48 protein-coding genes, 2 tRNA genes, 1 other RNA gene and 1 riboswitch are annotated in these 50,223 nt (G+C 47.3%); of the genes, 39 read left to right on the top strand and 12 right to left on the bottom strand.

Annotated features, from left to right (window positions below; all coding sequences use genetic code 11):
* Positions 1–84: 84 nt before the first annotated feature.
* Together ACODJP_RS13010 and ACODJP_RS13005 are read right to left on the bottom strand one after the other, a co-directional pair.
* Positions 85–168 (bottom strand) — tRNA-Leu (locus ACODJP_RS13010).
* A 152-nt stretch (positions 169–320) separates the two neighbouring features.
* Positions 321–1,028 (bottom strand): MurR/RpiR family transcriptional regulator, encoded by a 708-nt coding sequence (locus tag ACODJP_RS13005; RefSeq protein ID WP_422482204.1) that lies wholly within the window; start codon positions 1,026–1,028, stop codon positions 321–323.
* Between the two features lie 250 nt (positions 1,029–1,278).
* Between ACODJP_RS13005 and ACODJP_RS13000 the strand changes: the two genes are divergently transcribed.
* From ACODJP_RS13000 to ACODJP_RS12955, 10 genes are all read left to right on the top strand, one after another.
* Complete coding sequence (locus tag ACODJP_RS13000) at positions 1,279–2,751, top strand: FAD-binding oxidoreductase (protein ID WP_422482202.1); 1,473 nt, start codon at positions 1,279–1,281, stop codon at positions 2,749–2,751.
* Between the two features lie 25 nt (positions 2,752–2,776).
* A complete protein-coding gene (locus ACODJP_RS12995) occupies positions 2,777–3,595 on the top strand; it encodes an electron transfer flavoprotein subunit beta/FixA family protein (protein ID WP_422482200.1) in 819 nt (272 codons plus the stop codon).
* On the top strand, positions 3,588–4,559 hold the full coding sequence (locus ACODJP_RS12990) for an electron transfer flavoprotein subunit alpha/FixB family protein (protein ID WP_422482198.1): 972 nt from the start codon (positions 3,588–3,590) through the stop codon (positions 4,557–4,559). The genes ACODJP_RS12995 and ACODJP_RS12990 overlap by 8 nt, the downstream gene beginning before the upstream one ends.
* Entirely contained in the window at positions 4,556–5,338 is a 783-nt protein-coding gene (locus tag ACODJP_RS12985; protein ID WP_422482196.1) for an SDR family oxidoreductase, read from the top strand. Before ACODJP_RS12990 ends, ACODJP_RS12985 begins: the two co-directional genes overlap by 4 nt.
* Positions 5,339–5,376: 38 nt before the next feature.
* Positions 5,377–6,810 carry an FGGY-family carbohydrate kinase gene (locus tag ACODJP_RS12980; RefSeq protein ID WP_422482194.1) on the top strand — a complete coding sequence of 478 codons (1,434 nt, stop codon included), beginning with the start codon at positions 5,377–5,379 and terminating at the stop codon, positions 6,808–6,810.
* Between the two features lie 122 nt (positions 6,811–6,932).
* A complete protein-coding gene (locus tag ACODJP_RS12975) occupies positions 6,933–7,142 on the top strand; it encodes a FeoA family protein (RefSeq protein ID WP_422482193.1) in 210 nt (69 codons plus the stop codon).
* 37 nt (positions 7,143–7,179) lie between these two features.
* Entirely contained in the window at positions 7,180–7,407 is a 228-nt protein-coding gene (locus tag ACODJP_RS12970; RefSeq protein ID WP_422482191.1) for a FeoA family protein, read from the top strand.
* Between the two features lie 53 nt (positions 7,408–7,460).
* Positions 7,461–9,485 (top strand): ferrous iron transport protein B, encoded by a 2,025-nt coding sequence (gene feoB, locus ACODJP_RS12965; protein WP_422482189.1) that lies wholly within the window; start codon positions 7,461–7,463, stop codon positions 9,483–9,485.
* A 15-nt stretch (positions 9,486–9,500) separates the two neighbouring features.
* Positions 9,501–9,647, top strand: a complete 147-nt coding sequence (locus ACODJP_RS12960; protein ID WP_422482187.1) for a FeoB-associated Cys-rich membrane protein — start codon at positions 9,501–9,503, stop codon at positions 9,645–9,647.
* A gap of 84 nt (positions 9,648–9,731) precedes the next feature.
* Positions 9,732–10,406: a Crp/Fnr family transcriptional regulator gene (locus tag ACODJP_RS12955; RefSeq protein WP_422482185.1), complete on the top strand. Its 675-nt coding sequence runs from the start codon at positions 9,732–9,734 to the stop codon at positions 10,404–10,406.
* Positions 10,407–10,480: 74 nt separating this feature from the next.
* Here ACODJP_RS12955 and trxA read toward each other — a convergent pair whose 3' ends face one another.
* The gene (trxA, locus tag ACODJP_RS12950) at positions 10,481–10,798 is read right to left on the bottom strand and encodes a thioredoxin (RefSeq protein WP_422482183.1); all 318 of its coding nucleotides are present in this window, start codon (positions 10,796–10,798) and stop codon (positions 10,481–10,483) included.
* A gap of 184 nt (positions 10,799–10,982) precedes the next feature.
* On the opposite strand from trxA, the gene ACODJP_RS12945 reads away from it, so the two are divergent.
* On the top strand, positions 10,983–11,756 hold the full coding sequence (locus tag ACODJP_RS12945) for a TatD family hydrolase (protein WP_422482181.1): 774 nt from the start codon (positions 10,983–10,985) through the stop codon (positions 11,754–11,756).
* Here the strand turns inward: ACODJP_RS12945 and ACODJP_RS12940 are convergent.
* Positions 11,737–12,657, bottom strand: a complete 921-nt coding sequence (locus ACODJP_RS12940) for a hypothetical protein (protein ID WP_422482179.1) — start codon at positions 12,655–12,657, stop codon at positions 11,737–11,739. The genes ACODJP_RS12945 and ACODJP_RS12940 overlap by 20 nt on opposite strands.
* 133 nt (positions 12,658–12,790) lie before the next feature.
* Between ACODJP_RS12940 and ACODJP_RS12935 the strand changes: the two genes are divergently transcribed.
* The 12 genes from ACODJP_RS12935 to ACODJP_RS12880 all read left to right on the top strand — a co-directional run bounded on the left by ACODJP_RS12935 (position 12,791) and on the right by ACODJP_RS12880 (position 21,873).
* A complete protein-coding gene (locus tag ACODJP_RS12935; RefSeq protein WP_422482177.1) occupies positions 12,791–13,783 on the top strand; it encodes a class II fructose-bisphosphate aldolase in 993 nt (330 codons plus the stop codon).
* 127 nt (positions 13,784–13,910) lie between these two features.
* On the top strand, positions 13,911–14,441 hold the full coding sequence (gene infC, locus ACODJP_RS12930) for a translation initiation factor IF-3 (protein WP_422482175.1): 531 nt from the start codon (positions 13,911–13,913) through the stop codon (positions 14,439–14,441).
* Between the two features lie 84 nt (positions 14,442–14,525).
* On the top strand, positions 14,526–14,726 hold the full coding sequence (gene rpmI / locus ACODJP_RS12925) for a 50S ribosomal protein L35 (RefSeq protein ID WP_422482173.1): 201 nt from the start codon (positions 14,526–14,528) through the stop codon (positions 14,724–14,726).
* A gap of 14 nt (positions 14,727–14,740) precedes the next feature.
* Entirely contained in the window at positions 14,741–15,094 is a 354-nt protein-coding gene (gene rplT, locus ACODJP_RS12920) for a 50S ribosomal protein L20 (protein WP_422482171.1), read from the top strand.
* Between the two features lie 29 nt (positions 15,095–15,123).
* The gene (locus ACODJP_RS12915; protein ID WP_422482169.1) at positions 15,124–15,465 is read left to right on the top strand and encodes a hypothetical protein; all 342 of its coding nucleotides are present in this window, start codon (positions 15,124–15,126) and stop codon (positions 15,463–15,465) included.
* A gap of 87 nt (positions 15,466–15,552) precedes the next feature.
* Positions 15,553–15,741, top strand: a non-coding RNA gene (ssrS, locus tag ACODJP_RS12910) — 6S RNA.
* Between the two features lie 20 nt (positions 15,742–15,761).
* On the top strand, positions 15,762–16,910 hold the full coding sequence (locus tag ACODJP_RS12905; RefSeq protein WP_422482167.1) for a tetratricopeptide repeat protein: 1,149 nt from the start codon (positions 15,762–15,764) through the stop codon (positions 16,908–16,910).
* A complete protein-coding gene (tsaE, locus tag ACODJP_RS12900) occupies positions 16,903–17,334 on the top strand; it encodes a tRNA (adenosine(37)-N6)-threonylcarbamoyltransferase complex ATPase subunit type 1 TsaE (protein ID WP_422482165.1) in 432 nt (143 codons plus the stop codon). The genes ACODJP_RS12905 and tsaE overlap by 8 nt, the downstream gene beginning before the upstream one ends.
* Positions 17,331–18,044, top strand: coding sequence for a tRNA (adenosine(37)-N6)-threonylcarbamoyltransferase complex dimerization subunit type 1 TsaB (gene tsaB, locus ACODJP_RS12895; RefSeq protein WP_422482163.1), 714 nt, complete (start codon positions 17,331–17,333; stop codon positions 18,042–18,044). The genes tsaE and tsaB overlap by 4 nt, the downstream gene beginning before the upstream one ends.
* Before the next feature lie 2 nt (positions 18,045–18,046).
* Entirely contained in the window at positions 18,047–18,997 is a 951-nt protein-coding gene (locus ACODJP_RS12890) for an NAD(P)/FAD-dependent oxidoreductase (protein WP_422482161.1), read from the top strand.
* Between the two features lie 129 nt (positions 18,998–19,126).
* A complete protein-coding gene (locus ACODJP_RS12885) occupies positions 19,127–20,572 on the top strand; it encodes a glycogen synthase (protein ID WP_422482159.1) in 1,446 nt (481 codons plus the stop codon).
* A gap of 5 nt (positions 20,573–20,577) precedes the next feature.
* A complete protein-coding gene (locus ACODJP_RS12880) occupies positions 20,578–21,873 on the top strand; it encodes a glucose-1-phosphate adenylyltransferase (RefSeq protein WP_422482157.1) in 1,296 nt (431 codons plus the stop codon).
* A gap of 20 nt (positions 21,874–21,893) precedes the next feature.
* On the opposite strand, the gene ACODJP_RS12875 is transcribed toward ACODJP_RS12880, so the two are convergent.
* Genes ACODJP_RS12875 through ACODJP_RS12865 form a run of 3 tightly spaced genes read right to left on the bottom strand, consistent with a single transcriptional unit; the run spans position 21,894 to position 24,378 of the window.
* Complete coding sequence (locus ACODJP_RS12875) at positions 21,894–22,310, bottom strand: (deoxy)nucleoside triphosphate pyrophosphohydrolase (RefSeq protein WP_422482155.1); 417 nt, start codon at positions 22,308–22,310, stop codon at positions 21,894–21,896.
* Between the two features lie 11 nt (positions 22,311–22,321).
* Positions 22,322–22,798, bottom strand: a complete 477-nt coding sequence (locus tag ACODJP_RS12870) for a hypothetical protein (protein WP_422482153.1) — start codon at positions 22,796–22,798, stop codon at positions 22,322–22,324.
* 5 nt (positions 22,799–22,803) lie between these two features.
* Positions 22,804–24,378, bottom strand: a complete 1,575-nt coding sequence (locus ACODJP_RS12865) for an NAD(P)H-hydrate dehydratase (protein WP_422482151.1) — start codon at positions 24,376–24,378, stop codon at positions 22,804–22,806.
* Positions 24,379–24,530: 152 nt separating this feature from the next.
* On the opposite strand from ACODJP_RS12865, the gene ACODJP_RS12860 reads away from it, so the two are divergent.
* The 9 genes from ACODJP_RS12860 (at position 24,531) to ACODJP_RS12820 (ending at position 33,119) form a co-directional block, all read left to right on the top strand.
* A complete protein-coding gene (locus ACODJP_RS12860) occupies positions 24,531–24,950 on the top strand; it encodes a CopG family ribbon-helix-helix protein (protein WP_422482149.1) in 420 nt (139 codons plus the stop codon).
* Positions 24,951–24,979: 29 nt separating this feature from the next.
* Positions 24,980–25,651 (top strand): ABC transporter ATP-binding protein, encoded by a 672-nt coding sequence (locus ACODJP_RS12855; protein ID WP_422482147.1) that lies wholly within the window; start codon positions 24,980–24,982, stop codon positions 25,649–25,651.
* Positions 25,648–26,466, top strand: coding sequence for a metal ABC transporter permease (locus ACODJP_RS12850; RefSeq protein ID WP_422482145.1), 819 nt, complete (start codon positions 25,648–25,650; stop codon positions 26,464–26,466). The genes ACODJP_RS12855 and ACODJP_RS12850 overlap by 4 nt, the downstream gene beginning before the upstream one ends.
* A 29-nt stretch (positions 26,467–26,495) precedes the next feature.
* Positions 26,496–27,296 carry a hypothetical protein gene (locus tag ACODJP_RS12845; RefSeq protein ID WP_422482143.1) on the top strand — a complete coding sequence of 267 codons (801 nt, stop codon included), beginning with the start codon at positions 26,496–26,498 and terminating at the stop codon, positions 27,294–27,296.
* A gap of 63 nt (positions 27,297–27,359) precedes the next feature.
* A riboswitch (TPP riboswitch) is annotated at positions 27,360–27,458 on the top strand.
* A 39-nt stretch (positions 27,459–27,497) separates the two neighbouring features.
* Positions 27,498–28,526, top strand: a complete 1,029-nt coding sequence (locus ACODJP_RS12840; RefSeq protein ID WP_422482141.1) for a thiamine ABC transporter substrate-binding protein — start codon at positions 27,498–27,500, stop codon at positions 28,524–28,526.
* 105 nt (positions 28,527–28,631) lie between these two features.
* Positions 28,632–30,338, top strand: a complete 1,707-nt coding sequence (locus ACODJP_RS12835; RefSeq protein WP_422482139.1) for an ABC transporter permease — start codon at positions 28,632–28,634, stop codon at positions 30,336–30,338.
* Entirely contained in the window at positions 30,331–31,395 is a 1,065-nt protein-coding gene (locus ACODJP_RS12830) for an ABC transporter ATP-binding protein (protein WP_422482137.1), read from the top strand. Before ACODJP_RS12835 ends, ACODJP_RS12830 begins: the two co-directional genes overlap by 8 nt.
* 105 nt (positions 31,396–31,500) lie before the next feature.
* Entirely contained in the window at positions 31,501–32,106 is a 606-nt protein-coding gene (locus tag ACODJP_RS12825; protein WP_422482136.1) for a hypothetical protein, read from the top strand.
* Positions 32,106–33,119: a caspase family protein gene (locus ACODJP_RS12820; protein ID WP_422482134.1), complete on the top strand. Its 1,014-nt coding sequence runs from the start codon at positions 32,106–32,108 to the stop codon at positions 33,117–33,119. Before ACODJP_RS12825 ends, ACODJP_RS12820 begins: the two co-directional genes overlap by 1 nt.
* A 5-nt stretch (positions 33,120–33,124) precedes the next feature.
* On the opposite strand, the gene uvrB is transcribed toward ACODJP_RS12820, so the two are convergent.
* The 3 genes from uvrB to ACODJP_RS12805 form a co-directional block, all read right to left on the bottom strand.
* Positions 33,125–35,137, bottom strand: a complete 2,013-nt coding sequence (uvrB, locus tag ACODJP_RS12815; RefSeq protein ID WP_422482132.1) for an excinuclease ABC subunit UvrB — start codon at positions 35,135–35,137, stop codon at positions 33,125–33,127.
* Entirely contained in the window at positions 35,122–36,417 is a 1,296-nt protein-coding gene (locus ACODJP_RS12810; RefSeq protein ID WP_422482130.1) for a S1C family serine protease, read from the bottom strand. Before ACODJP_RS12810 ends, uvrB begins: the two co-directional genes overlap by 16 nt.
* Positions 36,418–36,486: 69 nt before the next feature.
* Positions 36,487–37,839, bottom strand: a complete 1,353-nt coding sequence (locus ACODJP_RS12805; protein ID WP_422482128.1) for an MATE family efflux transporter — start codon at positions 37,837–37,839, stop codon at positions 36,487–36,489.
* Between the two features lie 124 nt (positions 37,840–37,963).
* Between ACODJP_RS12805 and ACODJP_RS12800 the strand changes: the two genes are divergently transcribed.
* Together ACODJP_RS12800 and ACODJP_RS12795 are read left to right on the top strand one after the other, a co-directional pair.
* Positions 37,964–39,667 (top strand): glutamine--tRNA ligase/YqeY domain fusion protein, encoded by a 1,704-nt coding sequence (locus tag ACODJP_RS12800; RefSeq protein ID WP_422482126.1) that lies wholly within the window; start codon positions 37,964–37,966, stop codon positions 39,665–39,667.
* A 104-nt stretch (positions 39,668–39,771) separates the two neighbouring features.
* Positions 39,772–41,064: an amidohydrolase family protein gene (locus tag ACODJP_RS12795; RefSeq protein ID WP_422482124.1), complete on the top strand. Its 1,293-nt coding sequence runs from the start codon at positions 39,772–39,774 to the stop codon at positions 41,062–41,064.
* A 6-nt stretch (positions 41,065–41,070) separates the two neighbouring features.
* Here the strand turns inward: ACODJP_RS12795 and ACODJP_RS12790 are convergent, their stop codons facing one another.
* Positions 41,071–43,746 carry a chitobiase/beta-hexosaminidase C-terminal domain-containing protein gene (locus tag ACODJP_RS12790; RefSeq protein WP_422482122.1) on the bottom strand — a complete coding sequence of 892 codons (2,676 nt, stop codon included), beginning with the start codon at positions 43,744–43,746 and terminating at the stop codon, positions 41,071–41,073.
* Positions 43,747–43,929: 183 nt separating this feature from the next.
* Between ACODJP_RS12790 and ACODJP_RS12785 the strand changes: the two genes are divergently transcribed.
* Entirely contained in the window at positions 43,930–44,763 is an 834-nt protein-coding gene (locus tag ACODJP_RS12785; RefSeq protein ID WP_422482120.1) for an LCCL domain-containing protein, read from the top strand.
* Positions 44,764–44,856: 93 nt separating this feature from the next.
* On the opposite strand, the gene ACODJP_RS12780 is transcribed toward ACODJP_RS12785, so the two are convergent.
* Entirely contained in the window at positions 44,857–47,004 is a 2,148-nt protein-coding gene (locus tag ACODJP_RS12780) for a class I SAM-dependent methyltransferase (RefSeq protein WP_422482118.1), read from the bottom strand.
* Positions 47,005–47,055: 51 nt separating this feature from the next.
* On the opposite strand from ACODJP_RS12780, the gene ACODJP_RS12775 reads away from it, so the two are divergent.
* The 4 genes from ACODJP_RS12775 to ACODJP_RS12760 all read left to right on the top strand — a co-directional run bounded on the left by ACODJP_RS12775 (position 47,056) and on the right by ACODJP_RS12760 (position 50,024).
* A complete protein-coding gene (locus ACODJP_RS12775) occupies positions 47,056–47,541 on the top strand; it encodes a hypothetical protein (RefSeq protein ID WP_422482116.1) in 486 nt (161 codons plus the stop codon).
* Positions 47,519–48,856: a phosphomannomutase/phosphoglucomutase gene (locus tag ACODJP_RS12770; protein WP_422482114.1), complete on the top strand. Its 1,338-nt coding sequence runs from the start codon at positions 47,519–47,521 to the stop codon at positions 48,854–48,856. Before ACODJP_RS12775 ends, ACODJP_RS12770 begins: the two co-directional genes overlap by 23 nt.
* Positions 48,857–48,891: 35 nt before the next feature.
* Positions 48,892–49,875: a UDP-glucose 4-epimerase GalE gene (galE, locus tag ACODJP_RS12765; protein WP_422482112.1), complete on the top strand. Its 984-nt coding sequence runs from the start codon at positions 48,892–48,894 to the stop codon at positions 49,873–49,875.
* A 76-nt stretch (positions 49,876–49,951) separates the two neighbouring features.
* Positions 49,952–50,024, top strand: a tRNA-Asn gene (locus ACODJP_RS12760).
* Positions 50,025–50,223 lie beyond the last annotated feature (199 nt).

The following is a 50,223-nucleotide window of genomic DNA, read 5'->3' as shown; positions in this document are numbered from 1 at the left end:
CTTCTTCCTCAAGCTCATGGCTGCTTCCAGGAGACCCTACTACAAGCCTCGTTCCCCCAGATTTTTGCACTGAGCCCTTTTATTTGCCGAAAGCGGGACTTGAACCCGCACGTCCTAACGGACAAGGGATTTTAAGTCCCTTGTGTCTACCAATTCCACCATTTCGGCGATGGAAATTCCCTATGTTCTTGATCCATAGGAGTGCTCGATATAGCCTATAGCAAGAAGGAAAATTATTCAAGAATGAAAGGTATAAAAGGTACGTAAGCAAGCTTTCATTTTCTGCATTCGCTCTGGCTGGCCCCTATGTATCGAACTCGTTAACTTTCCTGGGCTAGCAGCCGCTGGATGATTTCCTCAAGAAAAATGAAGAAAAGCGTCCTCGACTTTTCATATGCCTTCAGATGTTCAGGTTGTGGAGAGCTTGAGAGCCAGAAAATATGATCACATTGGTCAAAAAGTTCGGTATTGTATTCTTCTACAATCATGACGACCTCACAACCGCGATCTTTAGCACGCTTGTAGACCTGCTCAAATGAGTGAAAACGACCTGTCTCTGTTATGATGATCAAGAGAGTAGATTCATCCACCATCCTATCGATAGCCACCTCATCAGAAATTGCCATGGAGACCTTGTCGGAACAGTTACGCAAGCGGTATTCAAAATATTGGGCACAGAGAAATGAAGGTCCATAACCAAACAAAACAATCTTGTCGTGATTTTCAATCAATGAGAACAGATCATCCACAAGAGCATGATCAAACGTTGAAAGGAATGTCCCGATTCTTTGTAGCTCATTGGATTGTCCCTTTTCTTCCAAAGGCTTGCCATAGAGAAATGCAAGATACTGTTTATAATTCTGAAACCCTAACTTCTTCACGAATTTGGAGATCTTCGAAATCGAGCAGTCACAGAGTTGGGCAGCTTGGGCTATCCGTAGAGATGCGAACGAATCCCTATTGGCTAGCAATGTTTCATGTATCCTTCTTTCCAGAGGATTCAAAGAACTCAGATCAACAGCAATCACGTTTGTGTCCTCCAAAAACCGGATTGAGCATCCTATAGTTCCGGCTTGTATCAATAAGACAACCATACCAATTACTATGTATGATAGCAATACTTTTATGGAAAATTTTCCATTTATTATAGATATTTACAATCTTTTAAGAAAATTTTCCACAATTGGTTGACAACACCACGTTCAAATCCTAACATTGGACTAAGTTTGCTCGCTAGCTGAACGTAGAGTTACCGGGCTGAAAGACTGGGAGGAAGTTTTGAAAAAACAAGAAATCATCGCCCTTTTGGAAGAGATTTTAGATGCAAAGCAGATAAACACCAATAAAGAGGACCTTTACGATGCATCGGCCGATCGATATAAGAAATACGCCAAGGCGCGGAACGTACTCGATGTTCCCATGCCGATAGCAATCGTCTATCCAAACAATGCCGAAGAAATCAGCACATTGTTGGCTATGTGTAATGAACATAGAATCAATGTCATCCCACGTGCCGGAAAGACCGCCACGGAGGGAGGCTTGGAAAACTGGAAAGAAGAGACTATCGTTATCGATGCTTTGCACTTAGATCGAATAATCGACATAGATACTTACAACATGCAGGCAACCGTACAAGCGGGTGTCCCGCTTCAGATGCTTGAAGACGAATTGAGAAAGCTCGGATTCACAACCGGCCACTCTCCCCAATCGAAACCAGTAGCAAAATATGGTGGACTGGTCGCTACACGAAGTATTGGACAGTTTTCGACCTACTATGGAGCCATCGAAGATATGGTAGTGGGTCTCGAATGTGTATTCCCCGATGGTCAAGTTTGCCGCATAAAGAATGTCCCCAGACGTTCCGGAGGCCCCGATATCCGTCATATAGCAATAGGAAACGAGGGAACTCTCTGCTATATCACCGAAGTAACGGTTAAGATCTTCACCTTCTACCCCGACAACAACCGGTTCTACGGATATCTGATCAAGGATGTGGATACAGGAATAAAGGTACTGAGGGATGTAGTAGCAAACGGATTCCACCCATCGGTTGCAAGAACCTATTCCGAAGAGGATGCCGCCCAACACTTCTATCACTTCCATCGTGGACTCTGTGTTCTCCTATTCATGGCAGAAGGACCAAAGGGAATTGTTGATGCCACATGTACAGCTATTGAAGAGGCTGTTGAAGCGCACAAAGAGGGAATCATTGAACAGGTTGATAGCTCATTAATCGAAGAGTGGTTCAACAACCTGAATTGGTCCCAGCAGGATATCGATGACGAATTCGAAGGTATGAAAGAACATGATTCCCATTCCGGCTTCACCACAGAGATCTCCGCAGATTGGAAAACCATACCTATCATCTACCACAATGTGATCAAAAGGATAAGGGAAGAGTATCCTCGGGCACATGATCTGACCATGCTGGGAGGTCACTCCTCACACAGCTATATCAATGGAACGAACATGTATTTCGTCTACAACTACGATATCCACTGTGCGCCACAGGATGAAATGCGAGTTTACCACCACCCTCTGCAAAAGATCATTGTTGAAGAGACTTTGAAACTTGGTGGATCAATGTGCCACCATCATGGGATCGGAAAATTCCGCAATGAATGGACCAAGGATGAACATGGATCGGCTTACTATATGTTGGAAAAATTAAAAACCGCTTTCGATCCCAATGGAATCATGAACTACGGTACCATCTATTACCAGGAAGAAGGGCACAAGTACCAGTTGTAGGATCATAGTTACGAGGAGAAATGTGATGAGAGAGGAGAATCCAACACCACTTCGGCTAATCTGTCTGGTAAAATTCGTCCCCGATATGGATGGATTCTCCTATGACTATGAACAAGAGAAGCTTCAACGTGATCATATCAGGATGATAGCAAATCCAGATGATGCCGCTGCAATCGCATTTGCCTTGGAGGTCAAGCAGAGACAGCCTTCAACCCATATTGAGATTGTGACCATGGCTCCGCGCTCCGTGCAACCCCATATGATGGATCTATTGAGACTTAAGATCGATGCGGGGACCATGATCACCGATCCTGTATTCGCTGGTAGTGATACCTATGCGACCACTACCATCTTGAAGAAATTTCTTGATAACCGCTCATATGATTGCATACTTACAGGCACCCGATCACTCGATGGGGCCACATCTCATGTTCCTGCACAATTGGCCGAAGCACTCGGCTTGGACCATATGCAAGATATCACAAAGATAGACCTACAGAGATTCAATCGTCAGAGAGCAGTATTTCAGGTCGAAGATGAATTCGATATCACAACCTATGAGATGGCCATGCCAGGTATTCTCAGTCTTACACAATCGAGCGGATACAAACTTCCCTATATCGCCTATGAAGATTTCAACAGGGACGTCTCTGACAAACTGACACTCCTATCCAACCGGAAGCTACAGTGCTCTCCATCCGAGATTGGATTGGATGGATCGCTCACCCAAGTGGTCAAGACATTCACTACAGAACATCAAAAACGCACCCGGAAGGTCATCCATACGGATGAAGATGGTATGGATTACGTGTATTCCTTCCTAAGGAAACGTGGATATGTCTGATCTGAAGCACGTCCTCGTAGTACAGGACACCGAAAACCTCGAAAACAGTATCAAGCTCCTCGCTCTCATACAGACTATGTATGCACAAGGAACCTACCAAGTGACTTTGTTATCGTTCCAGGATGAGGTTGGTCTGGTAGATGGGTATTTCCACCAGATAATCACTGCACCGAAAGTACCACAAGGAGCCTTGAATCTACCCGGAATGAGTGAAGTGGTGGAGAAGCTCCATAATCAGAATAATTATGATAGCATCCTCATTCCAGCAACCCATTTAGGTAGGATGCTCGCTCCTCGTATGGCAAGAAGACTACACACGGGTCTTGTTGCCGATGTGAACGATATTGCCCATATGGGGGACAGACTTCTTATGATACGAACTGCCTATAGTGGAAATATATTGGCAGGAATCACCTCAGTGGGAAATGGTCCGATCATGATGAGTGTACATCCGGATGCCTTTTCATACACAGGAAAGAAAGAGTTGCAATCAAAGATCCGGCGCTATGGAGAACCTATACGAAACACCTCGACTTTGTGCTTGTTGGAGCGGGAAGAAAAACCCAAAACATACGACATCAGAAAAAGCGAGATACTTGTTTCAGGTGGCGGTGGGGTAAAACGGGATTTCGCTCTTCTGCAGCAATTGGCAGAGACTTTGGGAGGGACGGTTTCGGCAAGCAGAAAACTTGTAGACCAAGGAATTGCCCCGAGAAATATCCAGGTTGGCCAATCGGGAAAAATCGTAAGCCCTAGACTCTATATTGCACTCGGAATCAATGGAGCAATACAGCATGTTGAGGGACTACGAGACATTGAGACCATTATTTCAGTAAACACATCCGCAAAAGCTCCCATCTGTAGCCTCTCCGATATCGTTGTTGAAGGAGATGCAAAGGATTTCATTGAAAAACTGCTTTTAAAGATCCACAATAACCAACATACACAAGAAGGGGAAACATGATGCATGTCACCGATTTTTCGATGGACCTTTTTTCGCTGAAAGGAAAGAACGCAATCGTCACTGGCGGAAACAGTGGTCTTGGCCAGGCTTTCTCCGTTGCCCTCGCAAAAGGTGGCGCGAATGTCATGACCGTGAGTATTGCGGATGACTACGGTGAGACAAAACAATGGGTTGAATCGTGTGGAGTCGATTACCGCTATGTTCATGGGGACATAACAGCCGATGGTGTATGCGCACGCGTAGTAAAAGAGTGCGTGGAGAGTTGGGGCAGTATCGATATTCTGATTAACTCTGCGGGAATCTGTATCAATGTAGAAGATGTCACCCAGTTCGAAAGAAAGGATTGGGACAAGATGGCCGCTGTCAACCTGACCGCTGTATTCGAGATGACCCATGAGGCCTGCAAGTATATGACCAGACAGAAAAGTGGTAAGATTATCAATATCGCATCCATTTACTCATTCCTCGGTGGAAAGTGGTCACCAGCATACGCTGCCACAAAACATGGGATCGTTGGTCTTACAAAAACCATGTGCGATGAACTAGCCGAGTTCAACATACAAGTCAATGCGATAGCTCCTGGATATTTTGCGACAAAATTGACTGAGAAAACGCGTAATGATGAAAAACGCAATGCTGAGATACTTTCCCACATCCCTGCGAACCGGTGGGGTATGACAAGCGATCTTATGGGTGCATGTATCTACCTCTCAAGTGATGCATCGAACTATGTAAATGGAACGGTTCTCACGGTGGATGGAGGGTATCTGATGCGTTAGGGCAAACCACTACTACCCTATCAGACAAGAAGGTGATTATGAATAAATATATACTTGCCATAGATGGAGGAACACAAAGCACAAAGGTTGCGATCTTCGATCTTATTGGAAATGAGATAACCTCAGAGACTGTGCCACTACAAGAATTACACCTGTATGGCACCGGTCGTGCAGAGCATCCCGATGATGATCTTTGGGTAAGTCTTCAGCGCGCTTGTACGACACTTTTGGATAGATTTGAAGGTGACCTCCACGATATCGTTGGAGTAGGATTGGGTTCGATACGGTGCTGTAGAGCTCTGTTGACCGAAGATGGCAGTTTGGCCTCTCCTGTGCAGAATTGGATGGACATCCGACTATCAGCTGCCTATGAACATGAAGACGATGCTGTACATTATGTCACCACAGCAACCGGCTACCTCACCTTTCGTCTCACCGGAGAGGCAAAAGATACCCGTGCGAATTATGTGGGACCATGGCCGATAGATCCAACCACGTTGGACTGGTATGAAGATGAGAAGCGTTTTAGCACCTATAAGATAGATAGGAGCATGTTGTTTGAGTTGGTTGATCCCGCAACGGTGCTGGGAACGATAACCGAAGCTGCTAGCAAAGCAACAGGAATTCCGAAAGGCTTACCAGTGGTATCCACAGCGAATGACAAAGCTGTAGAGGGTTTGGGATCAGGTTTAGTCCAAGATGGTACGGTACTGGTCTCACTTGGTACCTATATCACATCCATGATGGTAGGCGATTCGTACGATTCTTCTGCCCACAACTACTGGAGTAATCCTGGAGCTGTCCCAGGGGAGTTCCTCTATGAAAGCAATGGAATCAGACGGGGTATGTCCACTGTGACATGGATCAAAGATCTCATGGGGTCGGATCTCATCACCGTAGCAAAAAGCCGAAACCTCACACCAGAAGCCTATTTAAACGAATTGGGAGCCGCTGTGCCCGTCGGTTCTGAAGGACTGTATACCGTGTTGCACTGGTTGGCAAGACCAAAACATCCTCATGAAAGGGGAATGATGGTCGGCTTCAATGGAAAGCACAAAGGTCCTCATATGTTCCGCTCAGTGTTAGAAGGAATCGCATTCACTATGAAAAACCATGCCCAAGCGATGTGTGATGAACGTGGTATAGACATGACCGCCTTGATCATAAGTGGAGGCGGTTCAAACGGCGATTTGTTCATGCAGATATTCGCTGACGTCTTTGGATTGCCTGCCAGACGGAATGTAGTGAATGGTTCGGCAAGTATGGGTGCTGCCATCTGTACGGCACTCGCACTGGGAATCTATCGTGATAGACAACAAGCAATAGATCATATGGTAAGGCCTCGGGATACCTTTAAGCCAGTGGATAAACATGTTGCCCTCTATGAACGTATGAACAGGGATGTGTATAGCAAATTGGCGCCTACGCTCGATCCCCTCCTAGCGACATCTCATGGAATATTTAATTCTTGATAAGATGACCCATGCTTTAGGATAAAAGCAGTTGACAAAAAGTGGGTTGCATAGTGTAATGGGACTGTAGAGTTAGCTTTTGCTAACTATTGTCACACAGCAACGGTGAGGAGATACCAACTATGCCTTTGACATTCATAAAAGTCGGACAGTCGGTCGCAATAAAAGCCATCCAAGGAAAGGACGAGACCAAGAAATTTCTAGGGAGTCTGGGGTTCACTACAGGTGAATCCATCACCGTGGTTGCCGAAAATGGAGGAAATTTGATCCTCTCAGTAAAGAATACAAGAATCGCTTTGGACCGATCCATGGCCCAGCGGATTCAAGTTTGAGTATCATCTAGACATCAAGAAAGAAAAGGAGTCGCCCATGACACTAGGAGAAGCACGTCCAGGCAATACAGTAATCGTGCGCAAAGTAGGAGGTGCAGGTCCCACCATGCGCCGAATTATGGATATGGGGATCACAAAGGGCTGTTCTGTACATGTAAGGAAGGTGGCACCACTCGGAGATCCCATCGAGGTAACTGTACGCGGATATGAACTATCCTTGAGAAAGTCGGATGCAAGCAATATTGCAGTCGAACTGCAGCAATAAGTATAATTTTTTTTAATGAATTAAGTTAGCTTATGCTAACAAAGGAGTCCTATATGGCACATACCGTTGCCTTGGCAGGAAACCCCAATTCTGGCAAGACATCGATCTTCAACGAACTCACCGGCAGCACACAATATGTGGGAAACTGGCCAGGAGTCACCGTCGAAAAGAAAGAGGGATATATCAAGGGTGATAAGAAGCATATGGTCGTGGACCTTCCAGGAATCTATTCACTCTCCCCATATACCTTAGAAGAGGTCGTGACACGGGATTTCCTGATCGATGGAAAACCCGATTTGATCATTAATGTAGTGGATGCGACGAACCTAGAACGTAATCTCTACCTGACCACCCAACTAATCGAGACGGGAATTCCGGTACTGATCGCACTGAATATGATGGATGTAATCCACAAAAATGGTGATCAGATCGATACAGAAAAACTCTCCCAGCTCCTCGGATGCCCCATAGTAGAAACCTCTGCTGTTTCCCGAATGGGTCTCAAAGAACTCATCAAGACCGCCAAGACCATGATAGAGAAGGCAGAAAGTAGTGCAAAAAAGGCAGTATTCAGCCAACCACTTGAGAAAGCTTTAACCGCAATCGAACGGATTCTAGCTGGCATAGTACCTCCCGAAACTATCCGCTGGTATGCAGTCAAACTCTTTGAACGAGATGAGAAGGTTATGCAGCGTCTGAAATTGGATGGCGAGATAGCGCATACCCTAGCCTCTATCGTAGAAACTACGGAAAACGAGTTGGATGATAGCGCTGAGAGCATCGTCACCAACGATAGGTATGAATACCTCACTAGCATTACCGATGCTTGCCATAAAAGGGTACGAAAGACTGGTTCACTATCAACAAGCGACAAAGTAGACCGCATAGTCACCAACCGTTGGCTGGCACTTCCGATCTTCTTCGCCATCATGTGGGGAGTCTACTATGTCTCCATCCAGAGTGTGGGAGATCTGTTTATCGGATGGATAGAATGGATATTCGCCGACCTCATCGGTTCTAATGTGGCCCTCTTATTGGAGACAATAGGAACTTCAACTTGGCTCACAGGCTTGGTGGTAGATGGGATCATAGCTGGGGTAGGATCCGTGCTCACCTTTGTTCCTCAGATGATGATACTCTTCTTCTTCCTCTCCTTGATGGAAGATATTGGGTACATGTCACGTGTTGCCTTCATCATGGATAGGATATTCAGGAAATTTGGCCTCAGCGGAAAGTCATTCATTCCCATGCTTATTGGTACCGGGTGTTCCGTTCCAGCTATTATGGCAAGCAGAACGATAGAGAACCAGCGTGACCGGAGAATGACAGTCATGCTCACTCCATTTATTCCCTGTGGAGCAAAACTACCGGTATTCGCACTCCTTGTAGGAGCATTCTTCCCCCATAGTGCATGGATTGCATCTTCCATGTACCTAATCGGGATTTTCGGAGTGATCGTATCGGGAATCCTCTTGAAAAAGACGAAGGCTTTTTCGGGTGACCCTGCCCCTTTCGTCATGGAACTTCCTTCTTACCACATACCGCGGCTTAAGAGTGTCGCTATACAGATGTGGGACCGAGGAAAACAATTCATCAAGAAGGCTGGAACCATTATCGCAGTAGCTTCTGCCGGGATTTGGATATTGCAATCCACCAGCTGGTCACTACAGATGGTAGAGACCCAGGACAGTATCCTTGCCTCGCTCGGAAGATTAATAGCTCCCCTGTTCTCCCCACTTGGATTCGGTTCCTGGGAGGTTGCAGTAGCTACCATTACCGGTCTGCTGGCAAAGGAGACTATCGTCGCTACATTCGGTATTGTCTTAGGACTGGGAAATGTCACTGAAGGCGACCCAACTTTCCTGGCTTCCATCGGAACCTTCTTCAATCCGGTAAGCGCGTATGCCTTCATGGTTTTCACCCTATTCGCAGCCCCTTGTGCGGCGGCGATTGGTGCAACGAGAAGGGAGATGCAAAGTGCGAGGTGGACTTGGGCAGCAATCCTCTTTCAGACCTCTGTTGCCTACGCAGCGGCACTGTTGGTTTATCAGGTCGGTTCGCTTCTATTCCTCTCATAGAAAGGAGATTAACTTATGGCCAATATAATTGTCGGCATCATCGTTTTTGGCTCACTCGGAGCAATCGTGTTTACCATGTTCCGAAACAACAAGAAGGGAAAAGGTTCTTGCCATAGTGGTTGCGGAACTTGTCCATATGCATGTGATAAACGTGAGAACTGAGCTATTCGTATGCCAAGTTGGGGAGTGTGCCTTGAGTGCCACTCCCTTTTTGCATTATTATGGATCATCTGAAGGAGATGGCGGATGCTGGAGCAACAAGATTTTCAGGCACTACAAGAGAACTTTCCTTTCTGGGATGGTCTTGATGATCGCGAAAAACAGATCATTCTTGATGGAACCATACGGTTCACCCACGACAAAGGAGCTATAGTCCATGAGGACCGAAATAAATGTACGGGAATGCTCATGGTGGTTTCAGGCCAGCTCAGGATCTACATAATCAGCGAATCAGGAAAAGAGATCACCCTCTACCGATTGTTCGATCGGGATGTATGCGTACTCTCCGCCTCATGCCTCATAAGGAATATCACCTTCGATGTCCATATCCAGGCTGAACGAAAGACCACCATGCTTAGGGTAACCACCGATTCCTACCAAGAGGTCGGAAAAACCAATACCCAAGTACAGGATTTCACCAACCAATTGGTCTCATCGCGTTTCAGCGATGTTATGTGGGTAGTGGAACAGGTAGTATTCATGAGTTTCGACCGGAGGCTGGCTATGCACCTTCTGGAGACAGCAGCTATTGCCGGTGACGACTCTTTCTCGATTACCCATGATGCCATTGCAAGGGATCTGGGAACTGCGCGAGAGGTAGTTACGAGGATGCTCAGTCGTTTCCAAGAAGATCACCTAGTGAAGCTCTCCCGTGGTGGCATCACGCTACTCGACCGGGAAGGTCTCTACGCGCTAACTTGAGCAAGAAAAAAAATTAGGGACCACGTTCGTGTGGTCCCAGCGTATCTTAGTGGTACAGAAAACTGCTTATCGGATTATGCTATACCGAGCATACTGCGCATCATCGATTCATTACGAACGCCAACCTGTTTGTCCACAGCCTCTCCATTCTTAAATACCATCATCGTAGGAATACTCATAATCTGGTACTCGAACGAGAGATTCGGGGAAGTATCCACGTCCACTTTCACTATTTTAGCTTCTGTAGTATTCAGATCTTTATCGAATGCATCAAGAATCTCTCCCTGGATCCTACAAGGGCCACACCAGGCAGCCCAAAAGTCGACAAGTACAGGAACATCTGCCTTCAGTACCTCCTGTTCGAAATTCTCTTCTGTTACATGAGTAATCATTATCATCTCCTCATATCGGATAAACCGATTTGTTTCTATCTATTTTTATCCATAGCATACTAGATCCGGTGGTATCAGTCAGTGACAATGTCACCAGAGCTCCACAATACGATTCATGTCGAGGTGGTATATATGAATCGCTTTTCTACTTGTCCCGATTGTCTTCAATCGCTAGGATACTTCCATGGAACAGCTCATAGACTCACATTTCCACCTTTTAGAAATGCAGAAAAAGGGCATAGATCCCGAAAAGATTCTCGAAGGAATGCAATCGGCCGGTTTCGCTGGCGGAATCGATATAGGGGTTGAGGAGAATGACCTCTTTCGTAGGACGGCTCTACTTGAACACTACCCGCAGATCATGAGGGCTGCTGGCATTGGTCCATGGGGAGCCCAGGGAGCTGAACCGATCGAGAAAATTGTATTACGATTCATTGACCATATAGAAAATTTGCGCTGTGATGCCATAGGTGAGATAGGATTGGACTATCACTGGAACTATGGAACAGTTGAAAGACAGATACAGTTGTTCTCAGACCAAGCCCGATTGGCTGACCGCATGGGAGTCCCAATCATTATCCATACAAGGAACGCCGATTCAGATATGATGCATCTGCTCGATACACTGCCACTGAAGACCAGTGGAATCATGCATTGCTTCTCTAGTTCATGGGATCTTGCCAAGAAGGCTCTCGATCGGGGATTGCTCATTTCATTCGCGGGGCCTATTACCTATAAAAAGAACCAACAGTTGAGAGATACACTGAAGAAGATACCGACTGACCGTTTGTTACTGGAGACGGATAGTCCCTATCTCTCACCTGAGCCCTATCGCGGTACGGTAAATACACCATTACGTATGGTGGAAATCTATAAAAAGACAGCCGAAATCAAAGATCTATCACTCGAGGAGCTGATTATAACGGTAAAAGAAAACTTCACCAGGCTCTTTTCATAGAACGATAGGTAGTAAAAAGCGGGCTCCGGATGGAAACTCCACCTGACCTATTCTCAAATCCACTTGAGAAAAGTTCAACCAATGAGGCACCTAGATCATCGGCAACTACTCCTTCGAGATTACGCCGTTGAATCACCGGGGTATAAGAAGCATCTACGATCCATCGTATTTTTTGATCATTGGTCTCTGAAGCGTATTGGGCCAACCCTTCCACATAGGGAGAAACCACATACAATGCTCCCATATCGGATAGCTTCTCCACCGTAGTATCTATTGCAGCTCTGGTACTCAGCGATACCGGAAGAACTTCTAATACTCGCTCTTTATAGTGTTGTTCGAAAAGTCTTGCGTTAGCTTCCGCATTGACCTCCCCCGCCGTATAGAGAAGAACAGTTGGCAAGGGATTGTCCTTGGATAGAAGAGAAAGCGCTTTTGCAGCCTCGGACCAGCCAGAAGACGAATTTTCATACGTGAAAAGTAGGTCAAACAGACCCTCCGGCGCGACTCCGATTCCCACGGATGAGATTCCCTCTCCATGCAACTGGGACAGCCGCTGTGTCCATACATCTTGATGGAGTACGATATCAGAAGTGATTAGTGGAGAAAAGACGATCAGAGAGGTTCTGGCTGTACGGGAATCCGAAATCAAAGTATCCAGATTGTCAGGATCTCCCAAGGTATCAAACTCTATCGTTTCCATGCTCAGCTTCTTTCCTATGGATGCGAGGGAAAACCGGAGTTTCCACTGCTCTCCTACCGGTATATGGTTTTCGATATAACGGTTATCAGAAATTATCAGAACCTCCTCCCGTAATGGAAAAAAGAGCCAGAGAAAACCGCCTCCTATGGCAAGGACTAGGATAGAGCTCATGATGATAAGGAGCAGAAACCTTTTTCGCATGGATCTACTGTATCAATCGGCTACCGACTGGTCAACAAACGTTATGGTAAGATTCGCCGGTTGACCAAGAGGAAGTAAAAGAAGTAAATTTAAAGAGATACAAAACCACCTTATGAAAGGAGTGATAATCCGTATGACATCATACAAAGATCTCGGATTGGTAAACACCAAGGAGATGTTCGCGAAGGCCGTCAAAGGCGGGTACGCGATCCCAGCTTACAATTTCAACAACATGGAACAGTTGCAGGCAATTATCCAGGCCTGTGTAGAAACCAAGTCCCCTGTTATCCTGCAGGTATCGAAAGGGGCTCGTGACTATGCGAACCTCAATCTCCTGCGGAATATGGCAAAGGGCGCCGGTGAATACGCCAAGGAACTCGGTTATGAAATTCCTATTGTACTCCACCTTGACCATGGCGATTCGTTCGAAACCTGTAAGGAATGCATCGACAACGGATTCTCATCTGTGATGATCGACGGATCCCACTTCCCTTACGACGAAAATGTCGCTCTCACCAAGAAGGTCGTTGAGTATGCCCATGCTCATGGTGTGACTGTTGAAGGAGAGCTAGGAGTCCTTGCCGGGATCGAAGACGATGTCGTTGCTGAGCACTCCACCTATACACAGCCGGAAGAGGTAGTAGACTTCGTAAGCAAGACCGGTGTTGATTCTTTGGCTATCTCCATCGGTACCAGTCATGGTGCTAACAAGTTCAAACCCGAGCAGTGCACCCGTAATGAGGATGGCGTCCTTATTCCTCCCCCATTGCGTTTCGACATCCTTGAGGAGATTGAGAAGGAACTTCCCGGATTCCCCATTGTATTGCATGGCTCATCATCGGTCCCTCAGGAATATGTAAAAATTATCAACGAAAATGGTGGCAAGCTGAAGGATTCTGTTGGAATTCCCGAAGAGCAGTTGCGCAAGGCTTCCAAGTCCGCTGTCTGTAAGATCAATATCGACAGTGATGGCCGTTTGGCCATGACAGCTCTCATCAGGAAGACGATGAACGACAATCCTGGCGAATTCGATCCACGTAAGTATCTCGGTCCTGCCAGAAAGGCACTCAAAGAGATGTATATGCACAAGAATATTAACGTTCTTGGCTCTGCCAATCAGGCATAAGTATCGAATAGGACGAAATACGAGGTCCCCCCTTTGACGAGTGGTGGGGCCTTGTGTTATAGTTTTGCAGGTAGGTTTATTCTTACAAATCCATCAATGCGGTTTCATTGAGACACAGGGAGAACGATTGGCTACGAAAGAATTGAGGATCAACAGACAGATCCGCTCTAGAGAGGTATTCGTCATAGATGCCGAAGGGAATCAGCAGGGTGTAATGAACACCTTCGCCGCCATGGAACTTGCCGAGCAGGCAGGAATGGATCTGGTGGAGGTTTCTCCAAATGCAAACCCTCCGGTGTGCAAGGTACTCGATTATGGCAAATATCGGTATGAGCAGGAAAAACGGAACAGGGAAGCTAAGAAGCATCAAACGATCGTCAAATTGAAAGAGATCAGGATGCAGCCGAAAATCGAACGCCATGATATGGAGTTCAAGACAAAGGCGATAGCTGAATTCCTCGAAGAAGGTAACAAAGTCAAGATTTCAGTCCGTTTCAGAGGTAGGGAACTCGCCCACACCGAATTGGGTAAGGTTGTTCTCGATACGATTTTGCAGATACTCACCGATAGAGATGTAAAATTTAATCTGGATCGTCAGGCTATGATGGAGGGGAGGATGATGAGTCTTATCATCAGTCCTGCCAAAGGCAAACGCTAGTGGTCAAAACCATCCCGTTGGGATGATTTCAAATACGCAGCTCCAAGGGGTTCTTGTTCCTTGAGGGCGCAAAAGAGGTAATTCATGCCAAAAATGAAAACAAGAAAAGCCGCTGCCAAGCGGTACTCGGTAACTGGGTCCGGAAAGGTCCGCTACAAAAAGCAGGGTCTCCGACACATCCTCACCAAGAAGAATACCAAACGCAAGAGAAATCTTCGTCACAGTGGTATTTTGAGCGACGCTGAAGCAAAGAAAGCAAAAGTCTTGCTTCCGTACAATTTTTAGGGGAGGAGTGACGAATGCCAAGAGCTGTAGACGGAACCAAACACAAGGACCGAAGAAAGAAGATCATCGAACAGGCCAAAGGATACTGGGGACGCCGTAGTACTAACTATCGTGTTGCCAAGGATGCTGTCGCTAAAGCAGGGCAATACGCCTACCGTGACCGCCGCCGGAAGAAACGGGATTTCCGTTCCCTTTGGATCGCCAGGATTTCCGCAGGAGTCCAGGCTGAGGGCATTAACTACTCTCAGTTCATGCATGGTCTCAAACTCGCAAACATCGAGATTAATAGAAAAGCATTGTCCAACATGGCTATTGAGGACAAGGCTGCCTTCTCTCAGTTGGTTGCACAGGTGAAGAAGGTCTTATAATAAGCATATTGACACAGGAGGTGTCCACGATGACTACTCTCGACAAAGTACAATTGCTAGAGCAGAGAATTGTTAAGGCTACGGTTCTAATCCGGAACCTTGAAAAGAAGATCGAGGAGTTGAATGACGAAGTCGAAGTACTCTCCGTCCATAACGAAGAGCTTCAGAAATACGCAGACAACTTCAGCTCCGATAGTAAGCTTATCGAAGAGAGCATCAACAATGCGCTCGAACATCTTGGTACCATACAGGGACTTGATGATATCGAGATCATGGACAACCTCGCCGGAGACCTCGAGGCCGCCGACAGCTTTACTGCCGGTGGCGGAACCTCTATTGAAGAGGTTTCTCTCGACGATCTGGTTCAATAAGCTGGATCTCGCACCATTATTCTGCGAAACGGAACCAGAGATGGTTCCGTTTTTTTGCTACCTGTGGTAGCATTGAATTGAAATTCATTGGGCCTGCGGTGTACGTGAAGAGACAGTTCTCTTGGCTCAAACTACATCATTGGGAAACGGTATAGCCGGGTTGTATTGCTCCCGGGAGGTTCGCCTCTCGATGAGGGAACAGAATGCTCGACACCAAGTTTCCCCCTTGAACCTTAGGTTCAAGAGATAACCTCTAAACGGCACTGCGGGTCCTCTTTTTTTAGGAAATCAAATACATGACAAATACACCAGATATGGACGATATCGTATTCATCACCCTCCCCGATTCCATCCAGAGAGAACAAGAGGGGTTCACATTTCTTGTGGATGTCCCTATCCCAGTACAGCTTCCGGATCAAGGAAAAGGAATCGACTCCAACTCGGGTATCCGTATAGAGATGATCGCAGCTGGGCTTATCAAGGTAATTGCCCACAAACCCGACCATGAGCACTCAGACTATTATAGATCCATGCTTACGGCATTGCAGCCCGATGTAGTGAAAGAATTACAGCTGGCGGCAATAGCAAAAGCAAACAACGGAGATCTCGAATTTGCCGAAGAATTGTTTCTTGCTGCAAGCTACCTGAATCCTAATATTCCTGAATTGTTCGTAAATCTCTCAGTACTCTATGGACAGAAGGCGCGCATTGCCATGGATGCCGATAAGCAAGACGCATATGACGAGGCGATCGGAAACCAAGTCAATGTCCTTCGTAGAGGATTGGACCAGAATCCACTCTCAGAATTACTTATGGCTGAATTTGGTTTGTTGAACCTCTTTCTTGGTAATGATGAGATCGCTTACGAATACCTGAACGAATATCTCAAGATAGCATCTGAAGGTGAAAAAAAAGATCTTGTCTCCCGCCACTTCAATGAACTCTCAGAAAGGATTGAGGGTGAGAGGACACTCCACGCAGCCTTTGACGAGATGCAGATGAACAATGAAGAACAAGCTTTGCGTTTGATTGAGTCGTTCATCGTCAGCAATCCAAAGGTATGGTCGGGTTGGTTCATCAAAGGATGGGCAAACCGGAGATTGGGTAGCTTTGAAGAAGCTAATCAGGCGTTCCTCCGTTGCTTGGAATTGGGTGAGCAAAATGCCGATATTTATAACGAACTCTCCATATGCTCGTTAGAGTTGGGAGACAAGGAATTGTCCAAGAACTATCTTGAGATCGCCTTGGAACTCGATGAGGGAAATGTCAAACTTCTAAGTAATCTCGCATTTCTCTATATGAGAGATGAGCAGTTCAACCAAGCCTATGAATTACTGAAGAAGGCTGAAGCTATCGATCCAAAAGACCCCGCCATTGTACACCTAAAGAGCGAATACGCGAAAAGAACTGGTATCGATGGGGAGGATGATATCATTGATGGATAACTCCCGTATATTCTACACGAGTAGTGAACAAGAAACCAAAGCATTGGGAGTGCGTCTAGGTAAAGCCTGCATTTCGGGTAGCGTGATCTCATTGAGAGGCCCTCTCGGGGCAGGAAAGACCGTCCTGGCAAAGGGCATAGCCCAAGCTCTCGGTATCACGGAAGCTGTTGTTAGCCCTACCTACACACTCGTTCAAGAGTATGGGGGAACCATGGCCATGCACCATCTGGATCTCTATAGGATCGATGGCTTAGAAGATTTTGATGGTATAGGAGGCGAAGAACTCCTTTACTCAGATGGTATTACGATAATAGAATGGAGTGAGAAAATCGAAGACCTTCTACCCAGCCACACCATCAGAGTCGATATCGCTATAGGAGAGGCTGGTAAGCGGGAAATTAGAATTGAAGGGGTCATGCTATGAATGTGTTGGCTCTCGAGACTTCGAGTAACGTCCTCCATCTTGCATTGAAAACCGATAAAGAGTTTATAGCCAGCACACGCACTATCGGTCGACACTTTAGCGAAGAGCTGGTAGTGAGAATGAAAGAACTCTGCAATGAAGTTTCTCTCAAATTAGCAGACCTATCGCTTATTGTCTGTACTAACGGCCCCGGTTCATTTACCGGACTTCGGGTTGGCATGGCAGCTGCAAAGGGAGTCTCTTTAGCAGCTGGAATTCCCCTAGTCAGCCTCAGTACCATGGAAATATACGCTTATCCCTTGCGATATGCCGAAATGCCAGTGCTCTGCACAATGGATGCAAAAAAAAATCGGTATTATGGTGCACTCTTCCAACAAGGCAATCGTCTTACTACCGATATGGATGCTTCAATTGCCTCCCTCTGCGATAAAATTGTCGAATTTGAGGCTATCTTAATTACAGGACCCGACTCCACTGTTGTCGGAGATGCATTGCGTGATGAAGTCACTAAAAGGGGTAAAACAACAAAAATTTACCTTGACCAACTCCATTATCGTAGCTATGGCGAATCCATGATACAATTAGGTATGGATTTGCTTCAACAAAAAGGTCCTGACGACATCGGAAGTGGACCTACCTATATCCGAAAGAGCGATGCTGAGGTATCTTTAGAGGAGCGAATTGCGAAATCCACCCCCAAAGAGGTTTGAATATGAGTGATAAAGAGAAACAACCCGATATCATCATCGTAGGAGGAGGTCCAGCAGGACTCTCCGCTGCACAATATGCTGCACGGGCAGGGCTCAGTGCCCATGTATTCGAAGAGCTTGCCCCCGGTGGGCAGACACTGATCGTAGATGAACTGGAGAACTATCCAGGATTTGATGAGCCCATTAGCGGTTTTGATCTTGCAGACAAGTTTGCTAAACAGGCCGAACGCTTTGGAGCAGTCATCCACTATGGCTCGGTAGACAAGGTTACCCATAATGAAGATGGTTCCTATACGGTTGAAACTAGTGATGGGAATTTCACCGTACCTGTAGTGATCATGTCCACAGGTGCTAAACGGCGCGAACTGGGAGTACCGGGTGAGAAAGAATATCAGGGAAAAGGCGTTTCCTATTGTGCCACATGTGATGGTCCCTTCTTCAAGAAGAAAAGAATACTCGTGGTTGGTGGTGGAGACTCGGCTTGTGGTGAATCGCTCTTCCTATCCAAACTCAGTGAGGACATTGTCATAGTCCATAGAAAGGACCGCTTCAGGGCTCAACGGAGCATTGCCGGTATGGTTGAACACGATGAACATGTGGATGTCCGTTTCATGCATACGGTAAACGAAATTAAGGGAGATGGCAAAAAGGTTACCTCCGTATCCTTACACGATTCGGAACATGACAGGGATTATGAGGAACAGTTTGATGCGGTATTCATCTTTATCGGTGCAGACCCGAGGACACAGCTGGTTCCCTTCGCTGAAACAGATGATTCGGGATACCTTGTGACCAATGAACTCATGAGTACCACTACACCGGGACTCTATGCCGTTGGTGATGTACGCAACACACCTTTCCGACAGGTGGTTACAGCTGCTTCTGACGGCTCTATCGCAGCCCATGCCGCTGCCGAGTATATCGATGAACTCAAAGGCCAGGCATACGTATAGAGTCTATTGAATTACCTGCAAATATCGAAGAAAACCCGTCATTTTGGCGGGTTTTTTCATGTTGATTCTCTAAAAATCGATAGACGAATTCCCTTGACGATACAACTGTAACAGTGGTGTAATTGGTATATGAGAATATTAATGGTCTCGAGTGAAGCAGTTCCGTTCTCCAAATCGGGAGGTTTGGCCGATGTGGCATCCTCCTTATCGATCGCTCTTGCGACCTTAGGTAACGATGTTCGTCTGGTCATTCCCGGATATGGTCTTACTGATGACACATCATTCGTCGAAATGCCATACCGATTGGAAGTCTCCTTAGGCACTGAGGTCGAAACTGTGCGATTCAAGCAGCTCCAATACCAACAGGTCACCGTCTATCTGGTGGACCATCAGTGGTTTTCAAAGCGCAAAGGAATCTACGGAGATACCTCTTTTACTCCCTACCCTGACAATCTGATCCGATATACCCTCTTTTCTAAGGCAGCACTCGCCTTATGCAAAGAGCTAGCATGGATTCCCGAGATTCTCCATTGCCATGATTGGACTGTCGGCTTCGTGCCGGCTCTTGCACAACAGGATCCTGCACAAACCTTCAAGCAGACGAAATCGGTCTTCACTATCCATAATCTAGCATACCAGGGAGACTTTCCCAGGATGGACCTGCTTCTTGCCGATATGGATATTGATTCCCGTTTTTTCAGTGGAAAAGGAATCCATAAGCGTGCAAATATGCTTAAAAACGGTCTTGAGACAGCACATGTTCTCACCACAGTGAGTCCCACGTATGCAAAGGAAATCCAAGGAGAGTTGCAGGGATGCGGATTGGAAACGCTGCTACTCTCCCATGCCGATAACCTGTACGGAATCCTAAACGGGATCGATACCGAGGAGTGGAATCCTACTACGGACGGTCTACTCGATCTCCATTTTACAGCGGAAGATCTTACCAACAAGGGTAAGCTCAAAAGGATCATGCAAAAACGGTTCGGATTGCCAGTCGAGGACGCTACACCCGTAGTCTCTATGATTAGTAGGATTGCTGATCAAAAAGGTTTCGTGGAATTATGCCAAGGTTCTCCCTGTGCACTTGAACAAATACTCACCGACCTGCCGGTACAAGTACTAATCATTGGTACAGGGGATAAAGCGATTGAGGAAAAGCTCACTACTCTGGCAGAATTGCACGACAATCTTTCTGTGAACCTAATATTCAGTAATGAGGCTGCCCACTTGGTAGAGGCTGGAAGCGATTTTTTCCTCATGCCCAGCCGTTATGAACCATGTGGATTGAACCAGATGTATAGCCTTCGCTACGGAACCATCCCAATTGCGAGAAGAACGGGTGGTCTTGCCGACTCAATCGTCGATATAGATGAGGAAGAAGGTACGGGGATCCTTTTCGAACAGATGTCCGGAAATGCGATATTCACTGCTGTACAGAGAGCTGTCTCGCTGTACCATGAAGATATCAAACAGATTTCCACCATACGGAAGCGTGGTATGGCAGTCGATTTTTCTTGGATCAATTCGGCTGAAGATTACATGAAAGTGTATGAGACTATACACAAGGGGTGACTGGAATGGGAAGAACTAAAACTATCGCAATCGTATTGGGAGGCGGCAAAGGGACTCGATTGTATCCTTTGACCAAGGACCGATCAAAGCCGGCCGTCCCGTTCGCAGGAAAATATCGTCTCGTAGATATCCCCATCTCGAATTGTATAAATAGTGAGATAAAGCAAATCTACATTCTCACGCAATTCAATTCTGCGTCATTGCACAACCATATAGCGAATACCTATATATTCGATACGTTCTCCAATGGATTTGTTGAGATCCTTGCCGCAGAGCAAACCTATCACAACAATGATTGGTATCAGGGAACAGCTGATGCAGTCCGCAAGAATCTGAAACACTTTGCTGACCAGAATGCAGACTACTATCTGATTCTATCTGGAGACCAGTTGTATCGTATGGATTACCGTGAGATGCTTAAAACCCATATCGAAAGTGGGGCGGTATTGACCATTGCAGCGAAGACTATTAGCAGGCAAGAGGCTACTGGATTGGGTATCATTGGTGCTGATGAAAAGGGGATCGTGAAAAAGTTCTATGAGAAACCGGCTCCTGATCTCGATATCAGCGAATATCAGATACCAAGTAAACTACTCAAGGAGAGCCTTAACCAGAAACCCACCGAACATAACGAGTACCTCGCATCCATGGGAATCTATATTTTTGATGCTAGGGCGATGGAGGAGATGCTTGAGAGCAACCAATCCACCGACTTTGGAAAAGAGATTATTCCTGATGTCATCAAGACAAAGAAGGTAGCAACCTATGTGTACGATGGTTTCTGGGAGGATATTGGAACGGTGAAGGCGTTTTATGATACCAATATCGACCTTGCATCCGTAACTCCAGCATTCAATTTCTACAACGAAGAGATGCCTATCTATACTCACCGAAGACACCTCCCTGCTACAAAGGTCAACTTCTGCAATATAAGTTGTTCGCTGACGAGCGAGGGTTCGATTATTACGAATGCCTATATCGTAAACTCAATCATCGGTGTCCGCACATTGATCGAATCGGGAGCAAGCCTCGATGGCGTCTACTGTATGGGAGCATCTTTCTACGAGACTCCTGAAGAAAAGGCAGAAAATGCACGGAAGAAGATTCCAAATGTAGGAATAGGTCGAGCAACCATCATACGTAGGGCTATCATTGACCAGAATGCACGTATTGGCGATGGATGTAGGATCGGCATAGATGATATCGATCGGATTGAAGGAGATTATACAAACTACTCTATCCACGATGGAATCATCGTCATCCACAAGAACGCGATCATTCCGCACGGTACGATACTATAGTTATTGGATGTTACAGATCACTATGCGAGAGAGAGCTCCTCTAGTTTTTCCCTGATAGCAATATCGGAGGGGACGAAGGGGAGCTCCATCATTTCCTCCACAGTGACCCAGCGACTCTCATCATGCTCATGCAAGGTGAGCGTAAACGGCTGTTGTGCTTCCACCCAATAGGCTTGCAGATGGAAAAGCGTATGCTTATGGTGGAACTCGTGTTCAAGAAAGCAACTTCCGACCTTGATCACCATACCGAATTCCTCACTGAATTCACGAGCGAGGGACTCTTGCGGAGTCTCACCCCAACGGTGTTTCCCCCCAGGGAATTCCCATAATCCACCTACTGCGCCACCGACTTTCCGTTTGGCTATGAAATATCGACCAGCCTCGAATAAGACTCCAGCAGTCGTAATACGTTCCAACGTATGCTCCTGTCCACTCATGTCAAACTCCTCTATAGCAATACCGCTGAAGGAAATAGAAAATGCAACAAAGCCGAAGCAAGAACCAGGTACCCCAGATTCCTTCTATGGGTTTCAATCAAGGATCCGGTCTTCTTCAACACATCCTCCTGACTCTCGGGAGGCACGGTAAAACCAGGAGGCCTGAACCGTTGGGCATCTTCTCCATCGAACATACCATGTTTCTTACCCAAAACCAATTGAGAAACATGGTAGATCGAGAGAACCACGATGAACACCAATGGAATGAAGTCCCCAAAGAGGATTGGCCCTGGATCTACGGGAAAAAAGAATACAAGGGGAGAAAGAAATAGCCCCACCATTACCAGAAAAAGTTGTAACAGGAAATTATGACGGACACTGTTGCGCAATCGAATTAGAATAATATACCTACCGCCATATTCATCCACCAAAAGGAGTCCAGCGCCGATAAGCAGATAGATAATAACCAGCAGGTAGAGTTGGTACATTCGAGTTACCCGTGTTCCGCATTCCGGCAAACAATGCCGACGTGGCTAGTAAGAGTCTCGGCATCGAACCAACCCGCCTCACTTCTTGCCCTCAGCCCCGCTTCCTGATGAATCAATACACCAGTGTGTGCAGCCTGTAAGGGATCATAGCCTTGAGCCAACAGCGAACCGATTACTCCGGTAAGGACATCGCCACTTCCGGCAACACCTAAGGCATTATTCATTCCATCTACCACGATGGGAAGAGCACCACCATTCCTACCATCGACTATCCATAAGACATGGCTCTTGTAGACAATCACCAACTCCAAGGCAACCGCTACCCTTCTTAGCGAATCAATGAACGATTCGGGAGAACTTGAAGGTCCCGTCTCCTGTGCCAATAACGGCATATGAAGGGCTTCAAGCATTCGGTGGAGTTCCCCGGGGTGGGGAGTCAAAATTAACGGCCCATGGGCAGTCCCTTGGAGACGGTGTTCACCCACGATGGAGGCAAAAGTCGTTATAGCATCTGCATCGAGCACGGTTGGCAGCCCACTGTTTAAGATCTCAATCAGCTGATCCTGATGTCCGTCACCCCAACCGGGACCTGCTGCAATAGCCTGGTAACCAACAGATAGCGTGTGGGAAGAGACCGTCTCACCATCGGAAAGGGATTGCACGATAATAGATGGAGATTCAGCGGAAGCAACCGATGCCACATCCTTGGAACAACAGAGTGTGACCAAGCCACATCTGCTATGGAAAGCTCCCCGTGCAGTAAGTCGGGGTGCACCCGTATAGGAGGTACTTCCCGCGAACAGCGCTAGATGTCCTCTTTTATTCTTATAGACATCCTCATGATAGGGCATGATCTTCAGATCGGCATGATCACTGAGTGTAGCGACAGCTACCGAATTCTTTAGCAAGGCGGGAGGGAAGGATGGATTCACCCGCAAGATAGTACCCCACCCCATACGACATACCGGATGGTATGCAGCAGCCTTGCGGAGTCCCATGGTTACGGTGACATCCGCTATGATCCTCGGTCCTGCAACACTCATACCGTCACTGCATCCAGAGGGAATATCGACAGCCATAACCAGAGCTCCCTGATTCTGACGGGCATTGATCATCTTAACAATTTCAGCTGTAGTTCCACTGAGCAAACCCCGTAATCCGGTACCCGCGATACCATCGACTATGACATCGGCATCCGCTAAAAGACTGCTCGTATGGGTTGATATCATCCCATCCTCATTCTCTGCTTCAAACATCGTAAAGCCAAGTTTACGGCTAATATTTCGATGCACCGAACACGCATTCGATACACGGCTGCCAACTAAAAGGATAGAGAAATTTTCTAATCCAGAGAAAAAGGCCTCTCTAGCCATGACAAGGGCATCGCCACCATTATTCCCTCCGCCTGCTACGAAGACCACGTTCTTAAATTCCCGCCCCTTCTCCTTGGCGAAATCGGCAAAGGCATGCCAGCCCTTACTTCCGGCCTGCTCCATCAAAACTAGCGCAGGAATAGAATAATCGCTTTGAGATCGAGAATCTATTTGCTCCATTGTCTGTGTACTTACCAAGGTTTCCATATAGCTATACTACCCCTACTCGCAAGTGCGGTCAATCTTGTCACCCGAAAAAGCAATCTATATCCGATGTAACAGTATATAAACAGAGAACCAGTAGCACAAATATATATATTCGTGCTACTATATCCTAAATAATCGTCACGGAGGCTACGATGTCTGAAATCGTTCGTTTCGGTGTTTCCATGGATAAGGAGATGGTGGGACTCTTAGATGAGCTTACCGAGCTCCATGCCCATCCCAACAGATCGGAAACCATCCGATCCATGGTGCGACAACAGATGCTTGAAGAGGGGTTGGAAGAGAGCGATACCGCAGTTACCGCAGTCATATCGCTCATATTCCACTACACCACGAACCTTGTCCGGGTTCCTCTATCCGACTACCCCTCATTGAAATTGACCACCAACCTGCAGATGCATTTGGAAAAGGACATCGTCATAAAAATCCTCGTGGTAAGTGGCCGTTACGATGAAGTTAATGCTTGGGCTCGCCATATAACCGGTCAAAAACAGGTCATCGGTCGTATCAACATTGCAGCTACAGACCGTCTCTACGAGCAATTACGCGTATGAACAAACAACATGAAAATCCTACTATACACATGCACAAAGCATCTGCCTCATATGGAAGAAAATCGGTAATAAAAGATCTTGATTTCACCGTAGGCAAAGGGGAACGTATACTGATCACCGGTCCGAATGGAAGCGGAAAGAGTACCCTGCTCAAAATGATATCAGGCAACCTTCCAGCCTCCCGAGGATCTGTCGAGGTGCTAGGGAACGAACTGTCAAAACCACTTGCGAGGCACTATGTGAAACGGAGTATCGGAGTGCTTACCCAAGTACAAAGCGACCCCCAAATTGCCATAACTGTTGAAGAAAGTGTCCTGTTGGGACTATGGGGTACTCAATTTTCATGGTTTAGACGGTCAACGAAAGAGGATTTGGAAAAAGCCCGCCAACGGTTGGAACTTGTGGACATGGAAAATTTTTCCCACCGCGATATCCGTACCCTCTCAGGAGGGCAACTACAACGGGTGGCTTGTGCACGTGCTCTGATCCGTGACCCCCAATTGGTTTTGATGGATGAACCTACCACATACCTCGATACTTCAGCAAAACATGAGATCCTAGAGCTGATAGAGAGACTGCAACAGCAATTCGGATTTACCTCTATCATGGTAAGCCATGACCCTCTTGGAAAAAGATTATCGGATAGAGTACTGCATATGGAGGATGGAAAACTGGTGGAGATTACAGAGGCTCAGTCATGATCCAAATGGTAATCGAATCTTGGGGCATTCCCGTAATTAGACACGCTTTCTTCGGGATGCTGATTGCCGGAGGGACGCTCAGTCTATTAGGAGTTGTCATTGTAGCATTACATCTCACCGCGATCCGATTCACACTTATGCATGTGGGACTTTTCGGTGCTGCAGCTGGAATGGCTCTCGGATTCTCCTCAACCATTGGTGCCTTTTCCATGGTATTGGTAGCATCGGTAACCATGGGTGTTCTAGCCAAAGGTAAAGCTATCTCCACCAGCTCCATAAGTGGGCTATTTATGACCGGATCTCTGGCAGGAGCATTTATCATACTTGCCGCTACGGGAGTTCCTGCAATGCAGGTTTTCGATATATTCGCAGGTAATATTCTCATGCTCAGCCAGTCGGATCTGATAGCGACAGCTTCAGTAGGCCTCCTGATAATCCTCTCCTTCATTATCGCCTATAGGGAGATACAATTGGTATTGCTCAATCGTGATCTAGCCCAAATCCTTGGGGTTCCTATTGAGACTATGATGGTCATTCTCTTCGTACTCTTGGGACTCGGCATCGCTACAGCTCTCCGTCTGGTAGGAGCTCTGCTTGTCGATGCAATTATTCTTCTTCCCGGTATCGCGGCTTTGCGATTCGCACGATCATTCGGTGGTGCTCTCATGCTCTCCTCCCTATTTGGCATGGTCACGACTGTTGGAGGATTTATCGTCGCCCTACTGTTCAATCTCCCAGTAGGTGCGAGCGCAGCAATGACTGCAACGGTACTGTTGGGATTGTCTTTGCTTACCGCTAATCTAATTAAGAGATAGAACACAGATAGTCATTTTTGGAGGCAACTATGCGTAACACAGTAGTTTTATTTTTGGTCGCTTTTCTGGTATTGCCAGGAATGCTTTTCGCTCAGGGTGAGGATGAACTCTCAAGTGCATCACGGTATGAGGCCTATGCAGGTACAAAATCCATGGGTCCATCGATTGTTGCATCGACGAGTTGGGTTGGAGCGATCGCCGAAGCCGGTGGGGCACAGGATGTTCTGGTGCTTGCGCCTGTCGAACTTCGCCACCCCCCCGAGTACGATTTCTCACCACAGGATATTGTCCGGGCATCTCAGGCTGATCTCGTTTTTTGGGCAGGATATGAGGGGTTTGTGAAGAATCTAATACAGGCAGCTGAACTTTCGGAGAACCGTCTTATCAACGTACAGACGAACAACGCACCTGATAAGTTATCTGAATCGGCAGCAGCAGTGTCTCGTCTATTGGGAACTGAAGAGGCTTATAGAGTTTGGAAAGGACAATTGGATGTACTTTCCTCACGAATGCTTGAAGGTGCTGAGGCACAAGATGCTAAGACCACCAAAGTCGCAGTCCAATTTCATCATCAGGCATTGGCTCGCTATTTGGGGTACGATGTCATACGTGTCTATGGGCCGCAGGAGCTGACGATGAACGATATTCGCGATATCGAAGCGCTGAATCCAGATTTGATCATGGACAATTGGCATAGCCCACAGGGAGCTCCCCTACAGAAGGATGGGCGACAATATGTCCAGTTGGTCAATTTCCCCGGACCATTTGGTACAGCAAGCATCCTCGACGTGCTAGAGTACAATGCAAAACAATTATCCCTGATTCCATGATAGGTCGGTATCTTTGCGGTAGCGAAACTTGAACTTGACACCAAGACCTAATTTGTCTACCGTAGAGATGTCTTGGGGTGGCCCTTGTAAAGTGGCCTGAGATTACACCCGTAGAACCTGACCTGGGTAATTCCAGCGTAGGGAGGCACGTAAACTCACATACCATCCCCACAGACAGAAACCATCTTAGGAGGTGCTTATATGAAAAAGCACACGTGCATGTTGGTTCTGGCTGTCCTTTTGATTCCTACCCTGCTTTTCGCGCAGGGCGGAAACGAGAGCCAAGAAGCAAAAGGTCGTTCAATCACCGTCTATGCCTACGATTCATTCGTCTCAGAATGGGGACCAGGTCCGTTGGTTGTTCCCCGATTCGAAGAGCAAACCGGTATCAAAGTCAATCTGATATCAGCTGGCAATGGGGGAGAATTATTGGGAAAACTGGAACTGGAGAAACACAATCCCCAGGCCGATGTCGTTATCGGTATCTCCAACGAATTGTTGCATGAGACGATTTCATCAGGCTTATTCATGCCCTACGAATCTCCCGCTCTGACTAAGATTCCCCAATTCCTCCATTTCGACTCAACCTATAACCTTTTACCGTTCAACTATGGCAACTATGCATTCATCTACGATTCACAGAAAGTGACCAACCCTCCCCGCTCATTGGATGACCTACTCGATCCGAAATGGGAACGGAGTATCATTTTAATGGATCCTAGGACATCGAGTGTCGGAATGGGGTTGCTGGAATGGACGATTGCAGTCTATGGTGAGAACTACCTACAGTGGTGGGAAGCACTAAAGCCAAATGTGCTCACAATCGCCGATGGCTGGTCCAGTGGTTATGGACTCTTTACCGAAGGAGAAGCTCCTTTGGTTATCAGCTACACAACCAGTCCGGTGTATCATATCCTGTACGAGGATTCCGAACGTTTCAAAGCCCAGGTATTCGATGAGGGAAATATGGCAGTAATCGAAGGTGTAGGTATCGTTGACTCGACACAGGATCTCGATGCTGCGCAACAATTCGTGGACTTCTTGCTTACCGAAGCCCAAGCCGATATCGCAACGGCAAATATCATGTATCCGGTGAATACCGATACCGTTCTGCATGAGGCCTTTTCGATGATTCCCAAACCGACACGATCGCTTATGCTCGATGGTGAGGAAATCGCACAAAATCGTGACAAGTGGCTATCCGGGTGGGTCGAGGTAATGAGTAAGTAAACGGGTCGCAAGCAAGCTTTCGTTGCCTGTAACTACTTGGATACGGGATCATTTCATGGTCCCTTTCCACTCGCTTCGTTTGGCAATAAATAGGAGGAGAGAAAGGTGTCCCAACGTAACAACATTCTCGATACATCACGATTCTATAGGACCCTGAGTACTCCTGCCATACTGCTGCTGACCTTTCTCTTCCTCATTCCCCTATCGGTTATTCTCAGTAAAGCCTTCATCGATATTGATGGAGGCTTCTCGCTTTCCCGTTTGGGATCGACTCTCATTGATCCCTATACCCACCGCATCCTTAGATTCACCCTCTTACAGGCATTGGTAAGCACCCTCGTATCGGTGGCAATCGGACTGCCAGGAGCGTACCTCTTGGCAACCTACCGTTTCAAGGGGAAAGGGATAATCAAGGCAATCTGCACCATACCGTTCGTCCTCCCATCGATCCTTGTTGTATTGGGTTTCGTCATATTCTATGGAAACAACGGATTGGTAAACCAGATGCTTATGGGCATCTTCGATTTAAGTGAGCCACCACTGCGTATTCTCTACACCTTCGCAGCAGTGATCCTTGCCCATGCTTTCTACAATTTTCCTATCGCTTTGGGACTCATATCCTCATTCTGGGAACAATTACCATCCCGGTATAACCATGCTGCGATGACCATGGGAGCCAAACGGTGGACAATCTTTAGGACTGTCACACTGCCACGCCTCATACCCGCTATTCTCAGTGCATCCACATTGATCTTCCTCTTTTGTTTCTCAAGCTTTGCCATCCTCTTGGTCTTGGGTGGAGGGCCACAGTTTTCTACGTTGGAAGTGGAGATCTACCGAAGGGCTCGCATGACACTCGATATGGAGGGCGCTGCCGCCTTGAGTATTCTCTCTATAGCGGTAACACTTATTCTGGTTGCTGCGCACATATGGACCCAAAAAATGATGGCCCACCAAGAAGATATCGAGAGAATCGATGAACGGAGACTCGAACGTCGTCCAAGCTCATTCCTCGGCCGTTTCGCGGTTATCTCGTATCTCATGTTTTCCGTCGTATTTGTCCTTGGCCCATTGGTAGGAATCATGTACCGCTCCTTCATGGCTCCAGTCTCTCGTTCAGGTGACATGGCCTTTTCCTTGCGATGGTACAGACAGCTTTTCGGTATCGATGAGGTAGCCGGAAGTGCATTGGGAACAGCAGGCTCAGCTTTACTCCTCAGTATTGTTATCGCTGTGGTCACTTCAATCATTTCTCTGACCATAGGAACAATGCTCTCTGCCCGATTGCGAAAGAGCAGGAATCGTTCAGCCCTATCGATGGAAATCTATGCCATGTTGCCGATGGCAGTCTCATCGGTCATCGTTGGTCTGGGCTATTATCTGGTCTCCACAGCCATTGTGGGAAGTCGTTCAATGAATGTCATTCTGGTGGTGCTTGCCCATGTGGTGATCACTTCGCCCTTCGTGCTACGATCACTCCTTCCCGAATACCGAAAAATTCCATTCAGTTATACCCAAGCCTCATTGACCCTTGGCGCTACCGTCTCTCAAACGTTCTGGAAGATCGAAGTGCCTTTGCTCCGTTCTGCTATGGCAACAGGGGCAGCATTTGCCTTTGCCATTAGTATGGGAGAGATCAATGCCACACTGGTATTGGCAGACTCAAGTATCGTAACGGTACCGATAGTCATGTATAGGCTTATCGGATCCTATAATTTTGCCGGAGCATGTGCCCTTGGCACGATTTTGATCGCTACATGTGGTATACTATTTGCATTCATCGAGACGATCAGAAGGAGAGACAATGGCTGATATGGGTTTAGTGTGCTCACAAGTGCGGGTCGATTACCCTGAATTCACCCTTTCAATCGACCTATCGATCGAGCAGGGAGAATTGGTCAGCATCATTGGACCATCGGGATGTGGAAAAAGCACGACGCTCCAGTTGATAACCGGGCTCATTCCCTGCAATGCTGGATCCATTATGCTCAACGGTACCGATATCACCTCAATGCCGGTGTGGGAACGCAAGATCGGCATGGTATTCCAGGATTACGCGCTCTTCCCCCACCTCAATGTGGAGAATAATATCGGATACAGTCTTAAACTGAAGAAGTTGCCAAAAAAAGAACGCCAGGAGAAGGTAAATGGTCTGTTAGGACTTGTAGACCTCGTCGGCTACAACAAACGGAAAATCGGTGAGTTGAGTGGAGGAGAACGACAAAGGGTCGCATTAGCACGGGCGTTGGCTGCAGAACCACAATTGCTGCTTCTCGATGAACCGCTTTCCGCACTTGATGCAAAAATGCGAAAGAGGTTGCGGCAACAGATCCGCCACATCCACGAAGCTACCGGGATAACCACCCTCTATGTTACTCATGACCAGGAAGAGGCCCTCACGATCAGTGATCGGGTTGTGGTCATGCAACAGGGGCGAATGGAACAGTTCGATACGCCTGAGGCGATCTACCAGCATCCTGCTACCCTATTCGCAGCACGATTCATGGGTGAGGGAACACTGCTTCCCCATGCACTTATCCCCCAGACACTGGTCTCCATCGATAAAGGGCCCGATACTGTGGTATTCCGTAGCAGTGGTGAACAAAAGCAGGTCTTTTTCCGTCCTGAGAGGGTGATTGTCCACGATAATCCCTCGTTGGCTTTTCCCGAATTCCTCCCTCACTTGCGCTTTACCGATGCCCGGGTGGTCTCCTGTGAGTACCAGGGTGGAAGGTACCTGCTCTCCTGTGAATGGAATGGACACAGCATTTTAGCCTATGCCCGCCATAGGCCGAACAACAAACGGGTCTCACTCGGAGTCCGTATCGTTGACCTCGTAGAATACGTTGCTGGTGTGGTTTCCCGATAAATTTTCATAAAAAAATGAATCCAAATCGATCCTCTTGTGGTTATATAGATATACGGCAATGTACTTAGTGACAATTGCAATACATTTGATTATATTGGAGTTCTTATGGGAGTTGTAGCTGGAAGAAGAATCAAACGCATCATACTCATTGCCATCATTGCCCTAGGAATGGTAGGCACGAACCTCCTTGTTGCCGGAGTTCCATCCGAAGAGGCTTTCGGTGCGACAGTCGAGTCTACCTGGTATGGCAGCATTCCCAGCGCATTCCATGAGGACGAACTTCCCATTCGTAGCCATCTCTCGTTCGGAGGCACCATCACCCCCTTCGCTTTTGGAATCTCGGAAGCTTGGGAACTCTCGGCTGGCGTTACCGGTTTCTACACCACACGATCGATGATATATGGGACTACGGTATGGCGCCCATTTGCGGCATTGGGTCTGGCATTCGACGCAACCTACCACCTTGACCAGCAGTTCTCAATCACTGGAGGATCGGCAGTATTTCTCAGCATGTATACACAGACACGTGAATTCGCACCGCTTTGGAGATTGAAGATAAGTACCGGCTATGAATTACTGCAAAATCTAGGCCGCAATAGATTGGTCCTGAGTATACCAGTTTCGGTCGATGTACGTACCGACTATATTTCGGTTTCCTCTGGCATAGGCATAACCTGGCGTTTTGAGAGAAAGCAGAAGGAGGCCATGTAGTGAAGAAAAAAGCACTCCTCATCGTAATCGTTCTCTTTACACTACTCGCCCTACTCTCCTGCGAACTCTTTTTGGAGAAACCGCCAAAACCGACGATCCATGCACTGGTTATCGGTCTAGATTATAAAAATAATTTTGAATTTGATGATCCATCCGAACCATACCCAGATGATGATTTGAATGGGACCATTAACGATGCGAAGGAAATAGCTGCAGCCCTCTACCGCAGAGGTGAAGAGATGGGAACCGAGGTCAAAGTCACATTTATGTTGCAAGAAGGCACTACTCCACTTCCCGATACAGTAGCACAAGCGGAAGCTGATTATCCGTTGTATCCCATTATTGAAAATATAGAAACGCAGTTGCAACGGATCAACAATGAAATGACAGACAACGACATCCTCTTGGTCTACTATGCTGGACACGGGTATGGAGGTCCTACCACTCCTGAGCAGTATCAAGGAGCTTTAGCTCTTGCAGAAACAAAAGAAGCTATAGGCGAACCGGTTAAAGTAGAAGTTCTCCAGGCTACCTTGGCAACTATCAAAGGAACAAAACTGCTTATCATGGATTCTTGTTATAGCGGAGCTCATGAGACAGAGTATCCCACCAGCCCTCCAGATGATGATAATGCATCGGTACATCTGGTTTATGATCCTTCTCAATTCTATTTGCTTGCATCTGCTCCCGATGAACTATCTTGGGAACTCGCAGGTGCCGAAACCCACGGGTATTTCACTGGTCAAGTACTTGAGAATCTTGGGTGGGAACATGAAGACTCGACAGAAATCGAGGTATATGACCCCGATACAGGAACGAGGACAGAAACTATCGTAGGCAATATCGCAGCTGGATCAGAGGCACCCATTGAACGCAATGGAACCATATTCTTAGGTGACCTCTTCGCTAATATCCCCATACATACAGCTAGTGATGGCGGTACAAGAGTAAACCAAACTCCCCAAACAGGAAATGGCCCGCTTGATCTAGTCCTGTTCAGCGAACACTGGTAGGGCTTCTACTTACTGAACGTCATCGATTTGACCGCCTCGATCTCATCGCGGATGATTGCGGCTTGTTCGAACTCCAAGTTCTTGGCATGTTCGAGCATCTCTTTCTCTAAGTCCCTGATATACTTTTTCCGATCGGATGCCTGTAGTAGGTTATAGCGACTCTTGAGTACCCTCAGATCGTCCTTCTGAATCTCTTCTTTCTCAACCTTTTCCCGTGAAATGATATCCTGGATCGATTTTATGATCGTAGTGGGGGTAATACCATGTTCTTCATTATAGGCTTGCTGGATACTCCGACGACGATTGGTCTCATCGATAGCCTCCTTCATGGCATCGCTTTCACGATCGGCATACATGATTACCCGACCACCCACATTACGGGCAGCTCTTCCGATAGTCTGAATAAGTGCGGTTGCCGATCGTAAAAAACCAATTTTATCGGCATCCAAGATGGCAATCAAAGAGACCTCGGGAAGGTCCAGCCCCTCTCTGAGAAGGTTGATACCAACCAGTACGTCGTAAGTACCCATGCGAAGGTCGCGAAGCAACTCCACCCGCTCTATAGTCTCTACTTCTGAATGGAGATAACGGACCTTGAGACCTAAGTTAGCCATATAATCGGTCAGATCCTCGGCCATCCTCTTGGTTAGTGTCGTAACCAATACACGCTCTTTCTTCTCTACCGTCTTACGGATCTCCCCATAGAGATCCTCCATCTGGCCTTCGGTAGGACGGACTTCCACTACAGGATCAAGTAGACCGGTAGGACGGATGACCTGCTCCACGATCTGGGAAGATTCGGCAATCTCTTTTTTTCCCGGTGTGGCGGTCACATAGATGCGTTGGCCACAGGTCTCATCGAATTCCTGGTATTTGAGCGGACGGTTGTCCAAGGCTGAGGGGAGACGGAATCCATAATTCACAAGGTTGAGCTTCCTACTCCTATCGCCTTCATACATCGCCCCGATCTGCGGAAGAGTAACATGGGACTCATCAATGAATGTCAAGAAACCAGGCGGGAAGTAGTTCAAAAGCACAGGGGGAGCCTCTCCTGACTCGCGATTACCCAGCGGCCTACTATAGTTCTCAATTCCCGAACAATAGCCCAACTCCTGCAGCATCTCCAAATCGTACTCCACACGAGTCTTTATCCTTTCCGCTTCAAGCAATTTTCCCTGCGACATGAAAAAGTTGTACTGTTGCTCCAACTCATTCTGTATTCTACCAATAGCAGCTTTGATCTGCTCTGGGGGCATGACAAACTGCTTTGCCGGATAGAGACTGAATGAAGGGACAGTCTCCAACACATTGCCAGAGATAGGATCGAACCACTCGATCTTCTCTATCTCATCCCAACTAATGCGGATCCTAACCGCTGTCTCGAGGTATGATGGGCAAATTTCAATCGTATCGCCACGAACCCTGAAAGAGCCGCGTTCGAGAATCATATCGTTCCTGTCGTACTGCATCCTGATCATATGTTCCAGATCGGATCTATGGTCAAAATGCTGACCGACTTCGAAATGCTTGACCATATCGCGCAATGAGGTAGGATTGCCTAAACCGAAGATGCAACTCACCGATGCAACAATAATCACATCTCTTCTCTCCATAAGTGAGAAAGAGGCAAAAAGTCTTAAACGATCGATTTCATCATTGATATCGGCATCTTTCTCAATATAGAGATCCTTTCCCGGAACATACGCTTCGGGTTGGTAATAGTCGTATGTGGAAACGAAATACCCAACGGCATTGTGCGGAAAGAACGATTTGAATTCTCTGAATAATTGTGCCGCCAAGGTCTTGTTATGGCTCAAGACTAGAGTAGGCCGCTGAACCTTCTCTATGATCTTAGCCATAGTGAAGGTTTTTCCACTACCGGTGACACCCTTGAGTGTCTGCCGTTCGAATCCCGACTCAATACCAGCAGAGAGAAGTTCTATGGCATCCCCCTGGTCCCCGGCCGGACCGTAATCGCTGACTACCTGAAACTTGTGGGAACTCATCGCACCGTCCATTCCATTCCCTCCGGTCGTTCGACCAACTCGACTTGAAGCACCTTTTTCTCACCCTTGCGTATAACAACGACCTCGACAGTTTCACCAGGATGAGTGTCGACCAGAGCACTATAGAGATCAGCATATTCACTCACCGGCTCACCATGAACCTCAACGATCACATCGCCTCCGAGGTAGATGATTGCTGACCCGTACTGGACCCGTTGGGTGCCACCCTTTAATCCACCCTTCTCTGCTTTACCTCCAGGACGCACCTGAGATACAAGAAGACCTCCCGAGACCGGCAGATCGGCATATTCCACAATACTCGGATCGAGCTGCACCATCGTGATATCCAGCCAACCGCGCATGACTTTTCCGAATTTTATCAGATCCGGGATGACCGATATAGCAGTATCAACTGGAACAGCGAATCCTATTCCCTGAGACCCCCCGGTAGTGGAATGAATGGTGGTACAGATACCTACCATTTCTCCCCTGCTGTTGAGCAGCGGACCGCCAGAGTTACCAGGATTGATAGCTGCATCAGTCTGAATCATGCCATTAATAACCGTATTGTTTTCTGTTCTTACCGGCCTTCCGAGACCCGAAACCGTTCCTATTGTCATCGTACGGTCGTACCCAAACGGGTTCCCGATTGCGACAACCTTTTGCCCAACCTTGAGCGTGGAGGCTGTACCAATAGTGATCGGATCAAGAAGAACTTGTGGAGGAAGCTCTACCTTCAGCACCGCAAGATCATTTTCCACATCCATTCCTACTAATGATGCCTCATAATTCGCCCCATCGTGCATACTGATATGCAACTGGGCAGCATTCTGTACCACATGGGCATTGGTAAGGATATACCCGTCTTCGCTTATGATTATTCCCGAACCGGTACCTTGGACAGGCAGGACTTCCAAGAATGTATTCAACCCTATGGAGACCGTAGTGATATGGACAACACTCTTGTTCGCCAATTCATAGATCGCGATATTGCGCATCTCCTCAGCACTGTAACTGTATGCCGACATATCGCCCAAGAAGACAGAAACACCCTGCTCACCATAGAAGATATCGTTAACCGTAACCCCTGCCAATTCCAGAAGCCCTAGCTCACCCTCACGGTCGAGAACATCGGCAAGAACCTCTCGTTGTCGTTCCAATTGATCCTTTTGACGAAGCGAACGGGTCCATATGACAATTCCTATGGCAATCACCACTACCAAGACGCCTATGAGGATGCTTCGTACCATATGCCATATCGGGTGTCGTTGCAGATGCTTGTTCTTGTCCAAACCGCTCCTCCGCTTCAAGATTCAACAACCTCAAGTCTACCCTTTTTCCCCCGTTATGTACACATTTGTTCACAAGTCCAGAGTCACCCGCCATGAACCACGAGAGAAAAGCCAGACCGACCAAGTAGCCACCACCAGATTGCTCAGCAGCATAGCTAACCATATTCCTTGCGACCCAAGACCAAAGGCCAATGGCAAAAGATAGCTGAGCGGAACCCGAAGTCCCCATAACCGGACGATATTCATGGTCATGACAGGACGAGTCTTTCCTCCACCTTGAAATGCACCCAAGACCACCATATAGAAAGCGAAACATACTACCGAGGGCGCGGTATACCAGAACATCTGTACACCATGGAAGACAACCTCGGGATCATCGACAAAGAATATGATCACATACTTACCGAACAGCAAGACAAGAGCCATCCCGATACTGATGAATATCCCACTTATCGCCATGCCACGCCAGGCGACCGATTCAGCACCTTTTCTATTTCTGGCTCCGAGTTCCTTGCCGACCAGAATAGCCACACCCTGACTGATCCCCCTCGCTGGCATATGAAATAGCGATTGGATCCTATTACCAATACCAAATGCGGCGATGACTGCTGGACCAAATGAATTCACCACACCCTGAACTACTGCGAACCCAAGAGACGATACAGACTGCCCAATCGAAGAAGGGAATCCGATCCTCGCAAGCAACGACCAAGTCTTCCGCTCAGGCTTCATAAGACCGATCCGCGCTTGAATACCCTTGAAACCCCCGAAAAGGATTACCATTGATACCGTACAGCTGACCGTCCTTGCTAGTAACGTTGCCCAAGCCGCTCCGGCTACCTCGAAAGCTGGTATAGGTCCCCAACCAAAAATAAATATGGGGTCAATAAGGATATTGATAAAGACAGAGACCATCTGTACATACAAAGGCGTCATAGAATCACCAATACCCTGCAACGTCGTACGCAAAACAAAATCTCCAAACAAGAGGGGCATGGTAAAAAAGGTGATAGTCATATATTGCAAGGTATAATCGAAGGTGAGCCCGGATGGAACTTGCATCAGCACCAGCAGAGGCCTCGTCAGAAAGACGCCGAACAGCATGACCAGGATCGACATGAGCAGATTCACCAGGAACACTTGCGAGGCAAGGAAATCCAGTCGTGAGCGATTTTTCCGATCGGCACCATAAGCCTGGCTGATCATGGTCGTCCCAGCGATCGAAAAAGCCGTGCCGAAAACAATGATGAAGTTGCTAATATTCATGGTAATTGATGGAGCACTAATAGCCTCCTTACCCAGTTTACCAAGAAAGAAGGTATCGACCATATTGTACATCGTCTGGAGTAGGTTCGATGCCATGATCGGAATGGAGATTCGCATCAACTGTCTGGTCAAAGAGGATTGCTCCAAGGATTTCATAGCCTACCATCATATCGCTAAGGATTCGTTGTGTCACGCAACTACACACCTTTTCTCTCCAAGGTGCATTATGATAGAATCGTCTAATACGTAGCCCCCTTTGGAAGGGGTGGAGGAAAGACTGATGGAAACGACTGATATGGAAAAGAGGGAAGAGAAGAGTCTGAACTTCCTCGAGAGGATAATTGAAGACGATTTGGCCAATGGACGGGTTCCCAACAATACGATTGTCACCCGATTCCCACCGGAACCCAATGGATACCTCCATTTGGGACACGTGAAATCCATTTGCCTCAATTTCGGTTTGGCCGAAAAGTATGGTGGCCGTTGCCATCTCAGGCTGGATGACACGAACCCCGAGAAAGAGGATATGGAATACATTGAATCGATCCAACGCGATATCAAATGGCTTGGCTTCGATTGGGGAGACTATCTCTATCATGCCAGTGATTACTACGACCAACTCTATAAAATTGCAGTCAACCTCATAAAAGAGGGAAAAGCCTATGTCGATTCACTGACTCCCGAACAGGTACGTGAATACCGCGGAACACTGACAAGTCCAGGACGCAATAGCCCCGACCGCGATCGCCCCGTTGAAGAAAACTTGCGTCTCTTCGAAGAGATGAGGGAAGGGAAACACCCTGAAGGCAAATATGTACTGAGGGCAAAATTAGATATGGCAAGTCCGAATCTGAATATGCGCGACCCATCCCTCTATAGAATTAAGTTCGCATCACATCCCCGTACCGGTGACAAATGGTGCATCTATCCAATGTATGACTATACCCACCCGATCAGCGATGCGATCGAGGGTATAACCCATTCAATCTGTACACTCGAATTTGAAGACCACCGCCCGGCCTACGATTGGGCTACGTCGATTGATGGGATTGAACACACACCGCATCAGTACGAGTTCGCACGATTGAATATCAACTACATGCTCATGAGCAAGCGAAAACTCCTGAACCTCGTGAAGTTGGGTATTGTGACAGGATGGGACGATCCTCGTATGCCTACCATAACCGGAATCAGAAGACGGGGATACAGCCCAGAATCGTTGCGAGACTTCGTCTCACGTGTTGGAGTCGCAAAGGTAGAAAGTGTGGTGGATTACAACCTGCTCGAATTTTGTGCCCGCGAAGACCTCAACAAGAGAGCCCTCCGGTACATGGCAGTCATTAACCCACTCAAAGTGGTGATCACCAACTACCCTGAGGACAAAGAGGAATGGTTCGATGCACAGGATAATCCAGAAGATCCACAATCAGGCACCCATCCCGTCCCATTCTCCCGAGAACTCTATATTGAACAAGAGGACTTCATGGAGGAGCCGATAAAAGGTTACCATCGCCTCTATCCGGGTAACGAAATCCGACTCAAGCATTCCTACTATATCACCTGTAATGAAGTCATTAAGGATGCTGAAGGCAGTATCGTAGAGGTCCATGTGACGTACGATCCCGAATCCCGTGGAGGAACGACTCCCGATGGCAGAAAGGTCCGCGGGACCAGCCATTGGGTAAGCGCCAAGCATGGGATTGATGCCGAAATCCGCCTCTATGACAAGCTTTTCTCAACTGAATACCCCGGAGAAGCTACGGGAAATTATCTTGACGATATCAATCCCGAGTCGCTGGTAGTGCTGAAACACTGCAAATTGGAACCGGCTTTGAAGGATGCCAAACCTGGCCAGTATCTACAATTCATGCGTACCGGCTATTTTGTGGCCGATTCTGTTGACCATACCTCCGAGAATCCGGTATTCAACAGGACCGTGACGTTGAAAGATTCCTGGAGCAAGAAGGCAAAGAAACAGAAATAATCCACTACCGGTTCTCATCTTCGAAGGAATGGGAGCGAGAACAGTATCATAAGCGGAGTGTTGTCTACGATTGACGACCCTCCGCTTTCTGTTATACTGACGCCATGGCACACTATTTTTTCGATTCTCATATGCATGCAATGAATCTCAACCACCCTAACTTCATCTCCTTCGTAGAATCGGTAACTGACAATTTGGCCGAATTCGTTACCAGCGGGGCGTTATCTCCTGGATATCTACTTACACCAGCGAATCGCGGTCAGCAAGGCCTTATTACACTCTTGAACATGTTCAGCGTCTTCGAACGCCCGATAGGAGAGATTTTCGCCCTTATTGAGGAGGACCTCTCTGGAGCATTCAGCCACCATCAAGCAGCAGCCAAATCAAAACCTCCAGAAAATCTCATGTATCCCGATAACCCCTATATTAGGAAAGGAAGATTGCACTTCCGATCGATGGTCTACGATGCATTCGCTCTCATACCGCTTGTGATGGATTTCTCCCGCGACAGCAGCGATGAAGAGAGCATAAGCTACTATACGAGCGAGCAACAGGAGAAACTACTTAGTTATGCGAAAGACACATTGGATGGCATAGCATGGTACCAATCGGTACGCCCGAAAGGTATGTTGGAGTTTTTTCCTTTCATCGGAATAAATCCCGAGGTCCATGAGATGCAGTTCATCGTCGATCTGCTGGATACCTATGTGAGAAAAGATTTCTCCCCAAAATGGAAAGCACGAGGAGTAAAGGACCCAAGACGATTTCGGGGAGTGAAGTTCTACCCTCCCTTGGGAACCAATCCGTGGCCTTCTGATCCAGCGAAGAGGGAGAAGGTTCAATACATTTACAATTTCTGTGAAAGCAATGCGATCCCCCTTATTACCCATTGTGATGACCAGGGATTTCGTGGTGTCACATCCAAGATCGCTCAACAGTATACAAACCCTGCTGCTTGGAATCCGGTACTGGAGCATTTCCCTCAACTGAAGGTCGACTTTGCCCACTATGGACGTCAGTACAACCCTATCGGGAAATCACCGATAAAGGCGCTTTTGGACAAATCTTGGACGAACGATCCATGGTTTACCGAGATTATTGACCTCATGGCGCGCTTTGACCATGTCTATGCCGATTTCTCTTTCAGCGGAACCGACCCAAATTTCTATAGCGATCTCCATACATTCATCCACGAACTGGAGGATGACGAATTGGCACGAAAAATCCTCGAACGATCGATGTTCGGAACTGACTTCACCGTGAATCTCGCGAAGGTCGAATCATACACCAATTATCTGAGGATATTCGAACAAAGTCCTTTTTCCGATGAGGAGATCGAAGGATTCGTATCCGCCAATCCTATCCGGTTCCTAGGACTGGAAATCGCATCTTCCTGATCAATCCTAGGGGTTATCCGGATCCCATGCGGCACCGGATTTGTAACCTACGATGGTCTGGGCATGGTTGATATAATTATTGAAATCACTGATCATTGAATCGTCATCATCAGACAGATACATTACGTCATTTTCATCCAACCAAGAATCTCTATTGTTATCTACGACAAAACCATCCACACCTGTAGTGACGCAATATCCTGAAGCCAATAGTTGCTGCAATAGTTCCACTTTTGCCATGCTATCCAAAAAAAACATACCGACCTGTGTATTACTGAAAAAACTCGGGGTTGGAACACGACTGCGATACATGGCAGCTTCACGGAAGGCCTGTTCACTCGGCCATGGATATTCATAGATTCCAGGATTTGCTTCATCGGGAAAGTTGTCATAGGGCATACTAGCCCAAGTGCTCGAACCTATGCGGGAAAGCAATGATGGTATTGATTCGAAACGAGACCCTGCAGTCCTTCCCGCACTCGATTGATGGTAGACAAAGTCGGGGCTCATGATCCTATCCCAATATGTTTTGGAGGGATATCCTGGATAACCTTCTTCTCCGTAGGTTTTTGACTCCCATGCCGCCCCCGAGAGATCCCAACCATGCTCTCTCGCTTCGTTATAGGTATGAATATAATATACGCCGGAGAATGCATTGCATGACCCTTTTTGTCCCTGATTACCAATCGGTGGGAAGTAGATGGTCCTACTTAGATCGACAATCTCCGGCAATATTCCTGTGTAGTTTGCATCCTCAGATCGCAACGTCCCGAAAGACCGCAAATCGGCTTCGGTCGGTGGCAAGAGTCCTCCAGTTGCCATATGGGATGAACGGGCTGATCTGGTAGTCGGCTTTCGCCCATACAGATCGAGAATTTCACTCACCTCCCCATCAGTGAACGGTACCGATTGAAAAATAGGTTCTGTATAGGAAGTACCTCTCGAGTTCGGTTGCACAAACTCCAACTGATAGGTAGACAGCTTACCAGCAGTGGAAATCGTGTATATATCGTTCTTGCCTACTTCTATCGTTTTAGATAAAGGATCGTCACTTTTCAGTACATTTGAAGGATCAGATGGTTTTCCAAGCAAATATTCCGGATGGAGTTCTATCGAGAACTCATGCAGTATGGCTTCTGCGTCCGATGCTGAATTATCAATCCGCATGAAAAGGTCATTGGCTGCAATAAAAGGAGCGAATTCACTGATATCCAAGACAATCGCATTATCGGGGAATGGGTATTCACCACCTGTATACAGACTCCATGGATCGCTATCATCACTTTCGTAATAACTGACCGTCTGCAGCAGTTTCTCTGCAATTGGATGTTCAGGATCGCCAACTCCAATCCAAACAGGAAGGTTTTGTCGATTCGGATGTTCTATCCTGAATCTCGCCAACAATGTTGGCCTATACGGTTGAGAGAAGTTGTTGAGCATATAGTAAATGGGCAATTTCAACTTTATAGCATCTTCAAAGGATATCCAATAATGCCCATCATCGATATTTTCCCATTCACCCGTACCCCAAGAATTGACTAACTTCAAGGCTCCACTTCTTGTTGCGATAGTAGAATCTGAAAAATGGATTGCATCGACATGTTGGGGTAGCGTCCAATTATTCCTTTGTAACAACTCTAGTCCTTCATCGTCATTCTCCACGACAGTTATACTGAATCCGATGTACTTTTTCCCGATCAGGTCAACACCGCTTTCATAGGTCAGATTTGGCAGACCGCTATCGGGATTGATAAAATAGGGCATCAATCCATGCAGTTCCCGATCATATACACCACCTTCTCCGAAGCCCAAGGTGCTTCCCTTGAGTAAAGGGTCTATAGGATCTATAGTTATAGTAACGGAGAGGAACGTATCATCATCTGCTGTGATGATCGGATCATCAGAAGCATAGCAAACGATTTGAACTTGTCCGTGAAAATCTTCATCTCCCACATTGGTGATGGTTGGAATCATGATGGTTGATTTGAAATCATCGAACAAATAATTGTCGAAGGATACAGCCGACTTTTCAATGAATTTGAACTCCACACCGATGATATTGCCTCCACTATCGAAAGATGGTGTTCCCTCCAACATCCCGATATAGGCTTGTCCTGCCCTCAGGTCGTACCCCTCCAACGCATCCACCGTTCCCAAGAAGTGGAGATCGGAAGCCACCACTCTATGGCGGACCCAAACGGAATCGCCTACTGAAATCGTTACCTTCTGTACAGGATCTGTACAAGGTTGCCATGTAGAACCATCATCGAGACTATATTCATAAGCGGATGAGACATGGTAGATCATACCACTGGCAACATCCAGGTATGGATAGGCACTAGTATCCTTCGGTATAATGAAATCGACACTCGCCTGTCTCGCCACATCTCCATCGCTATCTAACGCAATTGCCTTGAGTCGAGTTGTCTTATCCAAGGTTATTGGACTGTAGTAGCGAGCACTGCTTCGATTGGGCATGCTTCCATCGGTAGTGAAGTATATTGCCGAAGCTCCCCTGCTCTGGATAGCTACCTCTAGCGGTAAGAAGTAGGTGCCTCCATCTCGCGAGAAAGATATCGCATCTGGTTCCATGGTGGAGAATAGGTCACAACCACCCAATACGAGCAAAACTATGGCTACGGCAATAGATATCACGATTGTCGTATAACGGCTACTTCTCATTTTTTGGTACATATGGGAGAAATCTTATCAGAGGAAAATACGTCCTGCAATAAAATTCCTTATATCGCCATGTTATAACAATTCTATTCCTTATTTTTTTGTTGTTTATAACATTATATTGTGAAATAATTGAGGATCATCAACCATAAAAGACCGGTTGCATGAAACAAGGAAGGTATGGACATGGATAAGCGTACAATCGTTCCCATTTTTACCGTTATCTTGGCACTGGTTTTCATTTTCCTCTCTTCTTGCATGATACTGGAGGAGGTAGGAGCATCACCGTATGAAGTGCAGGAGGAAGAAGAACCTGTCACCGAACCTGCGCCCATGGACTCTCCAGCAGCAGCTACGGAGGCGGAAAAAATCGATTGGGGAACAACCGCCACCGCATGGTCAGGGCAAATTGGCAAACGGATAACCATCACACTCCCATCTGGTGGTTCACCAGGACCAGTATGGGGAAGTGGCATCTATACTGATGACTCCTCTATCGGAACTGCAGCTGTCCATATGGGGCTTATCACATTTAGTTCTGGAGGTTCGGTAACGGTTGAAATCCGCGATGGATTGGATAGCTACGATGGATCGACGGCATTCGGAGTCACAACCCAATCCTATGATGCCTGGGGTGGCAGTTTCGTCTTCATCGACGGTGAGGGAAATGTGGTGAAGCTCACCACTGCTCCAAAAAAAACCACACCGAGTGGGATTTTCATTGCTGATACCGATTGGAGCACCAATGCGACCGAATGGTCCGATAATCTCGGAGGAAAATACACGTTGGAGCTTCCACCAAATGGATCGCCTGGATCTCTATGGGGAAGTGGAACATATACAGATGACTCTTCGATTGGCACTGCCGCGGTCCATGCAGGATTGATAACTTTCCGAGAGGGAGGCCGAGTCACCATTGAGATACGAGAAGGTTTGGATGCCTACGATGGGTCAACGCGAAATGGTGTTACTAGCGAGGCATACGGAGCATGGGGTGGTAGTTTCGTATTTGTACCGTAATCGTCTCCCATACCACCTGATATAACGAAATTACATCACTAAATGGATGAGGCCGCCTTGTAACGGGCGGCCTCAAACTATCATATGCTACGATCAGTCTTCTCTCTTGCGATCTTTCTTGTCCTCATCGAGGCGGAAAAATGTCTCCTGATCCCCTCCCCTTGTTCGGGTCGGTTTGAACCGGTCATACCCATAAGGCTTTGGTCCACTTTTCTGGGATCTATCGTCACGATCGAAACTTCGATCTCCCCGTGGCCGATCATTGTCGAACCTTCGTGGTGGTCGATCCCTGTCGAACGGACGATCTCCCCGTGGCCGATCGTTGTCAAACCTTCGTGGTGGTCGATCTCTATCGAATGGGCGATCTCCTCGAGGACGATCATTGTCGAACCTTCGTGGTGGTCGATCCCTATCGAACGGGCGGTCTCCTCGAGGACGATCATTGTCGAACCTTCGTGGTGGTCGATCCCTATCGAATGGGCGGTCATCGCGTGGCCGATCATTGTCGAACCTTCGTGGTGGTCGATCCCTGTCGAATGGGCGGTCATCGCGTGGCCGATCATTGTCGAACCTTCGTGGTGGTCGATCCCTATCGAATGGGCGATCTCCTCGAGGCCGATCGTTGTCGAACCTTCGTGGTGGTCGATCCCTGTCGAACGGGCGATCTCCTCGAGGCCGATCATTGTCGAACCTTCGTGGTGGCCGATCCCTGTCGAACGGGCGATCTCCTCGAGGCCGATCATTATCAAACCTTCGTGGTGGTCGATCCCTGTCGAACGGGCGATCTCCTCGAGGCCGATCATTATCAAATCTACGAGGTGGTCGATCCCTGTCGAATGGGCGATCTCCTCGAGGTCGATCATTGTCAAATCTCCGAGGACCTCTATCACGCCCACCATCACGGGATCGACTATCCCGTCGTGGGCGATCATCCCTACGGGGACGATTATAGCCTCTTGAATCATCATCCCTTTGTGGACGATCATTCTCAGTTTCCCGCTCTTCAACGGGAGTTACCGGACCTGCCGTCTCTCCAGGATGTCGGCGTTCATATCGTCTTTGCTTCGCATTTTTCTTGGTATCCGAGGGAGTTTCTTCTTCAGCTCCATCCCAATCAATGACGAACATATCATCTTCTTCATCAGCTTGGAATTCTTCAGCAACAACTTCTTCTTCGTTCTGCAAATCGACTAATGGCTCTACAGCCTCCACAGCAGCCTCTACCACCTCTTCGGCGGGGACTACCTTCTGCACCTCTTCCTCCAGAGGCATCTGTACTTCTTCTTTCTTCTCCAAAATCCAACTCCTTAGAGAACTCTTCTTTGCGGAGAACCCGGGGGCCGCGATATCCCTGGTGACCTCTCGCACATCATACCCGTGGATCTTCCGTTTTTCGAATCGGAAGCCACCGAGATTCGTGGAAAACAACAACTTTCCACCGTTAACCAATATTCCGTTTAGGAGTCCGATGAAGTAGATGTAATCACGTCGTACATCGAAGTCATGCTCCATTTTCCTGCTGTTGGAAAAACTCGGCGGGTCGAAAACAATAATATCGAACTTCCGTCGTTCTTTCGCAGCTTTCCTTATATACTCTGCAGCATCTTGGGAAACACAGGGATACGCACCCCCTGAAAATCCGTTCGCGGCCAGATTCTGTTCACACCATTGTGTGTATGTTGAAGACAAATCTACCGAAGTGACACTCTTGGCACCACCAGCGGCAGCATAGACACTAAATGAACCGGTATACGAAAACAGGTTCAAAACATCCATCCCTTTGCTTACATCGCGCAACGCCCTGCGTGCTACCATCTGGTCAAGAAACAAACCGGTATCGATCCGTTTGGTCAGGTCCACATTAAAATGCAGTCCGTTCTCCTTAACGGTCACTAGCAGAGACTGATCCTGTTGGATTTCGTGCTGCTCTTTGCCTTGTCTCTTAGCCCTTTGGTGGTAAACCACATGGGAGGGTTCAATATATAACATCCGGGAGGTTATATCACAAATTTCGACTAGCTGGTCACCTTCGATCTCCCGATCACTATAATCGGTTATTCGGGCATACGTACCATAGAGGTCGACAGCAATCGGAAGCTCGGCCAAATTACGATCGTACACGCGCATGACGTCCGTCCCATCTGTGAGCATCAAACGTCTCATCTGCAGCGCGTTGCGCTTCAATAATTTACCAAAATCCTTCGCTACGTATTCGTCCATTACCTTCTGATTGCCTTTCATCGCCGGAGTATATATGATAAAGTAAAAAAAAGATAGACAAGAGGATAGCCAATGGAAGATGATGCGAAACAATTCATCGAAAATCTCGAAAGCCGCTTCGGTGGTCCTGTGGGATATCGTACTTATAGCACGTGGTTTGCTTCGGATGAAGGTAAAATCAGGGATTTCGGGGTCTTCATCTATGAGATTGACGGAGTCTTCCACTTTGAGGATTTCGAACGCAAACCATCTATGTTCGGATTCTCGATCAAACCAAGGAAAAATACTCCTCCTTATGTGAAGATGGAGGGATCCTTCACTGCTGATGCCATAGAGAGTATCACCACAGTAACAAAGGCTAATGCCCAAGCTTGTGCCCAAGGAAACCGGATGCAAGCCAATATCCCTCCGGCCGGAGGGATTCAGAAGATTTTCAGCCCCCTAGTAACACGTGTAGTGATTAAGGACGGACCTACCTATTTCTTCGAACTCATCAATCAAAAAGAATTCATCAATGCAGTCAAGGAGGACTCAGATGGGCGCATTCAAGGCGTATGATATCCGTGGCATCTACAACAAAGACTTTGACAAACATCTTGTATACAAGGTCGGATATTTTCTTCCCACCCTTCTCGAATCAGATCATGTCGTGGTTGGTAGGGATGTCCGTTCCACCAGCGATGAGATCTTCGAATACCTCTGCCGTGGAATTAACGACAGTGGTGCCGATGTTTGGAATATCGGTCATGCAACCACACCCATGGTCTACTTCGCGACAGTCCATTTGGATGCTGGTGCATCGGTTCAGATTACTGCGAGCCATAACCCCGCCATCTATAACGGGCTGAAGATTTCCCGAAAAGGAGCTCTTCCCGTTGGAGAGAATTCCGGCTTACGCGATTTGGAAAAAATGGTTCTCGAAGGAGAAGTCAAGCCAGTCGAAAACCGGGGAAAAGTAATCGAGAAACCGGTCAAGGATGCGTATCTCGCTTTCCTCCGCCCTTATACGCCAAAACTGGAGGGGCTCAATATCAGCTTAGACCTCTCCCATGGTATGGCGAATCTTCTCACGAAAGATCTCCTCGGACCTGACCATCATTACCTGTATGACCATTTTGACGGTACGTTCCCAGCCCACGAGCCTAACCCGCTCGAAGAGGAGAATTGTAAGGATATCAAGGCTGCCGTACTCAAGAATTCGAGTGATCTGGGAATCATTTTCGACGGTGATGCCGACAGGGTCATGTTCATAGATGAAAAAGGTCGTTTCATTCAGCCCGATTATATTACAGCAGTGATCGGAGAATATTATCTCTCCAAACAAAAGGGCAACGTTCTTCAGGACATCAGAACAAGCCGATCAACGACAGAATACCTTGAGAAACTTGGTGGTCGTGTAACCACATGGAAGGTCGGGCATGCATATGCGAAGGTAAAACTTAGGGAAATCGATGGTGTTTTTGGAGGAGAACTCGCCGGCCACTACTATTTCCGCGATTTCAATAACTGCGATTCGGGCATGTTGGCGGCATTGATCGTCTTACAGGTTGTCGCCAAACTCCATGCCGAAGGTAAAACATTCTCATCTCTGATCGATACGATTGTCACCTATGCGAATAGCGGAGAACGCAACTTCAAATTGGAACAGAAAGATGAAGCAATGGCAGCCCTATACCAGAAATACGCAGTGGAGCAGAAACCCATTTTGGTTCTTGACTTCGATGGATACAGAATCGAGTACCCCAATTGGTGGTTCAATGTCCGTAAGTCCAATACCGAACCCTATCTGCGCTTGGTAGCTGAGGCAAAGACCCAAGAAATGTTGGACGAAAAGGTCAAAGAGATATCGGCAATAATTAAAAGTTTTACCTGACCGGTCACTATAAAACTGACATAAGGAGATTTTGGATGAGAGTACTGCTGTGCGGCGGAGCTGGATATATTGGTACGCATGTAGCTTTGGCATTTGCCGATCGTGGTGACACCGTCGGTATTTTGGATGATTTCTCGAGTGGTCTTCGTACGAATGTGGCTCCGACTTCCCTTCTTTTTGAAGGAAGCATCATGGACCAAAAAATACTCTCAGAAACACTTGCCCAAGGATGGGATGTAGTAGTCCACCTCGCAGCATTCAAGGCCGCTGGCGAATCCATGCTCGATCCTGCAAAATATGCGCGAAACAATATCAGCGGATCGCTGAATCTCATACAGGCCTGCATCGCACATGGAGTGGAAAAGTTCATCCTTTCATCCTCAGCAGCGGTCTATGGTGAGCCTGAATATCTTCCTATCGATGAACAGCACCCTACAAGACCGGAAAACTATTACGGATACACCAAGCTGGCAATTGAAGAGAACCTTGCATGGTTTGCCCGATTGAAGGGGCTCAAATATGTATCGTTGCGCTATTTCAATGCCGCTGGGTATGATGAAAACGGACGTATGACTGGCCTGGAGCGTAATCCTGCAAACCTCATACCTGTAGTCATGGAAGTTGCCAGCGGTTTACGAGAAAAAATAGAAATCTTTGGTGACGACTACCCTACCGAGGATGGAACCGGTGTGCGCGATTATGTTCATGTGACCGATCTGGCTGTCGCACATGTCCAAGCTGCACAACATCTCCAAGAGGGAAATGATTCATTGGTGGTGAACTTAGGTAGCGAGCATGGTCTCAGCGTAAGGCAGATTCTCGATTCCGCAAGAAAGATTACCGGTAGGGAGATACCTGAAGAGATTGTGGCCAGAAGACCTGGAGATCCAGCGAAACTGGTCGCTTCATCTGCCTATGCGAAACAGACCCTTGGATGGCGTGCAACCAAAAGTGATGTAGACTCGATCATAGCATCTACATGGCGCGTCTACGAAGCCAATGCCAGGAAAATAGGATGAACCTAAAATAACATATTGACATGAATGGTGGAATCCGGTAGATTACCCATTGTTCGCACGATTTTGTGTGGTACATTCCCCTGTAGCTCAGTTGGTAGAGCAGGTGGCTGTTAACCACCCTGTCGGCGGTTCAAGTCCGTCCGGGGGAGCAAAAGAAAGGGAGTCGAATCTGTACACAGTACGGATAAGGCTCCCTCTTTTCATATCCTAGCATCCAAGGATGTGATTGCTTGCGTGAGAGCAAGATGGCGTCGTTCGTTGAGTGTCTTTTGGGCTCAGTGCAAAAATCTGGGGGAACGAGGCTTGTAGTAGGGTCTCCTGGAAGCAGCCATGAGCTTGAGGAAGAAG

Source organism: Pleomorphochaeta sp. DL1XJH-081 (assembly GCF_049310885.1).
Classification (GTDB): domain Bacteria; phylum Spirochaetota; class Spirochaetia; order Sphaerochaetales; family Sphaerochaetaceae; genus CAYZJV01.
This window is presented reverse-complemented; position numbering and strand designations above follow the sequence as displayed.

What these genes read in the sequence shown, in the direction of transcription:
- ACODJP_RS12995 (WP_422482200.1), top strand. Translation starts at nt 2,777, where the DNA reads ATGAGAGAGGAGAATCCAACACCACTTCGGCTAATCTGTCTGGTAAAA.
- ACODJP_RS12990 (WP_422482198.1), top strand. Translation starts at nt 3,588, where the DNA reads ATGTCTGATCTGAAGCACGTCCTCGTAGTACAGGACACCGAAAACCTC.
- ACODJP_RS12985 (WP_422482196.1), top strand. Translation starts at nt 4,556, where the DNA reads ATGATGCATGTCACCGATTTTTCGATGGACCTTTTTTCGCTGAAAGGA.
- ACODJP_RS12980 (WP_422482194.1), top strand. Translation starts at nt 5,377, where the DNA reads ATGAATAAATATATACTTGCCATAGATGGAGGAACACAAAGCACAAAG.
- ACODJP_RS12975 (WP_422482193.1), top strand. Translation starts at nt 6,933, where the DNA reads ATGCCTTTGACATTCATAAAAGTCGGACAGTCGGTCGCAATAAAAGCC.
- ACODJP_RS12970 (WP_422482191.1), top strand. Translation starts at nt 7,180, where the DNA reads ATGACACTAGGAGAAGCACGTCCAGGCAATACAGTAATCGTGCGCAAA.
- feoB (WP_422482189.1), top strand. Translation starts at nt 7,461, where the DNA reads ATGGCACATACCGTTGCCTTGGCAGGAAACCCCAATTCTGGCAAGACA.
- ACODJP_RS12960 (WP_422482187.1), top strand. Translation starts at nt 9,501, where the DNA reads ATGGCCAATATAATTGTCGGCATCATCGTTTTTGGCTCACTCGGAGCA.
- ACODJP_RS12955 (WP_422482185.1), top strand. Translation starts at nt 9,732, where the DNA reads ATGCTGGAGCAACAAGATTTTCAGGCACTACAAGAGAACTTTCCTTTC.
- trxA (WP_422482183.1), bottom strand. Translation starts at nt 10,798, where the DNA reads ATGATTACTCATGTAACAGAAGAGAATTTCGAACAGGAGGTACTGAAG.
- ACODJP_RS12945 (WP_422482181.1), top strand. Translation starts at nt 10,983, where the DNA reads ATGGAACAGCTCATAGACTCACATTTCCACCTTTTAGAAATGCAGAAA.
- ACODJP_RS12940 (WP_422482179.1), bottom strand. Translation starts at nt 12,657, where the DNA reads ATGCGAAAAAGGTTTCTGCTCCTTATCATCATGAGCTCTATCCTAGTC.
- ACODJP_RS12935 (WP_422482177.1), top strand. Translation starts at nt 12,791, where the DNA reads ATGACATCATACAAAGATCTCGGATTGGTAAACACCAAGGAGATGTTC.
- rpmI (WP_422482173.1), top strand. Translation starts at nt 14,526, where the DNA reads ATGCCAAAAATGAAAACAAGAAAAGCCGCTGCCAAGCGGTACTCGGTA.
- rplT (WP_422482171.1), top strand. Translation starts at nt 14,741, where the DNA reads ATGCCAAGAGCTGTAGACGGAACCAAACACAAGGACCGAAGAAAGAAG.
- ACODJP_RS12915 (WP_422482169.1), top strand. Translation starts at nt 15,124, where the DNA reads ATGACTACTCTCGACAAAGTACAATTGCTAGAGCAGAGAATTGTTAAG.
- ACODJP_RS12905 (WP_422482167.1), top strand. Translation starts at nt 15,762, where the DNA reads ATGACAAATACACCAGATATGGACGATATCGTATTCATCACCCTCCCC.
- tsaE (WP_422482165.1), top strand. Translation starts at nt 16,903, where the DNA reads ATGGATAACTCCCGTATATTCTACACGAGTAGTGAACAAGAAACCAAA.
- tsaB (WP_422482163.1), top strand. Translation starts at nt 17,331, where the DNA reads ATGAATGTGTTGGCTCTCGAGACTTCGAGTAACGTCCTCCATCTTGCA.
- ACODJP_RS12890 (WP_422482161.1), top strand. Translation starts at nt 18,047, where the DNA reads ATGAGTGATAAAGAGAAACAACCCGATATCATCATCGTAGGAGGAGGT.
- ACODJP_RS12885 (WP_422482159.1), top strand. Translation starts at nt 19,127, where the DNA reads ATGAGAATATTAATGGTCTCGAGTGAAGCAGTTCCGTTCTCCAAATCG.
- ACODJP_RS12880 (WP_422482157.1), top strand. Translation starts at nt 20,578, where the DNA reads ATGGGAAGAACTAAAACTATCGCAATCGTATTGGGAGGCGGCAAAGGG.
- ACODJP_RS12875 (WP_422482155.1), bottom strand. Translation starts at nt 22,310, where the DNA reads ATGAGTGGACAGGAGCATACGTTGGAACGTATTACGACTGCTGGAGTC.
- ACODJP_RS12870 (WP_422482153.1), bottom strand. Translation starts at nt 22,798, where the DNA reads ATGTACCAACTCTACCTGCTGGTTATTATCTATCTGCTTATCGGCGCT.
- ACODJP_RS12865 (WP_422482151.1), bottom strand. Translation starts at nt 24,378, where the DNA reads ATGGAAACCTTGGTAAGTACACAGACAATGGAGCAAATAGATTCTCGA.
- ACODJP_RS12860 (WP_422482149.1), top strand. Translation starts at nt 24,531, where the DNA reads ATGTCTGAAATCGTTCGTTTCGGTGTTTCCATGGATAAGGAGATGGTG.
- ACODJP_RS12855 (WP_422482147.1), top strand. Translation starts at nt 24,980, where the DNA reads ATGCACAAAGCATCTGCCTCATATGGAAGAAAATCGGTAATAAAAGAT.
- ACODJP_RS12850 (WP_422482145.1), top strand. Translation starts at nt 25,648, where the DNA reads ATGATCCAAATGGTAATCGAATCTTGGGGCATTCCCGTAATTAGACAC.
- ACODJP_RS12845 (WP_422482143.1), top strand. Translation starts at nt 26,496, where the DNA reads ATGCGTAACACAGTAGTTTTATTTTTGGTCGCTTTTCTGGTATTGCCA.
- ACODJP_RS12840 (WP_422482141.1), top strand. Translation starts at nt 27,498, where the DNA reads ATGAAAAAGCACACGTGCATGTTGGTTCTGGCTGTCCTTTTGATTCCT.
- ACODJP_RS12830 (WP_422482137.1), top strand. Translation starts at nt 30,331, where the DNA reads ATGGCTGATATGGGTTTAGTGTGCTCACAAGTGCGGGTCGATTACCCT.
- ACODJP_RS12825 (WP_422482136.1), top strand. Translation starts at nt 31,501, where the DNA reads ATGGGAGTTGTAGCTGGAAGAAGAATCAAACGCATCATACTCATTGCC.
- uvrB (WP_422482132.1), bottom strand. Translation starts at nt 35,137, where the DNA reads ATGGACGGTGCGATGAGTTCCCACAAGTTTCAGGTAGTCAGCGATTAC.
- ACODJP_RS12805 (WP_422482128.1), bottom strand. Translation starts at nt 37,839, where the DNA reads ATGAAATCCTTGGAGCAATCCTCTTTGACCAGACAGTTGATGCGAATC.
- ACODJP_RS12800 (WP_422482126.1), top strand. Translation starts at nt 37,964, where the DNA reads ATGGAAACGACTGATATGGAAAAGAGGGAAGAGAAGAGTCTGAACTTC.
- ACODJP_RS12795 (WP_422482124.1), top strand. Translation starts at nt 39,772, where the DNA reads ATGGCACACTATTTTTTCGATTCTCATATGCATGCAATGAATCTCAAC.
- ACODJP_RS12790 (WP_422482122.1), bottom strand. Translation starts at nt 43,746, where the DNA reads ATGAGAAGTAGCCGTTATACGACAATCGTGATATCTATTGCCGTAGCC.
- ACODJP_RS12785 (WP_422482120.1), top strand. Translation starts at nt 43,930, where the DNA reads ATGGATAAGCGTACAATCGTTCCCATTTTTACCGTTATCTTGGCACTG.
- ACODJP_RS12780 (WP_422482118.1), bottom strand. Translation starts at nt 47,004, where the DNA reads ATGAAAGGCAATCAGAAGGTAATGGACGAATACGTAGCGAAGGATTTT.
- ACODJP_RS12775 (WP_422482116.1), top strand. Translation starts at nt 47,056, where the DNA reads ATGGAAGATGATGCGAAACAATTCATCGAAAATCTCGAAAGCCGCTTC.
- ACODJP_RS12770 (WP_422482114.1), top strand. Translation starts at nt 47,519, where the DNA reads ATGGGCGCATTCAAGGCGTATGATATCCGTGGCATCTACAACAAAGAC.
- galE (WP_422482112.1), top strand. Translation starts at nt 48,892, where the DNA reads ATGAGAGTACTGCTGTGCGGCGGAGCTGGATATATTGGTACGCATGTA.